General features: G+C 72.1%; 41 protein-coding genes and 3 pseudogenes (1 of these 44 cut by a window edge). 28 read left to right on the top strand and 16 right to left on the bottom strand.

What is annotated here, in order from left to right; genetic code table 11:
* From ACI2LW_RS26335 to ACI2LW_RS26325, 3 genes are all read right to left on the bottom strand, one after another.
* Positions 1-4,422 carry the 5' portion of an RHS repeat-associated core domain-containing protein gene (locus ACI2LW_RS26335; RefSeq protein ID WP_404733689.1) on the bottom strand. It extends 2,604 nt beyond the left edge of the window, so only the first 4,422 of its 7,026 coding nucleotides appear in the window; its start codon is at positions 4,420-4,422; the stop codon falls past the left edge of the window.
* Positions 4,423-4,535: 113 nt separating this feature from the next.
* Positions 4,536-6,803: a LamG-like jellyroll fold domain-containing protein gene (locus tag ACI2LW_RS26330; protein WP_404733688.1), complete on the bottom strand. Its 2,268-nt coding sequence runs from the start codon at positions 6,801-6,803 to the stop codon at positions 4,536-4,538.
* Between the two features lie 8 nt (positions 6,804-6,811).
* Positions 6,812-7,960, bottom strand: a complete 1,149-nt coding sequence (locus ACI2LW_RS26325; protein WP_404733687.1) for a hypothetical protein — start codon at positions 7,958-7,960, stop codon at positions 6,812-6,814.
* A gap of 888 nt (positions 7,961-8,848) precedes the next feature.
* Between ACI2LW_RS26325 and ACI2LW_RS26320 the strand changes: the two genes are divergently transcribed.
* From ACI2LW_RS26320 to ACI2LW_RS26300, 5 genes and pseudogenes are all read left to right on the top strand, one after another.
* Positions 8,849-9,013: a hypothetical protein gene (locus ACI2LW_RS26320; protein ID WP_404733686.1), complete on the top strand. Its 165-nt coding sequence runs from the start codon at positions 8,849-8,851 to the stop codon at positions 9,011-9,013.
* A gap of 160 nt (positions 9,014-9,173) precedes the next feature.
* Complete coding sequence (locus tag ACI2LW_RS26315) at positions 9,174-9,422, top strand: SCO4226 family nickel-binding protein (protein ID WP_404733685.1); 249 nt, start codon at positions 9,174-9,176, stop codon at positions 9,420-9,422.
* A gap of 341 nt (positions 9,423-9,763) precedes the next feature.
* A pseudogene (locus tag ACI2LW_RS26310) lies at positions 9,764-11,649 on the top strand (SpoIIE family protein phosphatase).
* Positions 11,650-11,892: 243 nt separating this feature from the next.
* Positions 11,893-12,453 (top strand): DoxX family protein, encoded by a 561-nt coding sequence (locus ACI2LW_RS26305; RefSeq protein ID WP_404733684.1) that lies wholly within the window; start codon positions 11,893-11,895, stop codon positions 12,451-12,453.
* Between the two features lie 145 nt (positions 12,454-12,598).
* Complete coding sequence (locus ACI2LW_RS26300) at positions 12,599-13,186, top strand: hypothetical protein (protein ID WP_404733683.1); 588 nt, start codon at positions 12,599-12,601, stop codon at positions 13,184-13,186.
* 82 nt (positions 13,187-13,268) lie between these two features.
* Here ACI2LW_RS26300 and ACI2LW_RS26295 read toward each other — a convergent pair whose 3' ends face one another.
* Positions 13,269-15,731 carry a beta-L-arabinofuranosidase domain-containing protein gene (locus ACI2LW_RS26295; RefSeq protein ID WP_404733682.1) on the bottom strand — a complete coding sequence of 821 codons (2,463 nt, stop codon included), beginning with the start codon at positions 15,729-15,731 and terminating at the stop codon, positions 13,269-13,271.
* Between the two features lie 686 nt (positions 15,732-16,417).
* Between ACI2LW_RS26295 and ACI2LW_RS26290 the strand changes: the two genes are divergently transcribed.
* The 10 genes from ACI2LW_RS26290 (at position 16,418) to ACI2LW_RS26245 (ending at position 31,668) form a co-directional block, all read left to right on the top strand.
* Complete coding sequence (locus ACI2LW_RS26290; RefSeq protein ID WP_404733681.1) at positions 16,418-19,726, top strand: LamG-like jellyroll fold domain-containing protein; 3,309 nt, start codon at positions 16,418-16,420, stop codon at positions 19,724-19,726.
* A gap of 205 nt (positions 19,727-19,931) precedes the next feature.
* Positions 19,932-21,017 (top strand): ABC transporter substrate-binding protein, encoded by a 1,086-nt coding sequence (locus ACI2LW_RS26285; RefSeq protein WP_404733680.1) that lies wholly within the window; start codon positions 19,932-19,934, stop codon positions 21,015-21,017.
* A gap of 76 nt (positions 21,018-21,093) precedes the next feature.
* Positions 21,094-22,722, top strand: a complete 1,629-nt coding sequence (locus ACI2LW_RS26280) for a sugar ABC transporter ATP-binding protein (protein WP_404733679.1) — start codon at positions 21,094-21,096, stop codon at positions 22,720-22,722.
* Positions 22,719-23,687 carry an ABC transporter permease gene (locus ACI2LW_RS26275; RefSeq protein ID WP_404733678.1) on the top strand — a complete coding sequence of 323 codons (969 nt, stop codon included), beginning with the start codon at positions 22,719-22,721 and terminating at the stop codon, positions 23,685-23,687. Before ACI2LW_RS26280 ends, ACI2LW_RS26275 begins: the two co-directional genes overlap by 4 nt.
* Entirely contained in the window at positions 23,684-24,706 is a 1,023-nt protein-coding gene (locus ACI2LW_RS26270) for an ABC transporter permease (protein ID WP_404733677.1), read from the top strand. The genes ACI2LW_RS26275 and ACI2LW_RS26270 overlap by 4 nt, the downstream gene beginning before the upstream one ends.
* Before the next feature lie 64 nt (positions 24,707-24,770).
* Entirely contained in the window at positions 24,771-25,787 is a 1,017-nt protein-coding gene (locus tag ACI2LW_RS26265) for a LacI family DNA-binding transcriptional regulator (RefSeq protein ID WP_404733676.1), read from the top strand.
* Positions 25,788-26,200: 413 nt separating this feature from the next.
* Positions 26,201-27,415: a glycoside hydrolase family 3 N-terminal domain-containing protein gene (locus ACI2LW_RS26260; protein WP_404733675.1), complete on the top strand. Its 1,215-nt coding sequence runs from the start codon at positions 26,201-26,203 to the stop codon at positions 27,413-27,415.
* Between the two features lie 218 nt (positions 27,416-27,633).
* Positions 27,634-28,380, top strand: a complete 747-nt coding sequence (locus ACI2LW_RS26255) for an alpha/beta hydrolase (RefSeq protein ID WP_404733674.1) — start codon at positions 27,634-27,636, stop codon at positions 28,378-28,380.
* A 191-nt stretch (positions 28,381-28,571) separates the two neighbouring features.
* Positions 28,572-29,411 (top strand): class I SAM-dependent methyltransferase, encoded by an 840-nt coding sequence (locus ACI2LW_RS26250; protein WP_404733700.1) that lies wholly within the window; start codon positions 28,572-28,574, stop codon positions 29,409-29,411.
* Between the two features lie 85 nt (positions 29,412-29,496).
* Entirely contained in the window at positions 29,497-31,668 is a 2,172-nt protein-coding gene (locus tag ACI2LW_RS26245) for a hypothetical protein (RefSeq protein ID WP_404733673.1), read from the top strand.
* A 159-nt stretch (positions 31,669-31,827) separates the two neighbouring features.
* Here ACI2LW_RS26245 and ACI2LW_RS26240 read toward each other — a convergent pair whose 3' ends face one another.
* Both ACI2LW_RS26240 and ACI2LW_RS26235 read right to left on the bottom strand, forming a co-directional pair.
* Complete coding sequence (locus tag ACI2LW_RS26240) at positions 31,828-32,220, bottom strand: hypothetical protein (protein ID WP_404733672.1); 393 nt, start codon at positions 32,218-32,220, stop codon at positions 31,828-31,830.
* A gap of 119 nt (positions 32,221-32,339) precedes the next feature.
* Positions 32,340-32,518: pseudogene (locus tag ACI2LW_RS26235) on the bottom strand (potassium-transporting ATPase subunit C); the annotation flags it as partial.
* On the opposite strand from ACI2LW_RS26235, the pseudogene ACI2LW_RS26230 reads away from it, so the two are divergent.
* A pseudogene (locus ACI2LW_RS26230) lies at positions 32,510-32,701 on the top strand (pyridoxamine 5'-phosphate oxidase); the annotation flags it as partial. The pseudogenes ACI2LW_RS26235 and ACI2LW_RS26230 sit on opposite strands and share 9 nt — an antisense overlap.
* 71 nt (positions 32,702-32,772) lie before the next feature.
* On the opposite strand, the gene ACI2LW_RS26225 reads toward ACI2LW_RS26230, so the two are convergent.
* Both ACI2LW_RS26225 and ACI2LW_RS26220 read right to left on the bottom strand, forming a co-directional pair.
* Positions 32,773-33,228 carry a cytidine deaminase family protein gene (locus ACI2LW_RS26225; protein WP_404733671.1) on the bottom strand — a complete coding sequence of 152 codons (456 nt, stop codon included), beginning with the start codon at positions 33,226-33,228 and terminating at the stop codon, positions 32,773-32,775.
* 217 nt (positions 33,229-33,445) lie between these two features.
* A complete protein-coding gene (locus ACI2LW_RS26220) occupies positions 33,446-34,276 on the bottom strand; it encodes a DUF2249 domain-containing protein (protein WP_404733670.1) in 831 nt (276 codons plus the stop codon).
* Positions 34,277-34,350: 74 nt separating this feature from the next.
* Here ACI2LW_RS26220 and ACI2LW_RS26215 point away from each other — a divergent pair, with 74 nt between their 5' ends.
* The 3 genes from ACI2LW_RS26215 to ACI2LW_RS26205 are packed head-to-tail and all read left to right on the top strand — an operon-like array spanning position 34,351 to position 39,094.
* Positions 34,351-35,091 (top strand): helix-turn-helix transcriptional regulator, encoded by a 741-nt coding sequence (locus ACI2LW_RS26215; protein ID WP_404733669.1) that lies wholly within the window; start codon positions 34,351-34,353, stop codon positions 35,089-35,091.
* The gene (locus tag ACI2LW_RS26210) at positions 35,088-36,338 is read left to right on the top strand and encodes a hypothetical protein (RefSeq protein ID WP_404733668.1); all 1,251 of its coding nucleotides are present in this window, start codon (positions 35,088-35,090) and stop codon (positions 36,336-36,338) included. Before ACI2LW_RS26215 ends, ACI2LW_RS26210 begins: the two co-directional genes overlap by 4 nt.
* Complete coding sequence (locus ACI2LW_RS26205; RefSeq protein ID WP_404733667.1) at positions 36,335-39,094, top strand: multicopper oxidase domain-containing protein; 2,760 nt, start codon at positions 36,335-36,337, stop codon at positions 39,092-39,094. The genes ACI2LW_RS26210 and ACI2LW_RS26205 overlap by 4 nt, the downstream gene beginning before the upstream one ends.
* Positions 39,095-39,139: 45 nt before the next feature.
* On the opposite strand, the gene ACI2LW_RS26200 is transcribed toward ACI2LW_RS26205, so the two are convergent.
* Positions 39,140-39,781 (bottom strand): hypothetical protein, encoded by a 642-nt coding sequence (locus tag ACI2LW_RS26200; RefSeq protein WP_404733666.1) that lies wholly within the window; start codon positions 39,779-39,781, stop codon positions 39,140-39,142.
* A gap of 144 nt (positions 39,782-39,925) precedes the next feature.
* Here ACI2LW_RS26200 and ACI2LW_RS26195 point away from each other — a divergent pair, with 144 nt between their 5' ends.
* Positions 39,926-40,954 (top strand): S66 peptidase family protein, encoded by a 1,029-nt coding sequence (locus ACI2LW_RS26195; protein ID WP_404733665.1) that lies wholly within the window; start codon positions 39,926-39,928, stop codon positions 40,952-40,954.
* A gap of 64 nt (positions 40,955-41,018) precedes the next feature.
* Here the strand turns inward: ACI2LW_RS26195 and ACI2LW_RS26190 are convergent, their stop codons facing one another.
* Both ACI2LW_RS26190 and ACI2LW_RS26185 read right to left on the bottom strand, forming a co-directional pair.
* Positions 41,019-43,445, bottom strand: coding sequence for a SpoIIE family protein phosphatase (locus tag ACI2LW_RS26190; RefSeq protein ID WP_404733664.1), 2,427 nt, complete (start codon positions 43,443-43,445; stop codon positions 41,019-41,021).
* Between the two features lie 198 nt (positions 43,446-43,643).
* A complete protein-coding gene (locus ACI2LW_RS26185) occupies positions 43,644-44,429 on the bottom strand; it encodes a hypothetical protein (RefSeq protein WP_404733663.1) in 786 nt (261 codons plus the stop codon).
* A gap of 498 nt (positions 44,430-44,927) precedes the next feature.
* Between ACI2LW_RS26185 and ACI2LW_RS26180 the strand changes: the two genes are divergently transcribed.
* From ACI2LW_RS26180 to ACI2LW_RS26145, 8 genes are all read left to right on the top strand, one after another.
* Entirely contained in the window at positions 44,928-45,365 is a 438-nt protein-coding gene (locus tag ACI2LW_RS26180) for a cupin domain-containing protein (RefSeq protein ID WP_404733662.1), read from the top strand.
* Between the two features lie 123 nt (positions 45,366-45,488).
* Complete coding sequence (locus tag ACI2LW_RS26175; protein ID WP_404733661.1) at positions 45,489-45,719, top strand: hypothetical protein; 231 nt, start codon at positions 45,489-45,491, stop codon at positions 45,717-45,719.
* A 127-nt stretch (positions 45,720-45,846) separates the two neighbouring features.
* Positions 45,847-46,155 (top strand): DUF1918 domain-containing protein, encoded by a 309-nt coding sequence (locus ACI2LW_RS26170; protein ID WP_404733660.1) that lies wholly within the window; start codon positions 45,847-45,849, stop codon positions 46,153-46,155.
* Positions 46,139-47,017, top strand: coding sequence for a universal stress protein (locus ACI2LW_RS26165; RefSeq protein WP_404733659.1), 879 nt, complete (start codon positions 46,139-46,141; stop codon positions 47,015-47,017). Before ACI2LW_RS26170 ends, ACI2LW_RS26165 begins: the two co-directional genes overlap by 17 nt.
* Before the next feature lie 25 nt (positions 47,018-47,042).
* Positions 47,043-47,501, top strand: a complete 459-nt coding sequence (locus ACI2LW_RS26160; RefSeq protein WP_404733658.1) for a cyclic nucleotide-binding/CBS domain-containing protein — start codon at positions 47,043-47,045, stop codon at positions 47,499-47,501.
* Positions 47,491-50,340 carry a cation-translocating P-type ATPase gene (locus ACI2LW_RS26155; RefSeq protein ID WP_404733657.1) on the top strand — a complete coding sequence of 950 codons (2,850 nt, stop codon included), beginning with the start codon at positions 47,491-47,493 and terminating at the stop codon, positions 50,338-50,340. The genes ACI2LW_RS26160 and ACI2LW_RS26155 overlap by 11 nt, the downstream gene beginning before the upstream one ends.
* The gene (locus ACI2LW_RS26150; RefSeq protein ID WP_404733656.1) at positions 50,337-50,996 is read left to right on the top strand and encodes a potassium channel family protein; all 660 of its coding nucleotides are present in this window, start codon (positions 50,337-50,339) and stop codon (positions 50,994-50,996) included. Before ACI2LW_RS26155 ends, ACI2LW_RS26150 begins: the two co-directional genes overlap by 4 nt.
* Entirely contained in the window at positions 50,993-51,649 is a 657-nt protein-coding gene (locus ACI2LW_RS26145; protein ID WP_404733655.1) for a potassium channel family protein, read from the top strand. Before ACI2LW_RS26150 ends, ACI2LW_RS26145 begins: the two co-directional genes overlap by 4 nt.
* Before the next feature lie 239 nt (positions 51,650-51,888).
* On the opposite strand, the gene ACI2LW_RS26140 is transcribed toward ACI2LW_RS26145, so the two are convergent.
* The 5 genes from ACI2LW_RS26140 to ACI2LW_RS26120 form a co-directional block, all read right to left on the bottom strand.
* Positions 51,889-52,407 (bottom strand): hypothetical protein, encoded by a 519-nt coding sequence (locus ACI2LW_RS26140; protein ID WP_404733654.1) that lies wholly within the window; start codon positions 52,405-52,407, stop codon positions 51,889-51,891.
* A gap of 64 nt (positions 52,408-52,471) precedes the next feature.
* Positions 52,472-54,685 (bottom strand): xanthine dehydrogenase family protein molybdopterin-binding subunit, encoded by a 2,214-nt coding sequence (locus ACI2LW_RS26135; protein WP_404733653.1) that lies wholly within the window; start codon positions 54,683-54,685, stop codon positions 52,472-52,474.
* Positions 54,682-55,671, bottom strand: coding sequence for an FAD binding domain-containing protein (locus ACI2LW_RS26130; protein ID WP_404733652.1), 990 nt, complete (start codon positions 55,669-55,671; stop codon positions 54,682-54,684). The genes ACI2LW_RS26135 and ACI2LW_RS26130 overlap by 4 nt, the downstream gene beginning before the upstream one ends.
* Positions 55,658-56,188 carry a (2Fe-2S)-binding protein gene (locus ACI2LW_RS26125; RefSeq protein ID WP_404733651.1) on the bottom strand — a complete coding sequence of 177 codons (531 nt, stop codon included), beginning with the start codon at positions 56,186-56,188 and terminating at the stop codon, positions 55,658-55,660. Before ACI2LW_RS26125 ends, ACI2LW_RS26130 begins: the two co-directional genes overlap by 14 nt.
* Positions 56,189-56,371: 183 nt before the next feature.
* Positions 56,372-56,908, bottom strand: coding sequence for a hypothetical protein (locus ACI2LW_RS26120; protein WP_404733650.1), 537 nt, complete (start codon positions 56,906-56,908; stop codon positions 56,372-56,374).
* Positions 56,909-57,671: the final 763 nt, after the last annotated feature.

Here is a 57,671-nt window from a genome sequence, read left to right as displayed (position 1 = left end):
CAGCGTGGCGGACTGGCCGGCCTTGACCAAGGGGTCACTGTCGGGGAGCCGGAGTTGTGTGCTGGTGGGCCGGCTCAGGCTGTCGTAGGCGGTGACGGCCGTGGTGTAGGCCATGCCCGCCTTGCCGCCGACATAACGGGTGGAGGACGCGGGCAAACCCTTGAGAACCGTGTCGTAGGTGTAACTGGTGAGCAGGTTGGCGTCCGTCTTGGAGCTGTTCCAGGTGCCGGTGGGCCTGCCGAGTTCGTCGTAGTCGGTCAGGATCGAGCTGCCGCGGGAGTCCGTGGACTTGGTGATCTGGTCGAGTGAGTTGTAGTCGGTGGTCGTTGTGCCGCGGTCGGGGTCGGTGGTGCTGATCTGGCGGCCGAACAGGTCGTACACGTAGGTCCACTTGGCGCCGTCGGGACCGGTGACGGAGTCTTTCTGGCCGTCCAGGGCGTACGTGAACTTCGTGGAGGTGTAGCGAGCGCCGGGGCCGGTGCCGAAGTCGCTGTCGGCCGGGCTCTGGGACTCGTATTCGCGTGATTCGACGGTCTGGCCGCGGGCGTCGGTGATGGTGCGGTGGGCCGAGCCGCCCTCAAGAGCGGTGACGGCCGTGGAGTCGCCGGTGTAGCTGGTGCTCGTGGACCACTTCTTCGTCCCGAAGACGTACAGGGTGCTGGTGGTGGCACGGCCGGCTCCGTCGAAGACGGTCTCCGTCTGGGTGGGGGCCTCGCCGTATTCGGCGCGGGTGTAGGTGCTGTTGGGCTTGCTGGTGCTGTCGAAGATGTCCGCGTACGTCTGATAGGCGAGCCCGCGGGTGTCGTAGCGGGTGTCGGTCAGCAGACGGCCGCCTTGCGGGGTCGGTGACTGGGTCTGCAGGGGGCGCAGGAGAGCGTCATAGAGGGCGTAGCTGGTGTTGTAGGTGTCGCCGTCCTTCTTCAGGGTCGAGGTCGACACCCAGGACGGGTGGGTGTGGTCCAGGTGGTAGGCGAAGGTGGTGTTGGGTGCTTGGCTGCCGCGGATCCGGTTGGGCAGCCACACCTCGGTCAGGCGGCCCAGGGCGTCGTAGTTCAGCTCGGTCTTCTTGGAGTTGGCGTCGTAGGTGCGCAGGGACAGACCGCGCCTGGGGTCCAGGAAGGTGACGGTGCGGTACTGCTTGGGGTCCGAGGCGATGGTCTGCGTCAGCGGCCCCGAGTCAGCAGGCGTGTACGCGGTTGAGGTCTTGTGTCCCGCGGTGTCGGTGGTGGTCAGTGGGCGGCCGAGCCCGTCGTACGTCGTGGTGGCGACGGTCTGCCAGCCGCTCGGCATGCGGTCGCCGTTGACGTCTGCGGTGGTGGCGTAGCCGGTGGCCCGGCCTGTCCAGGAGACCTCTCCCTTGGTGGGCTTCTGGGCTGCTGACCAGGAGGTGGCGCTCGGGGTGTCGAAGACCGTGGCGACGTCCGTGAGGACGTCACCGCGTGTTGCGGTGGTGGCCGGCAGGTTGAGTGAGGTGTCGACGGTGGAGCACTGGCGGGCGACGGTGCGGGTCCGGGAGGTCAGACTGGTGATGCCGAGGTCGGCGTTGCGCGCGTACCAGGTGCGCGTGCAGGTCTCGTCCCCTGCCTTGCCGATCTGGCCGTGGTCGTCGAATGAGCTGACCATGCCCAGGTCGTCGTAGCGGGCTGTGGTGCCATTGCTGCGCCAGCTGTTGGACGCGGTGAGGTAGGTGCTGGTGTAGGTCGTCGAGTCGTGGACCCACAGCGCGACCTGGGGGTCGGCGTCGGGGACGGTCTGGCTGGCGGTCTGTTTGTGGACGTAGCTCCTGAAAGTGGTGCTGATGGGCTGGCTGCCGTTGTACGTGGCCTCCTGGCGCAGCAGGCCCTTGTACTGCTCGCTGTCGGTGGCGGAGCCGAAGTCCACGTCGGTGTCGAACAGCGGCTCGACGGACACGGTCTTGGTGGTTCCGTCCTTGTTCTTGTCGCCGTCCATCCCTTGCATGTAGAGCGAGACCGTTTTGGAGCGGGTGACAGGCGTCGCTCCGGTCCAGGCGGTGACCTGGCGGTAGCCGCGCCAGTCCGACCAGGTCCTCTCGTTCTTCGGCGTGAAGGGGTCGTCGCTGTAGTGCCAGGCGGCGCCGCTGTAGTCGTAGGCGTACTCGACAGCCGCGTTGTTCGCGGCCGGGTCGGAGACCGTCACTGCCAGCACCCGGTACTTGTGGAACCAGTCGACGGAGGCGTTTTCGGCACCGTTGATGTGCCAGTACTGGGGATAGCAGGAACGGGTGTTGGTGTCCTGGGGCGCGTCCAGCACGGCGCTGCGCTTGCATTCCGCGGCGGACAGGGTGACGGTGGTGATCGCACCGGTCTCCGAGACGATGGTGGAGATGCGGGGCCTGGTCAGCGGCAGGATGTCGTCGGTGGCATCGACCCGGTTGGGCCGCATCTGGTAGGTGAAGGAGACCGGATCGAGCTTGATGCTGGTTCCGGCCGCCTTGCCGGTGCGGGTGAGCGACTTCAGCGTGAGCACCTGGTCGGAGCTGTCGCCGATGTCCATGCCGTCCAGGTACTGCTGCTCAAGCGTCCAGGAGTCCACCGGATCGTAGGCGCTGGTGCCGGCGTTGTAGGAGAAGCTGTCGATGCCGGTCAGGCGCTTCCGGGTGAAGAACGAGGGTCCGGACGCGTTGCAGTCGGAGTCGTCCTTCGAGCAGATCGCGTCGAACGGCACGTCCGGCCAGTTGTCGGCGGTGTCCTTCGTCAGGCTGGAGCAGTCGGAGGCCGTGCACCGCTCGGCGTACCCGAAGGTGACCTTGGCGTCCGCCTTGTCGGTGAACAGCGCACCCTTGCGCAGACCGTACTCGATGCGGTCGAGGTGGCCGCCTCGGGTGTAGGAGGCGGCGGCGGTCGTCGACTTGTTCTTCTTGTAGTAGTTCGACTCCGCCGTGTACCAGTACGTTGCGGCGTTGCCGTGGGTGTCCTCGACGTAGTCGAGATTCCATCGCCAGGCTTGGGTGAGGGCACGGTCGCCGAAGGCGGCGCCGCCGGTGTAACCGGGTTCGCCGGAATCGTCACCGAATACGGGGACCGTCCAGGTGGAGTTGGTGCGCTGGGTCGTGGCGCCGTCCAGCTTGTTCAGGCCGAAGACGTACTTGGTGCCGTCGCCGGTGACGACGGTCCAGTACTCGCCGTCGCTGTCGTCGTTGTCGGCCCCCGTGGAGCGGGTCACCGTGGAGGCATCGTCGTTCTCCAGATGCCACTTGCCGCTGTCCTTGTCCTTGATCAGACGAGTGGAATGGCCGTTCAGGACCAAGCGGGCGTTGTCGTACTTCCAGCACTGGTCGAACACGTCGTCGTGACCGTCGACGTCGCAGGAGTTGTAGCTGCGCTCGATGTAGGACTCCGTGAGGCCGAAGCCTTCACCCACCGGCGTGCCCTGGTTGTTGGTGGTCGCGGTGCGGCCGTCCAGACCGCCGGAGTCGTAGGACAGGGACAGCGGCGGCACCGGTCCGGCCGCTGCGGGCGGCAGGGTGAAGTCGTAGGACCAGGTGAAGGAGCCCGAGCTGCCGCCGGCCTGCCATGAGGAGGACGGTGACAGTGGTGTGGCCGAGTAGCTTCCCGTGCCCGAGGGCGATTGCCCGGTTCCCGAGGCGGCGGCTGCGACCGCGAGAACCGTCGTGGCCGGTGCGGCGCTCCGGGCGGTCGGCAGCGGCTGCTCGGACGGGCCGGTCGGTGCGGCGGACAGGTCGACGGTGGCCGAGACGGTCTGGCGGGCGATGTGGTTGTGCGACGGCAGAGGCTGCTGCTTGCGGCACTGCGGCCGTTGCGGAGTCGTCAGCGCACAGGCCGGGAGCCGCACCAGGCGCAGGCGCTGGGACCATCCGCCTCCCAGGGCGGAGGCGAAGCCGCTGTAGTCGACGCTTACTTCAGCGGTTCCCGCGGTGTCCGCGTCGGCGGTCAGCAGGACGCCGGTGACACCGGCCTTCCGGGCGGCCTTCTGGTCCAGCACGCGGACGTGTGCCGTGCCGCCGGCCGGGGCCTGCTTCTTTGCTGCACCCGCACGCTTGCTGGGGCTGACGGGCTGCGGGGCCAACGTGAGCGGGGTTCCGCCGGGCTTGGCCTTGCTCACGTGGCCACGCGCCAGTGTGAGGGTTGCCTTGCTCTGGCTGGGCCAGGTGGTCTTGCGTTCCCGGCCGGCGTGGCGAGCCTGGGCCTCGTTGGCCTTCCTGTAGTGGTCGACCTTCTGGCGGGCCTTCGTCGCGCCGGGCCCGTCGTACTCCTTGACCCTGCTGACTCGTGTTCCAGGCAGGTCAGGCCGGCCCAGGCCGCCGGGCTCGGCGGCCTGGGCCACCTGTGCGAGCCCCGTGGAAACCAGCAGTGCCAGAGCCAGTGACTGCCCCAGCAGTCGTACCGTGCGTCTGCCACGGAAACCCGGACACCGTCTTGAGGTGCCTATGCCAAAAGCCATGGTTCGCCCTATCCGATCCCTGGAGAGGAGTTCAGCAAGTCGTGCGCAGACCGCCGGGTCTGCCATGTCCCGGGGTGAGGGCGCTGCGTGCCAGGCGTCCTCACCCTGTCGCCTCAGTCGCCCACTGCTTCGTCGATCTGTTTCGAGCCGGCCATCGCACCGGCCCACAGCCGCACCTCAGCGATCCGGCCAGGCAGGTAGTGCTGCCAAGGTCCGCTGGTGACGCCCTTGCCGACCGCGAAGTCACCCGATCCGGTCTTCGCTGTGAAGGCCTGGGCCTCGTCGTTCTGCGTCGCTCCCAGGTAGAGACTGACGGTGGCGTCCTGCGCGTCGAAGACACCGGTCAGCCGGACCGGTCCGTCCACCATCGCGCTCTCGTCGGAAGTGACGGCGCTGAAGGTGCCGTCGGTGTTGAGACGGCCGAACCGCCAGAAGCCGACCGGTAGGGTCTTCTCCTCCATGGCGATGTCGTCCCAGACCGTCTGCTTGCCCGTCAGCTCGAACCACAGCCCCCACGACGACCCGTCGGCTGTGCGCTGCCCGAGGACCTGCCCGGTATAGCCGACACTCTTCCCGGCGAGCCGCTCCGCGTCGATCGCTGCCAGGGTGGTGACCGTGAAGGATCCCGTGTCGTCCACGACCGGGCCCGAGGTAGTGGCCGCGCCGGTCGCACCGTCCAGGACGATGGATGCGCCGTCCAGGGACGCGCCACCGGACAGGGTGAGGGAACGGCCGTAGCCGGAAGTGGTGTCGGCAACGGTGGTACCGCTGCCTTGGTCGGCCGTCCAATTGGCGACCAGTTCCACGCCCGTGAAGTCCTCAGAGGTCATCGCCCTGGCCTCGTCCGATATCTGCGCATCGGTGAGCGCCTGCTGCCAGGCCGTAACCTCGTCGACGCTTCCGGCGAGTGCGTCCGTGTAGCTTCCGCGCCACAGCACCCGGCCGATCTGCAGCGGCCCGCCGGCCTGCCAGGACGGTGCGACGGTGTCGCTTCCTTGCGGAATCCCGTTGACGTAGAGCTTGATCTGCTTCTTCGGCGCGTCGTACACCGCGGCCAGATGCGTCCACGCTCCCGCTGTCGCCGGCTGCTTGGCCACCACCATTTGATCGCTGAGGTTGCCGTCCGCGGCGTCCGTGGGAGACGTCCGCAGCGCCCATGTCCTGGACGAGCCCAGGTACGACAGGTAGAAGCCGCTGTAGTAGGCGCCGTCCTGACCAAGGATCGTCTGGTTCGAGGCATCGGTGGAGTTCAGGCGCACCCAGGCGGACACCGTGTACGAGGCTCGGGTGTCGATCACTCCCGCGCTGGTGGCGGCGTAGGCGCTCGTGCCGTTCAGGCTCAGGCCCTTGTCGGTGACCGGCTCCGCAAGCGGCGCGCCGTTGGCGTCATGTGTCAGCAGCCCTCGTCGACCGCGCTCATCGCGTACCGCGCCTCCCGTCAAGGCGGCACTGTGCCGAGTCGAGCCGGTGGCCGTCCCGGAATCGAGGGCGGCTCCGCTGGGCTCGTCGAAGTGCCAGCGGCCCACCGGGCCCACGCCTGCCGCGACGACGAAGTCCACCTGGGCCGTGTCTCCCCGCCTGCCGTTGCCCACATTGTCCAGCCCTCGCATCTGGAGGGTGGTGGTTCCCGAACGCGGCGGCACGACCTGCACCGTGCCGTTCGACGGCTTCCACTGGCTTTCCGTGGACAGCTTGTACTCGTAGGAGACGACGTTGCTGTCGGCGGGATGCGGAGCGAAAGTGAACGTCACCGGCACACCCGGCCCGCCTCCCGGGGCGCACGCATTGGGCGTGCACGCACTGTACGGCGCACCGACGGTGATCGAACCAGGCTTGGGCGCAGTGGAGTCGATACGGAAGTAGCAGTAGCCGTCCGACGCCGCGCTGCTGAGGTAGCTGGACCGGTCGTCCTTGTAGGACCAGGTCCAGGCGTGGTAGCGGTAGAGTTTGTTGTCGCCCAGCTTGGACCACTTCAACGCCACGACGGAGTTGTCGGCCACGTAGCCCGTCGAGGGACTCAGCGAGCCGTTGCCCGCTGGGGCATCCGACCACGTTCCGTCGCTGTTCTGGATGTCAAGGTCGAAGTAGACCCGCAGCTGTGCACCCGTCTCGCCACCCGGCGCGGTCTGCGCCCTGGCCTGGAGCAGGGGCTCGGGGTCGGACACGATCGCCGGGTCGCTCGAGCTGCGCTCGCACACCGGCTTGGCGCTCGTTCCCCCGCCCTTCACGCCTACATCGGTCGGCTTGCCCGGCAGACCTGTGAACACCACCGACAGCACCGCGTCGTTCCGGAACCGCTTCCAGGCCGAGGCGTCCGACTCGTCGTGCGCCCGGACCTCGAGGGTCAGTCTCGAGAACTTGCCGGCGGCGAAGTCCCTCACGGTCGGTGTCAGATTTTCGTTCGACTCGTCCGGATTGTCGTGGAACTCGATGGGCGCAGCCGCGCATCCGGGTCACACAGCGAGCCCCGCCCCGCGGAAACGTACCGGTCGACCATCCAGTCCAATTCCTTGGGCCGCGTGGACCAGGTGGTCGAAGACGAGATGTTGTTCGTCCGCACCAGGTCCACCCAGCGCGGATCGCACTGGAACGCCCACGGTTCAGTCACCCGGAACGTGGCGTCCAGGACCTTCTTGCCCTTCAGGCTGGACGGGGAAAACTCGAAGTAAAGCTTCTGCACATAGCCCGGACCGCAGTAGTAGCCGCCCCACGTACCGCACTTGCCCGCACCCTTGCCCTGGTCGTCATCGCCGTTGCCCCACCCGTAGGACTCGTAACCGTCACTGCGGAGAAGGGTGCGCTCCGACTCGCCCCACGCCACGGTGGGATCGATGAACAGCGGAAACGCCGAGGGCTCGGTCTTGGTGAGCATGTCGGCGTCCGGCACGACGGACAGCGAGTCGGAGGTGACGTCCACGTCCATGTGCACCACCGTGTCGCCCTGGCCGGGCTCCACACCGGAACCCGACGGGGCGGCCTCGGCAGGGTCGGCAGGCCCGGCGGGCTCGGTTTCCGCGGCCCCGGCTGCCTTCGTCACCGTCAGTTGTGTCTGCGTCCCTGTATCTCCGGCATCCCCCGCCGAGTCCCACATGCGGGCCGGCGGCGCCTTGAAGACCGTACGACCGTCCGCGTCGAGCGCCGCGAGGTTCCCGGCTGCCCCCTCGCGCACGCTCAGACCCTCGGACTTCAGGGAGAACGTCAGCTTCTTCAGCTCGTCACGGCCGGCTGCCTCGGGAGTCTTGACGACGAACACCGGTTGGAAACTCTCCGGCGTCGCGGTCAGCTTCAGGTCGACGCCCGGCAGCACGTCGGCATACAGAGCGCTCGGACCGTCCAGCTTCGGCGCCGGCAGTCTGCCCGGCCACCCCAGTTCCAAAGACTTCCCTGGCTCGGAGATCCGGGCCAGTGCCGCCGTGTCACCGCCTCCGGAGAACGTCATGCGGACTGCGGCAGCCTTCGGGGCCACGGATCCGTCGGTGCGCTTCTCCAGCGTGGCATCCGGCCTCTGCCAGTCGCCGTCGGACGTCCGCGCCCGCACGGGAACAGCCGACTCCGCCAGCGTGAAGGTGTAGCCGTCGGGATTGGCGTAGAGCGAGGTAGGTCCGCTCCGACCGCTCCCCCACCACCTCCACCCGCTCACCCGATGCATGCGCCTGCGTCAGAGCCCGCTGCCCCTCGGACAGAGTCCGCGTATCGGCCTGCGCTGCCGCGGCTGCTTCCAGGCCTGGAAGTCCCAAAGCCGCGATGCACGTGGCAAGCGCGGCCACGGCCGCACCAGCCGGTCGGCGCCGCCTGGGCCCACGGCCCGCTGCGGCACCACGGCCGCCCCACCCCACCCGCACAGCCTTCCCCCCACAAGCACAAGATCTTCAAATGTGGACCGGATTCAAATCCTCACCTCACGTTCTGTCAAGGAAGGAACACAGACCGCAAACACCCCACCATCACGCAAGGCCGCCAACTCACTCCGAAAAACACCGACGTCGCATGTTGCTCCACACACAGAATTCGCCGCATATCCCGCAGCAGCGAGAACGCGCCAACACCGACAGGGAATACCTGGGAGCGAGACCAGACTCGTCTTCACAAAAGACACTCGAACGACGGCCAATTGCGACTAAAACACCTATAGGGCTGCGACGTTGCGACAGCTTGACGCAACGTTCCAGCCAACTCGGACGCGTCACCCAAGGCCATGACGACCACTGTGGCGAGTAATCCCAACCCCGCTAATTATTGAATGTCAAAATACATCTCGGCGGACTGGTGAGGAGCATCACTCTGGGTCTTCACGACGCCGGGCTGCCGCGACAGCGGTTGCCGTCAGGCCGTCACCGGGCGGCCGGACTCCGCTGCACGGGTGCTGCGGCGCCTGACCGGGCCGCCCGAGCGGCCGGGCCCACAGCCGCTGCCTCTCGACTGGGCCATGCACTACGGTCGGGCCACCCTGCTCGGCGCCCTGCGTTCGCTCACGGCCAAGGCGGGCCTGCGCGGGTCCCTGGCCTCCGCCGAGTCCACCGTCGTCCGCCTCACCGGCGACCAGATCACTGGAGAACCCGACCGGCGTGGGGGCGCCACCCGCTCGCGGTGACCGCCCACGCGCGGTGACCCGCACGCGCCCTGCTCGAAGCGAAGTCCGTCGGTCGCCATCACCGCCGTAGTGGAACAAAATGGACACCACGGGCCTGGCGGGCCATGCGGCGGCACGGTGGTGCGCCAGGAGGACGACAGCCGGAAGGAGGCGCGTCACCATGCCCCGGTTCATGGACGTCCACCACGACATGAAGGGCATCACGGCCGACCAGCTGCTGGAGGCCCACAGGGCCGATCAGGCCATCGAGGAGGAGGAACGCGTCCACTTCGAGCAGGCCTGGGCGGATCCGGAGTCCGGCACGGTCTACTGCCTCTCCGAGGCACCCTCGGCCGAGGCGGTCCAGCGTATCCACGAACGCGCCGGTCACCTCGCCGACGAGATCCACCCGGTACCCCTGACCGTGTGAGCGACGAGAAACGGGCGGCGGCGAGACGCGGGGGTTCCCGTGAAGAAGGCTCCGCCCGCTCTCCTCGACCCACGGCTGTCTCCGGGGAGGTGAAGTGTGCGCGACACGGCCGCCGACCCTCGCTCCCCGGGTTCGGGCGCCGAAGCACTGACCCTGTCCTCCACCACTGCCTGCGCGAGACCCGTGCCTACGCCGGCGCCGTCTACGCGTTCTCCCCGGACGGGCGGGTACTCCGGCTCGCGGTACTGAGCGGGATCTGCGGAAGCATCGCCGCGCCCTGGGCGCGAGTCCCGCTGCAGGCCGCCACCCCGGCGGGTGACGCCCTGCGGCGGCGCGGTCCGATGTGGATCGGCAGCCAGGAGGAGCCGGCGCGCCGCTACCCGCAACTGGCGCTCGTACTGCCGCACCCCTTCACCATGGCCGCCGCGCCGATCGGCACCGGCTCGCGCGCATGCGGCAGTCTCGTACTGCACTGGTCCAGCGCGCACCCCGCCGAGCTGAGCACTGACGAGCGCGAGGCGATCACGCGCGCCTGCCGCCGCCTGGCCACGGTCCTCCGCCCGGCCGTGGAGAGCGGCCGCGCACTGGGCGGGTCCGAACCGCGCGTCGTGTGCGCCCCGCGCATCCGCACCGCCGGCCCGGCCGAGGCCCAGGCCGCGGTGGACTTCGCCGAGCGTCTGCCCGGCGGCGCCTGCGCGCTCGACACCGACGGCCGGATCACCTTCCTCACCACGGCCGCGGCGGAGCTGCTCGGGGTGGGCGTCCGCGACCTCCTGGGCGCCCGGCCGTGGGAGGCGCTCGCCTGGCTGGACAGCCCGGTCGCCGAGGACCGCTACCGGGCGGCGGTGCTCAGCCGCCGGCCGTCGTCGTTCACCGCCCGGCGCCCTCCCGGCCAGTGGCTGCAGTTCCACCTGTATCCGGACGCGTCCGGCATCAGCGTGCGCCTCGTGCCGGCCGACGCGCCGGACGACGTGTCCCCTCCGCGGGTGGTGCACCCCGCACCCGCCGCCGACGTCGGCCGCGCCTCCGCCCTGCACCAGCTGATGCACCTGCGGCCACGCTCACGGACGCCGTCGGTGTGCGGGACGTCGTCGCACGGGTCGCCGGCCAGGTGCTGTCCGCCTTCGGCGGCCAGCACCTGGCCCTGATGGCCGCAGAGGAGGGCAGACTGCGGATCATCGGATACCACGGCTGCTCCGCCCGGCTCATGGACCGCTTCGACGGGCTCCCCCTCACCTCCGGCATCCCCGCGGTGAAGGTTCTGACGACCGGCATCCCCGGCTTCTTCGGCTGCTTCACCGAGCTGGCACGGGCCTGCCCGCCCGCCGTGCCGCAGGACGAGAAGGCCGCCTGGGCGTTCCTGCCGCTGATCACCTCCGGCCGCCCGGTCGGCTCGATGGTCCTCGCCTACGACCGGCCGCGCACCTTCCCGGCCGAGGAGCGCTCCCTCCTCACCGCGGCCGCCGGGCTGATCGCCCAGGCACTGGACCGCGCCCGTCTCTTCGACGCCAAACAGCAGCTCGCCCACGACCTCCAGGCCGGCCTCCTGCCCCGCGGGCTGCCCCGCGTCCCCGGACTCGACGTGGCCGCCCGCTATCTGCCCGCCAGCTACGGCACAGAGGTCGGAGGCGACTTCTACGACCTGATCCGCCTCGGCGGGACGGCGGCCGTCGCGGCCATCGGTGACGTGCAGGGGCACAACGTGCAGGCCGCCACCCTCATGGGCCAGGTCCGCACCGCCGTCCACGCCGCGGCCGGCGCGCCGCCCGGTGAGGCCCTCGCCCGTGCGAACCGCCTGCTCACCGACCTCGACGCCGGCCTGTTCACCAGCTGCCTCTACGTCTCCCTCGATCTCTGCCGCCATCACGCCTGCCTGGCCACAGCGGGGCACCTCCCGCCGGTCCTGCGCCACCCGGACGGCCACACCCAGGTGCTCGAACTGCGGCCCGGGCTCCTGCTCGGTACCGACCCCGCCGCCGACTACCTCACGACGGAGGTCCCGTTGCCGCCCGGCGCCGTGCTCACCCTGTACACCGACGGACTCGTCGAATCCCCGGGCACGGACATCGACGACGCGATCGGCGCCCTCGCCGGCCGGCTCGCGCACTCCCGCGACCCGTCCATGGACGCGCTGGCCGACTGCCTGATCGCTCGAGCCCGGCGCTCCGCACCCCGCAGCGACGACGTCGCCCTGCTGCTGATCAGCCCGAGCGGCGGGCAGTGCTGAAGCCGTCGCGCCGATGCCACCCCCAAGTGGAGCTGACGCGTCCGGTGGTCGAGCGGGAGGGGCGGGGAGGCCGGCCCCTGCCGTTCCGTTCGGCCGCGGTGCACGACGTCACCGCTTGCGGAAGAATCGGGCGGGGGCAGGCGTGCAACGGCGAAGCCGCCCGGGCTCGTCCGCGACATCGTGCTCGCTGCATGCCTGGACCGGGGGGCGACCCGTTCCGGCAGTCCACACCGAAGCCCTCTCATGTCGACCAAGCGCACTCCGAAAAGTCCTGCTCGTTCCACGCGGCCGGGGGCGCAGCACGCCACCGCCCCGGCGGTCACCGCCGCCGACGCCGGCCTGTTGCTCATCCGGCTGACCTTCGGCCTGCTCATGGCCGCCCACGGGGCCCAGAAGGTCTTCGGGCTCTTCGACGGTCCCGGCCTGACCGCGACCGGCAGGGGATTCGCCGGCCTTGGCTACCGCCCGGGCAAACTGTTCGCCGTGATCGGCGGCCTGTCCGAACTGCTCGGAGGCCTCGGGCTGGCCGCCGGCCTGCTCACACCATTGGCGGCCGCCGCCCTGATCGGCGTCATGATCAACGCGATGGTCACGGTCAGCGCCGCCCACGGCCTGTGGGACTCGGACGGTGGCCTGGAGTACAACGTGTGCATCACCGTCGTCGCCCTCGCGATCGCCGCCATCGGCCCCGGGAAGCTGGCGATGGACCGCTTCCTGCCCTGGGGGGCAGAGGGCGGCTGGCCGGAGGCGGCCTTCGCCCTCGGCCTCGGCGGCGTCGGAGCGGCGGTCACCCTCGCCCTCTGAGCCTTCGCGCGCCCTTGGGCCCGCAGGATCGCCTCCACGCCTCGACACCTTGCCCCGTGCGAGGCCGAACCGAGACCGTACGGCACTCGACTCTTCCGCGGGACGGACCCGACTCTCTCAGTGAGCGTCCGAGGGGGGAGCCGGAATGAGACGAGTGTGCGGGGTGGCGTGTCTGGCGTTGGGTCTCACCGCGGTGACCGGGTGCACTCCCCCGGACCTGCCGCTGGTGGCGGTGCGGAACGGGGAGGACGGGCAGCCGGTGGCCGAGCTGCGGCCGTGCGGAGCGGACGAGACCGTCTCCGGGATGGGTCTGGGGAGCTGGCCGTCGGCGGAGAGCGACGCCCCCGTCGGGGAGGCCGCGCCCGGTCCGGCCGGTTCCGCCCCGCCCTCCCCCGCCGCACGGCCCGGCGTCGACGGTTCCGGCGGGGGCCGTACGGCCGAGGAGGACCCCGAGGAGGACAGCGGGTGGGAGGCATGGGACGCGACCGTCCACGGCCGTGTCGTCTTCCCCGTCTTCTCCCCGCCGCCCGCATGGCGCGTGCAGACCTTCGGCCGGCAGCGGCTGCTGCCCGGCCGGACCTACTCGCTGAGCTTCCGCGGGTCCGGCGGGTACCGGGCACACGTCCACTTCACCGTCGGCGACCTCGCCTCCCTCCGGCCGGGCCAGGTCTGGGCCGACGACAGGGCCATGAGCGAGGGGGACTTCGACGCCCTCGTCGACGACAAGTGCTGACGGCCGCGCCCCGGCGCGCCGGCGCCGCGGCCCGCGTCGTCCGTCCCGGTCACTCGAGGCAGCCGGCGTGCCGGGCGCAGCCTCACATGAGGCGCACCCGCCAGGCCAGCACGCCGGCGGAGACGCCGGGGCGCAGTGCCGCCCGCAGGCGCAGGGCGGTGGCGGTCACCGGGTCGAAGGAGACGGTGTTGAAGGTGTCGGTGGCGGTGCCGTACCCGGAAGCACCGCCCACCGGCTGCCAGGAGCCCGTGGGAGACCGGTGCTCCAGGTGCCAGGACTGCGGTACCCGGCAGGCGCCGTGGCCGGTGTCGTCGTACCAGTAGACCGACACCCCGCTCGCACGGACCGGCTCGGCGTACTCGTACTGCACCCACTCCTGTGTGCCGGTCCGGTCCCACCAGGTGAAACGGGGAATGGACTGGTCGAAGGAGCTCTCCGGCCCGGCAGTGGCGTTGATGAGCAGGGCCTGGGGGCTGTCCACGCCGCTGAAGGACGCGGTGCACGCGGCCCACTGGCGCGCCCGCCGTCCCGCGCCCGCCGTGGGGAAGGCCGTGACGCGCAGCCGTGCGGCGGCGGACGGGATCAGCGTGATGTGCTCGACCGGCTCGGTGGTGCGCGCCGGGCTCCGCTGGAGCGGGGCGGCCACGTCCTGGTCGTCGGCCCGCCAGGTGGGGACACGCCGCGCCCTGGCCTTCATGCGGACCGGGGTGCCGGCGTGGGTGAACGGGTTGGCGGCGCGGGCTCGGGTGTGCTCCAGGGTGAAGGAGCGGGTGGGGTCCTTCTCGTCCAGTACCAGGGCGTAGTTCCACGGCGAGGCCGGCCGGACCTCGTACTCGGGCCAGTCCGCCGTACCGGCGAAGCGCGTCCAGGTCTCCTCGATCCGCAGGGAGTAGGTCAGCGGCCCGTGGTCGACGCAGACCGCGTCGCCGTTCGCGCCCCAGGTGCGCACGGTGGTACGCATCGGCAGGCGCAGTTCCACGGTGTCGCGGTGGTGCCAGGTGCGGTCCAGCACGAGGTGGCCGCCGTCGTGGCGGGGCCGCACGGGCCGGCCGTTCACCCGCACCGAGGGCTCCCGGCACCAGCCCGGGACGCGCAGATGCAGCGGGAAACGCACCGTCCGGGGGGTGGACAGGGTGAAGGCGACGGTCTCGCCGAAGGGGTAGTCGGTGCGCTCGTCAACGGTGACCGTGGTGCCGTCGCCGACTTCGGCGCGCACCGAGCACTCCGCGTAGAGCGAGGCGCACAGGCCGCCGTCGGCGCCGGCCAGCCAGAGTTCCTCGGCGTAGTAGGGCCAGCCCATGCCGTAGTTGTGCGGGCAGCAGCGGTACTGGTGGACGCCGGGCATGTACGCCTGCATGGCGAAGCGGTTGTCGAACTGGCCGTGCGACTTGGGGGTGTTGTCGAGCTGGATGCCGTTGGCGGAGGTGATGTAGTGGACGCCCTTGTGCAGCGGGTCGAGGGCGGCCGGCAGCAGGTTCAGCGCCAGCTCCTCGCAGCGGTCGGCCCACACCGTGTCGCCGGTGATGCGGGTGAGCAGCTGGTGGCTGTGCATGAACTCGACGATGCCGCAGGTCTCGAAGCCCTGGCGGGGGTCGTGGTAGCCGCCGCGGGCGTTCTCGTCCGCGGCGAAGCCGCCGCCGGGGAACTGGCCGTACCGGCGCATCACGGTGTCGTAGACGCGGTAGGTGGCGTCGCGCAGGGCCGGGTCGCCGGCCAGCACGCCGTACTGTGCCGGTTCGCGGAAGCCCTGGGCCAGGTTGACGTTGTGCCAGGTGGGGATGGTGGTGGTGTAGTCGGCGCTGTTGGCGTGGATCTTGTGCACCAGGTCCAGCAGCCAGGTGTCGCCGGTGCGGCGGTACAGCCAGTAGGCCGTGTCGATGGTGTCACCGCAGCGGGCGGCGCCCCAGCCCTGCCCGAACAGTGCGGCGGGCTGTCGGCCGAGGTATTTCAGCCACCCCTGGAGGGCGGGGACGACGCGGTCGTCGCCGCTGTACTCCTGCCAGGTGCGCAGCGCGTCCAGCACCGGCATGTACGGCCAGAAGTCCGGGCCGCCGTTCAGCGCGGTGCGCAGCGTGGACGGGCCGAAGAAGCCGTCGGGCTGCCGGGTGGCCAGGATGCGGTCGATCCAGGCACGGGTCGTCTCCAGCGTCCTGGCGTCGCCGGTGACGTATCCGAGGTCGCCGAAGCCGCGCAGCCAGTACGGCAGTTCCTCCCAGCCGTTCCGCTCGGGCACGGCCCAGCCGCTGGTCGCCGGGTCGAGGTAGCCGGAGATCTCCGGCAGGCGCCCGGCGAGGCCGTTCAGCTGGAGGTCGAGCTGCTCGCGCAGCCAGCCCTTGGGGGTGATGCTGCCCGGGGGAAGGCGCAGGAAGGGCTCCTGGCGCAGCGGAGCCCGGTTGCCCGGGTGTCCGTTGAGGGGCCGGGCGGGGCCGGCCGGCCGCACCGGAGGCCCGGGGGCGGCCGCCTGTGCGGGCGGGGCCGGCGCCGCGGCCAGTGCGGCGCCACCGGCGACGGCCAGTGAGCCGTTGAGGAACGTGCGACGTTCCATGAGGGGACGTCCTTCCTGAACTGTCGGGGTGGACAGGGCGGTGGGACGGCGGGAGGGCGCCGGGCCGGCGACGGTCGGGGCCGGGGGCGCCTCGCGGTCGCGGTCGCGGTCGCGGTCGGGGTCGGGGTCGGGGTGCACCGCGGTCGCATCGAGGGCGCGTCGCGGCCGCGGGGAGGGGCGGGCGGCGCGGGTGGGTCGGCCGACGACGGTGCTCCGACCCGGCGTCAGCGCTTCTATAACGTTGCAGAGACGGCTGCCGAGTGGAATGACAGCATGCGCGCCCAGCGGTGTCCAGCCCCCGGGAATCCCGGCCGCCCACAGCCGAGTCGGACGCATTCCGGGCCCGGGCGGCGTCGCCTCGCACCGGGCGGGCTCCGGGGTTCCCAGCGTGTGAGGGAGACCGGATTCTCGCAGGTCAACGGCCGTATTTCCGGGGTCCTTCGCGGCCACGCGGCCCGGCTGGGTGCCTGTGACGGACCGGATCACTCAACGTCAACTCGTTGCTGCACAGGGTCTGGACAGGGTCGTGGGGCCCTGCTTTCATGCTCCCGCGCCGATTTTTTCCAACGTTATACAAGGCGGTTCGGTGCGCTTCCGGCGGTCCTCCCTGCTGTGTTGCGCTCCGGCCTCCGGCTTTGGCGCACCAGGTTCAGGCGTGAGCATTTTCCGTTGTGGAAAGGGTGAGCATGAGCCCAGGCAGACCCCGAATACCCTTCCTCGGCCGACTCGTCGCGTTGCTGCCACTGCTGCTGGGAGCCGCGCTGCTGGTGCCGGCCCAGGTCAGCGCCGCACCGGCCGCGGCGTCCGGCCCGTCCGCCGAGGCCTCCGACCTCGGCCTGCGCGGCGACTACTACCGGATGTCCAGCGGCACGGCACTGGACTTCGCGTCGTACACCGGCACCCGGATCGACAACTCCCTCTACGTCGACGACCTGCTGCCCACGCTGCGCGCCTACGCCGGCACCACCGACAACGTCGCGGTCCGCTGGACGGGCCGGCTCGACGTGCCGGCGGACGGCGTCTACACGTTCTACATCAAGGGCGACAACGGCTTCCGGATGTCCCTCGACGGGACCAGTGTGATCGACCACTGGACCACCGACTGGGACGTCCAGACCACCTCCGAGCCGGTCACCCTGAAGGCCGGCCCGCACGACCTGGCCGTCGACTACAACCAGGGCAACGGTGGCGCCTATCTGCACACCGAGTGGTCGGGCCCGGGCTTCGCCCGGCAGCCGCTCCCCGGCTCGGCGCTGCACCTGCCGGCCGGCTTCTCCCCCGCCGACGCCAAGGCCACGGTCACCGCGAGCGGCCGTACCGCCACGATCGCCCTGCCCTCCGCGGTCACGACCGTCCCGGCCGACGCGGCCAAGCACCTCGCGGTGGTCTCCCAGGGCAAGCTCTGGTCCGCCACGGTGGCCAAGGACGCCGGGAAGGCCACGGGCCTGGTGGTCACCGCCGGCAAGGACGACACCCCGGTTTCGCTCAACGCCGACGTACGCATCAGCTACGACGGCAAGGGCGGCATCACCACCGCCGACGGCGAACTCGGCCCCTTCTCCGTGGTCGCGCGGAACGACTCCACCTGGTACTTCGCCACCAAGTGGGCCAAGGACGTCTCCGCCGGCAACGCCCTGCCCGAGTACCCGCGGCCGCAACTGACCCGCAAGGACTGGCAGAACCTCAACGGCACCTGGCAGTTCCAGGCCACCGAGCCGGACGCCGCGCTGCCCACCGGGAAGCTCAGCGGGAAGATCCTGGTGCCGTACCCGATGGAGTCGGCCCTGTCCGGCGTCGCCAGGCACCACGACTGGTCGCTGTACCGGCGCACCTTCACCGTGCCCCACGGCTGGAAGGTGGGCTCGGGCAACCGGCTCCGGCTGAACTTCGGCGCGGTGGACTACGAGGCCTGGGTGTACGTCAACGGCAAGCAGGTCGCCCATCACACCGGCGGCTACACGGAGTTCAGCGCCGACGTCACCGACGCGCTGACCCGCCGCGGGCAGCAGACCCTGCTGGTGAAGGTCAAGGACACCACGGACGACCGGTACGCGCTGGGCAAGCAGTCCAGCAACCCGGGCGGCATCTGGTACACCCCGACCAGCGGCATCTGGCAGACCGTGTGGATGGAGCCGGTCCCCGAGGCGAGCGTCGACTCGCTCGTGCTCACCCCCGACCTGGCGGACAACTCCCTCTCGGTCACCGTGCGTCCCACCGCGCACACCCCCGCGACGGCGAAGGTGACCGCCACCGCCTACGCCGGCCACCGGCCCGTGGGATCGGTCACCGGCCGGGCCGGGACCGCGCTGCGCATCCCGGTCGGCAAACCGCACCTGTGGAGCCCCGACGACCCCTACCTGTACCGGCTCGAGGTCACCGTCGACGGCGGACGGGCCGGGAAGGACCGGGTCGGGTCCTACTTCGGCATGCGGTCGATCAAGGTCGCCGCGGTCGGCGGCGTCAACAAGATCGAGCTCAACGGCAGGCCCACCTTCGTGATGGCCACCCTCGACCAGGGATTCTGGCCGGACGGCCTGTACACGGCGCCGACCGACGAGGCCCTGAAGTACGACCTGGTGGAGCACAAGAAGCTCGGCTTCAACGCGGTCCGCAAGCACATCAAGGTGGAGCCGGCCCGCTGGTACTACTGGGCCGACCGGCTCGGCCTGATGGTGTGGCAGGACATGCCGAGCCGGATGACGGCGGCCGCGGGCACACCGGAGACCCGGACCTTCACCGACCAGGTGCACGAGATCGTCGACCAGCACATCAGCACCCCGTCGATCGTCATGTGGACGATGATGAACGAGGGCTGGGGCGAATGGAGCAGGACCGCCACCGGTGAACTCGCCGACGCGGTCAGGAAGCAGGACCCCTCCCGCCTGGTGGACGCCCACTCGGGAGTCAACTGCTGTGCCTCCAAGGGCGATTCCGGCCGCGGCGACATCATCGACTTCCACGACTACCACGGCCCGGCCAACCCCGCCCCCGACGCCGCCCGGGCGTCCGTCGACGGGGAGCACGGCGGCTACTCGTACGTCGTCCCGGGTCACATCCTGGGAACGGCCGGCGGCCAGGACTACGGTGACGCCGCCACCAGCACCGAGGAGCTGACCAAGGCCTACGTGGAGAACACCAGGAAGCTGCTGCAGCGCGCCTCCTGCGGGCTGTCCGGCTCGGTCTACACCCAGATCACCGACGTGGAGGGCGAGCTCAACGGCCTGCTCACCTACGACCGCGAGGTGGTCAAGGTGCGGCCCGGTCCGGTACGGGACATCAACCGGCAGGTCATCGCCGCCGGTGCCGCGGCGGGCGGGGTGAACGTCCCGCCGGGCACCCCGGGACCGGCCGGAGTGTCCTGGTGGCCGCTGCACCAGCGGACCGGCACGGTGGCCGAGGACGTCGCCGGCGGGCACGACGGCACCCTCAGGGGCGGCGCGACCTGGACCACCGGGCCGAACGGCGGCGCGGTGCAACTGGACGGCAGCACCGGGTACATCGACACCGGCGCGCCCGTCCTGGACACCGAGAAGAACGACTACTCGGTGGCCGCCCGGGTCCGGCTCGACGACAAGGGCCACTTCAACACCGCGGTGTCCATCGACGGCGACCGCAGCAGCGTCTTCTTCCTGCAGTACTCGCAGGCCGACAAGCGGTTCGCGTTCAGCTTCGCCGGCAGCCGGGCGCTGGCGAACAGCATCGGTGAGCCGCAGACCGGCAAGTGGTACCACCTGACCGGCAGCTACAGCCACCGGGACGGCACGCTGCGGATCTACGTGGACGGCGCCGAGGCGGGCTCCGTCCGCGCCTGCAACGCGGAGGCGCCCACCGGGAACCTGGTGATCGGCCGGGGCAAGTTCAACGGCGGCCCCGTCGACCACTGGAGCGGTGCGATCGCCGACGTCCACGCCTACGACCGCGCCCTGAGCGCGGCCGAGGTCGCCGAACTGGCAGCGCACGAACCCACCGCACCCACCACGACCACCAGGCGGTGACGGCCGTGGGAGGCCCCCGGCCCGTCCCGGGGGCCTCCCACCCCAGCCCCACCCCAGCCCCGCCCCAGCCCCACCCCAGCCTCATCCCCGCCGAGCACGCGCACGACGCCGCATCCCGGATGCGGCCCCCCGCGGCGACCCGGACGACAGCACCGGGCCCGCCGTCCCACCGCAGTCGCCCCACCACGCAAGGAGCGCACCAGCCATGACCACCCCTCGCAGATCCCGTCTCGTCACCGCCGTCTGCCTCGCCGCCGCCGCGGCCCTGACCGCCGCCGGCTGCGCCAAGGAGGAGGGCGGCGACTCGGCCTCCTCCGACTCCGGCCAGGGCGCCCAGGTGGTGCAGTCGCCGTCCGCCGACTCCTCGGGAACGGGCTGCACCCTCAAGGCCTACGGCGCCACGAAGATCGACCTGAAGAACGCGGTCGTCGGCTTCTCGCAGTCCGAGAAGGAGGCCAACCCCTTCCGGATCGCCGAGACCCGGTCCATCAAGGATGAAGCCGCCAAGCTGGGCGTCAAGAAGCTGCTCACCACCAACGCCCAGTCCCAGCTGTCCAAGCAGATCAGCGACATCAAGGACATGCTGGCCCAGGGCGCGCAGCTGCTCATCGTGGCGCCGCTGAACTCCGACGGCCTGGAGCCGGCGCTGCAGGCCGCCGCCGCCCAGCACGTGCCCGTGATCACCGTCGACCGCAAGCTCAACGCCACCGCCTGCAAGGACTACGTGGCCTTCCTCGGCTCCGACTTCGTGGAGCAGGGCAAGCGGGCGGCGGACGCGATGATCAAGGTGACCGGCGGCAAGGGGAAGGTCGCGATCCTGCTGGGCGCGTCCGGCAACAACGTCACCACCGACCGCACCAAGGGCTTCGTCGACGAGATCAAGGCCAAGGCCCCGGGCCTGAAGATCGTGGCCCAGCAGACCGGCGAGTTCGCCCGCGACAAGGGCCAGCAGGTGATGGAGCAGCTGATCCAGTCCAAGCCGGACATCACCGCCGTCTACGCGGAGAACGACGAGATGGGCCTGGGCGCCGTCACGGCCCTGAAGGGCGCCGGCAAGAAGCCCGGCAAGGACGTCAAGATCGTCTCCATCGACGGCACCCGCAACGCGGTGCAGGCCCTGGCCGACGGCCAGTACAACGGCGTGATCGAGTCCAACCCCCGGTTCGGGCCGCTGGCCTTCGCCACGGCGCAGAAGTTCTTCGACGGTCAGGCCATCCCGGAGAACGTGATCATCTCCGACCGCGCCTACGACGCGTCCAACGCCAAGGACTCCCTGGCCGGCGCGTACTGACAGACACCCGGGCCCACGGGCCGCCCGGACCGGGCGGCCCGCTCCCCGCTGACCGACCCACGGAAGGCCTGACCCCATGGCACCACCCGAACCGGCGGTCGCCACACCGCCACCGGACGCGGACGGCGCCGCACGACCGACGGTGCTGGAGGCCGTCGGCGTCGGCAAACGCTTCGCCGGCGTGGTCGCGCTCGACGACGTCTCCCTGACCCTGCGCCGCGGGGAGATCCACGCCCTGGTCGGCGAGAACGGCGCCGGCAAGTCCACCCTGATCAAGGTGCTCACCGGCGTGCACCGCCCCGACACCGGCGAGCTGCGCCTGGGCGGACGGCCGGTCTCCTTCGACCGGCCGCACGAGGCGCAGCAGGCCGGCGTGTCCACCATCTACCAGGAGGTCAACCTCGTCCCGATGATGAGCGTGGCGCGGAACATCTTCCTGGGCCGCGAGCCGAAGAACCGCCTGCGCCTGATCGACTTCCCCCGGATGCACCGGGAGGCGGCCGAACTGCTGGCCGGCTTCGGGGTCACGGCCGATGTGCGCCGCCCCCTGAACACCCTGGGCGTGGGCACCCAGCAGATGGTCGCCCTGGCCCGGGCGGTGTCGGTGCGGGCCCAGGTGGTGGTGATGGACGAGCCGACCTCCGCGCTGGAGCCGCGCGAGGTGGAGACGCTCTTCCGGGTCATCGCGGACCTGCACAGCCGGGACATCGCCATCCTGTACGTCAGCCACCGGATGGACGAGCTGTACCGCGTCTGCGACCGGGTCACCGTGCTGCGCGACGGGCGCCTGGTGCACACCGGCGATCTGGCGGACCTGGACCGGACGCGGCTGGTGTCGATGATGCTCGGCCGGGAGGTCTCCGAGGTCCGCCGGCACGGCGTCACCGAATTCGGCGAAGGTCACACCACCACACGTGAACCGGTCCTGACCGCCGAGAAACTGACGCGGCGTCATATCCTGGACGAGGTGTCGCTCCAGTTGCGGCCGGGCGAGGTGCTGGGCCTGGGAGGGCTGCTGGGTTCGGGGCGCACCGAGACCGCCAAGGCGCTGGCCGGTGCGCTGCCGCTGGACGCCGGCACGGTGTCGGTCGCCGGCAGGCCGCTCGACCGGCTGTCCCCCGCCGCGGCGATCCGGGCCGGCATCAGCCTGCTGTGCGAGGACCGCAAGGCCGAGGGCATCGTGCCGGGGCTGTCGGTGCGGGAGAACATCGTCCTGGCCGCCATGCCCCGCCTGTCCCGGGCCGGAATCGTCTCCCGCAGGCAGCAGGACCGCATCGTCGAGATCTTCATGAAGCGGCTGCGGATCAAGGCGGCCGGCCCCGAGCAGAAGGTGGAGGAGCTCTCCGGCGGCAACCAGCAGAAGGTGCTGCTGGCCCGCTGGCTGTGTCTGGAGCCCAAGGTGCTGCTGCTGGACGAGCCCACCCGCGGGATCGACGTGGGCGCCAAGGCCGAGGTGCAGGCCCTCATCGACGAACTGGCGCGGGAGGGGCTGGCCGTACTGCTGATCTCCTCCGACGTGGAGGAGCTGGTGGAGGGCGCGGACCGGCTGGTGGTGCTGCGCGGCGGCGCGGTCGCCGGCGAGCTGGCCGGCGACCTGGTCACCGAGGGCGAACTGCTGAACGCGCTGGCCGCGCACACCCCCGGCCCCGAGCCCGTCGCCGAAACGCCGGACGGGGCGCCGCACACGGACAAGGAGCGGGAATGACCCAGTTGTCGCCGGCGCTGGGACGGAGCGCGGTCCGGCTCGCCGCACCGGCCTGGTTCCAGAAGTACGGCGTGTACGCGGCGGTGCTGGTGCTGCTCGTGTTCAACGCCGCGTTCACCGATCACTTCCTGACCGCCGCCAATCTGCGCACCCAGCTGGTGCAGGTCGCCCCGGTCGTCATCGTGGCGCTCGGCATGGCGCTGGTCATCGGCACCGAGGGCGTGGACCTGTCGGTGGGGTCCACGATGGCGCTGGCCGCCGCGCTGCTGCCGCTCTACCTCGGATACGGCCTGGTCCCGGCCCTGCTCGTGGCGCTGGTGGCCGGGGTCGCCGTGGGAGCGGTCAACGGCGCCCTGGTGGCGGTGGTGGGCCTGCAGCCCATCGTGGCCACCCTGGCCCTGTTCGTCGGCGGCCGGGGCCTGGCCCTGGTGCTGGCGGACGGGCAGCTGAAGCAGATCGCCAATCCGGATCTGCTGGCGCTGGGCAGCGGCGAGGTGCTGGGCGTCCCCGCGGTGGTGCTGATCGCGGGAGTCCTGGCCCTGGCGGTGGCCGGTGTGGTGCACCGCACCACCTTCGGCCGGCAGCTGGTCGCGGTGGGCGGCAACCGGGCCGCCGCCGGGCTCGCCGGGCTGCCGGTCAAGCGGGTCCTGATCGGTGTCTACGTGCTCTGCGGCGTCCTGGCGGCGCTCGCCGGCGTACTGGCCACCGCCCGGCTGACCGCCAGCGACCCCTCCGCGCTGGGCAACCTCATGGAGCTGTCCGCGATCACCGCGGTGGTGGTCGGCGGCACCCCGCTGACCGGGGGCTCGGTACGGGTGCTGGGCACCGTCACCGGCGCGCTGCTGATGCAGCTGCTGCGGGCCACCCTGGTCAAGCACGACCTGCCGGACTCCACCGCACAGATGGCGCAGGCCGCCATCATCCTCGTCGCCGTCTACGTCGCCCGGGAGCGTCGGTCCCGATGAAGTCACCCACCACCCTCCGGCTCCGGCCGGACGCCCTCCGCCCGGCGGCGTCCGCCTCCCCGGCCGACGGCCGGGAGCGGATCGCCTCGCTCCTGCAACGGCACGGCGCGCTCGCCGTGCTGGTGGCGGTCGTGCTGGTCTCCTCGTTCGTCTTCCCGTCCTTCGGCACGCTCGACAACGCCCGGAACATCGCCGTGCAGGCGTCCTTCATCGCCGTCGTCGCCCTGGGCATGACACTGGTGATCATCACCGGCGGCATCGACCTGTCCGTCGGGTCGGTGTTCGCGCTCGGCGGCGTCCTGGCCGCCTGGGCCGCGCAGTACGGCTTCTGGGCCGCGCTGCTGCTGCCGCTCGCCGTCTGCGGGGCGATCGGCACGCTGAACGGGCTGCTGATCGCCCGGGCCGGCATGGCCCCCTTCATCGTCACCCTGGCCACCCTGCTGGGGGCGCGGGGCCTGCTGCTCGCCCTCACCCACGAGGGCGCCACCACCTACCTCGTGCCACAGGGCTCGGCCTTCGCCGAGCTCGGGCAGGGAACGGTGGGCGGTTTCGGATATCCGGTGCTCATCGCACTGGCGCTGTTCGCCGCGGGCGGGGTCGTCCTGCAGCGCACCTCGTTCGGCCAGTCGCTGTTCGCGGTGGGCGGCAGCGCGGACGCCGCGACCCTGATGGGGCTGCCGGTGGCCCGTACCCGGGTGCTGGTCTACCTGCTCAGCGGGCTGCTGGCCGGGTTCGCCGGCGCCATGAACGCCGCCCGGCTCTCCTCCGGAGTGACCATCATCGGGGTGGGCATGGAGCTGGACGCCATCGCCGCGGTGGTCATCGGCGGCACACTGCTCATAGGGGGTGCCGGCTCGGTGAGCGGCACCCTGTGGGGAGTGCTGCTGCTCGCGGTCATCCAGAACCTGATCAACCAGATAGGCTCGCTCAACTCGTCCTACCAGTCCGTGGTCAGCGGCGGCTTCCTCATCGTGGTGGTCGTGGCCCAGCGATACCTGGCGCGGGCACGCCGCACCTGATGACAGACGCCGTGCCGCGGGACCCGTCGCAGTCCTGGGCTCGGCCCGACAAGGAGGGAACGTCGTGGGCGTCAGCCTGAAGGACGTCGCGCAACGAGCGGGAGTCTCGATCAAGACCGTCTCGAACGTCGTCAACGACTATCCGCACGTCACCCCCGCCATGCGGGCCCGGGTGCAGCAGGCGATCGACGAGCTCGGCTATCGCCCCAACCTCACCGCGCGCCATCTGCGCAAGGGCCGCACCGGGATCATCGCACTGGCCGTGCCGGAACTCGGCAACCCCTACTTCGCCGAGCTGGCCAGCGCGGTCATCGACGCCGCGGCCCGCCACCACTACACCGTGCTGCTGGACCACACCGCCGGCATGCGGGAGAAGGAGCTGCTGGTCTGCCAGGGCTTCCGGACCCATGTGATCGACGGCCTGATCCTCTCCCCGATCGAGCTGGAGACCCAGGACCTGCGCGGCCGTACCGACACCTCGCCGCTGGTGCTGCTCGGCGAGCGGGAGTACGACGCCCCCTACGACCACATCGCGATCGACAACGTGGCCGCGGCACGCAGCGCCGTCCGTCATCTGGTCGGCATCGGACGGCAGCGGATCGCGTTCCTCGGCGCGCGGGCGGAGAGCGCCCGCCAGCCCGCCCACCTGCGCCTGCAGGGGTGGCGGGAGGAGCTGGCGGCGGCCGGGCTGCCGCACGACGACTCACTGGTGGCGCCCACCGACGGCTACGGCCGGGCGGACGGCGCCCAGGCCATGGAGGCCCTGCTGGACCGCGGGGTGCTGCCCGACGCCGTGTTCGCCTACAACGACCTCCAGGCCATCGGCGCCATGCGGGTGCTCGGCGAGCGGGGGCTGCGCGTGCCGCAGGACGTCGCGGTGGTGGGGTTCGACGACATCGAGGAGGGCCGCTTCGGGGCCATCACCCTGACCACGGTCTCCCCCGACAAGCAGGCCATCGCCCGGCAGGCCGTCAGCTGTGTCATCTCACGGCTGACCGGCTCGGCCGACGCCGAGCCGCGCCGGCTGCGGCCGGGCCACGACCTGGTGGTGCGCGAGTCCACCCTGGGCCGCCACCGCTGAACCGGCCCTGCCGTCACCGGGCCGCCGCCACTGAACCGTCCCTTCCGTCACCGGGCCGCCGCCGCGACACCCGAACCGTCCCCGTGAACGGGGTGAACTGGAGTCCTCGCTAGGCGAGTTCGCCGTCGCGGTCGGTGGGGGCCGTCAGGACGGCCACGGTTGCGGTGAGTTGGCGGGCGCCGGGGCATCCCGCCCTCCTGCTCCGGGAGTTGGGCGGGCCCGCCGCGGCCGCGGCGGCCGTCTGCCGCCGGCCGGTGGGAACCGGCCGGGCCGGCCAGGAACCGGGAGGTGATCGTGGCCGGCCGGCGCCGCTCCTCCACCCGAGGAGAGATCCGCGGAATGGAGGTAGCTTGGACCGTAGTGGGTGATCCTGCGCAGCTCGCAGACGGCCGGTCCGCCGGAAGGGGCCCTGCATGAGACCGCAACAATCACCGCGCCGCAAGCCGAGGACGCGCGCCGCCTGGGCCGTACCGCTGCTGGCGCTGTCCCTGACGGCGGCTGGTGTGACAGGTGCGCGTTCCGCCGCGGCGCCGGCCGAGCCGGCGGGATCCGGCCGGATGGCCACAAGCACCGCGGCGACCTGCGCCGACAGCGTCTACGGGGCCATGACGGGGGCGCAGCGGATCGGCCAGCTGTTCATGGGCGGCATCAACGCGGCGACGCCGGACCAGAAACGGATCGCCGTTCTGCGCCAGTACCACGTGGGGTCGGTCTTCCTCGCCGGCCGCAGCACCAAGGGCACACAGGCCACGAAGACCGTCGTCGACGGCCTCCAGGCCAAGGCCGACACCGTGGCGGGACACCGCGTGGGACTGCTGGTCTCGACCGACCAGGAGGGCGGCCGCGTGCAGGTCCTGTCCGGACCCGGATTCTCGACGATGCCGAGCGCGCTGGTGCAGGGCACCTGGACGCCCACGAAGCTGCGGGACAACGCGGCCGTATGGGCCCAGCAGCTCAAGGCGGCCGGGGTGAACCTCAACCTGGCGCCCGTCGCCGACGTCGTCCCGGCCTCCCTCGGCCGGAACAACGCCCCCATCGGGCTGTACGACCGCGAGTTCGGTCATACGGCCGCGACGGTCACCCCGCACAGCAACGCGTTCGCCGCGGGGTTCGCGCAGTCCGGAGTCCTCGCGACGGTGAAGCACTTTCCCGGCCTCGGCAGCGTCCGCGGCAACACCGACACCACCGCGAACGTCGTGGACTCGGTGACCACCACGAAGAGTTCGAGCCTCATCCCGTTCGCTTCGGCGATCAAGGCCGGCATCCCCTACGTGATGGTCTCCTCCGCCGTCTACGCCAGGATCGACGGGAGGCAGCAGGCGGCGTTCTCGTCCACGGTGATCGACGGCCTGCTGCGCAAGACGTTCAACTTCCAGGGCGTGGTCGTCTCGGACGACATCGGCAACGCGGTCGCGGTGCGGAACGTGCCGCCGGGCGACCGCGCCGTGCGGTTCCTGGCGGCCGGCGGCGACCAGGTCCTGACCGTCGAACCCAACGTGATCCCCGCCATGGTGAAGGCCGTTCAGGCCCGGATGGCCCAGAACGCGGCCTTCGGCAAGCAGGTGAACACGAGCGTGCACCGCGTCCTCACCGCCAAGCAGAAGGCGGGCCTGCTGCACTGCGGCTGACGCCCCTCCCGCCGGTCGCCGGGTGCGGCCGGTCGCCGGGTGCGCGCGAAAACCGGTTGGCGGCGCACGGCGGTCGCTGTTACTTTCGGCCTGGCCGTGCCGGAGAACGAGGAGGTGGTACCCGTGAACGTATCGACATGGGTGCTCTCCTGCGGGGTCACGGTCGGGCGGTAGGCCGCCCGGGAGCGCCGTTCGAGCGCCTCCCGAAAGGCACGACCATGCCCCTTCACCTCACCGCCGGACAGCGCCTCGACGGCGATGTCCTCGAACGCCGATTCACCCTGGACGGGATTCCGGGCATCCTGTGGACGCCCGCGTCCGCATCCCCGTCCGCAGCCGCGCCGCTGATCCTGCTCGGCCACCCTCCGCTGGGACTGGACAGGATGTACCCGCGGCTGGCGGCGCGGGCCCGGCAGGCCGTCGCCGGCGGTTTCGCCGCGGCCACCATCGAGCTTCCCGGGAGCGGCGACCGGCCCCGGTGGCCCGCCGTCGAGCAGGCCCGCGCCGGCCTTCGCCGGGCCGTGCAGGCCGGCGAGCCGGTCACCGACGAGATCGTCGACGCCCTCGTCCTCCCGCTCGTCGGCAAGGCGGTCCCGGAATGGCGGAGCGCCCTGGACGCCCTCCTGGAACTGCCCGGGATCGGCGGCCCGGCCGGCTACTCGGGAGGAGTGATCTCCATCGGTGTCCGGCTGGCGGTGGTCGAGCCGCGCATCGTGGCCGCCGCTCTCTTCGCCGGGAGTTTCGTGCCGCGCGCCATGTTCGAGGAGGCCCGCCGGGTCACCGTTCCGCTGCACGTCCTGCTGCAGTGGGACGACGAGAACAACGACCGGCAGGCCGCCCTGGACCTGTTCGACGCGTTCGGGTCCGCGGAGAAGTCCCTGCACGCCCACATGGGCGGGCACACCGGCGTCCCGCCGTCCGCCGGGGACGCCGTGGCCCGGTTCTTCGCCCGGCATCTGAGGTAGGGCAGGCCCGTCGGACCATCCGTCCGGTCCCGGCCCTGACGCCGGCCCGTCGTCCGGCCCTCACGCCGGGCCGGACGATGGGACCGGACGCCGGTGAACCGGCAGGAGGACACGGTCCGCGGCGGGACGACTAGTCTGACGCGGTGACCGATGAGCGGGAGCAGGAGCGGGATCGGGTGCGGCCGTCGGGGGTGTGGGCCACGGCGGTGGGTGTGGCCAGGGTGCGGGCGCTGGAGAGCGAGCGGGACAACGCGCTGTTCCACGACCCGCTGGCCCGGGCCTTCGCGGCCGCCGGCGGCCTGTGGCCCTCCTCGCCTCCGCTGCCCGATGACGAGGCCGCGCGACGCCGCCGGCTGGCCGTGTCGTTCTCCATCGTCATCAGGACGAGGTTCCTCGACGACCTGTTGCGGCAGGCCACCGCCTCCGGTGTACGGCAGGTCGTGCTGCTCGGCGCCGGCATGGACAGCCGGGCCTTCCGGATGGACTGGCCCGCCGGCACCCGGCTGTTCGAGGTCGACACCGCCGCGCCACTGGAGTTCAAGGCGGCGGTGCTGCGCCAGGAGCGGGCCGTCGCACGGTGCGAGCGGATCACGGTCGCGGTGGATCTTCGGGAGGACTGGCCGGGCGCGCTGGCCGCCGCGGGACACGACCCGGCCGTGCCGACCGTGTGGATCGCCGAAGGACTGCTGATCTATCTGCCCGAGGACGCGGTGGAGTCGCTGGTGGCCCGGATCGGCGCGCAGTCGGCGCCGGGCAGCCGGATGGGGCTGACGCTGGGCTCGCGCGGTGTGATCGAGCGCTTCGGCGCGGACGCCGTGCCGGGATCGGCGGCGTCCCTGTGGGTCTCGGAGATGCCCGACGACCCGGTGGCCTGGCTGGCCGGGCACGGCTGGGAGGCCGAGTGCCACACCCTGCGCGAACGCGCCGCCGCCTACGGCCGCCCGGTCGGCACCCCGCCGCGCGGCGAGGAGCGGCCCGGCGGGCTGATCTCCGCGGTCCGCCGGCAGAGCGCCGGCCGGTCCCCCGTGTGACCGGCCGCGCAGGCGGACCCGCTCGCTGAGACGCCCGGCGGAAACTCATGTGCGCTGGTTCGTACACCTCTGCGATCATTCCCGGATGTCGCACGGTCTCGAAGCACTGGTCATCCGGCACACCCACCGCATCCCGTCCCCCAAGGGCTCCGCCGGGGACGGCGCCGCTGCCGCCCGGCAGTTCGACGCGGCGCTGACGTCCGTGGGCTTCAAGCTCTCCGCGGAGCTGCTGGAGCTGCTGTCCGGGCTGTCCGGGGACGCGGTCGCGCACACCGCCAGGCGGACGCTGCGCACCGTGCGCGAGATGGTGGGCGACCACGTCCGGCACAACGCGTACTTCATCGACTTCCCGGCGAACGTGCCGGACACCGAGGAGTTCTGGATGCGGTGCGTCATACAGGCGCTCGGCGACGACTCCGCGCGCGAGAACGTACGGAAGCAGCTGTCGCACGGAGTGCTGGACCTGCTGAGCCTCCCGGCGTACGGCCGCTACCAGCACACCTACGAGGAGATGCTCGCGGCGCAGGACGAGCTGATCGCCTCGGCCGGCGACCGGGTGACCGTACTGCACCTCGGACGGGACCTGGAGGACGAACTCACGGACCTCTACCTGGCGTTGGCGGGCAGTACGACCCCGCTGGGCGAGGAGCACCTGGCCGACCTCAGGACGCTCGCCGAGCGGTGCGCGCTGGGACCCCAGCCGGAGTCCATCCCGGTCAGGGAGAACCGGGCGGTCGTCAACGAGGCCCGTCTCGCGGCCGGCGCGGACCTGCTGCTGGACACCGTCGTCGATGTGCTGCGCCTGGCCTGCGCGCTCTCGGGCGGCGACGTGACGCTGCGGGAGCCCACCCGGTTCCGCACCCTGCCGCGGCCGGTCCGCCGCGCGCTGCTCGCGGGTCTTGACGCCGTGGTCGCGGCGAACCCCGCCAAGCTGGCCGACGTGCACGCCCACCGCGAGGCGTTCAAGCGGCTCGGCGAGCGTCTGCACCCGCACGAGTACCCGCGCCGGCCGCACGCGGCCGAGGTGTTCGCGGTGGCGCGGGGCGAGAAGGAGGCGCGGTCCTTCGACAGCCGTGTCGAGAAGCTGCTCGACGCGTACGACGTCCTGGGCGCCGTACGGCTCCTGGAGTCCGCTCCCGGCAAGCTGTTCCGGGCGCTGGACCTCCTGCTGCGCATCGCCGCCTGCCAGGAGGAGCGGGACGCGGTCATCGCCGCCGCGGTGCGGGTGGCTCCCGCGGTCTCCGGCCGGGTCGTGCTGTCGGTCCGCGAGCACTTCCACAACCGTGAGCGGGAGAGCGGCAGGGCCCGGGTCTTCGTCAACCGCCGGGGCCGCGGCTGGGTCGCTCCCGACGTCCGGCCGCCCGTGGCCGCCGCCGACCGCGACCGCCTGATCGCCGCCCTCGACGCCGAGATACGGCGCAGGCTCCCGGCACCGGACCGGCTGCTGCTCGACCCCGATGTCCTCGACGTGGCCCTGCCGCTCAGCGGCCGGGCGGCCCCGGGCGGGCTCGGCGTGCTGCCGCGCGGTTCGACCTCGGCGGTCGACGGCAAGCAGCTGCGCTTCTTCGTGTACTGGAAGGAGGCCGCGCACCGGACCGACTACGACCTGTCGGCGCTGCTCCTCCACTCCGACTACAGCACCGACGCCTGGCTGTCCTACACGTCGCTCAGGACGGTCGGAGGTGTGCACTCGGGCGATGTCACCGAGGCGCCCGACGGAGCCTCGGAATTCATCGGCCTGTCGCTGGACCGGGTCCGCAGCACGTTCATCGTTCCGCAGGTCAACATCTACGCGGGCGAGGGCTTCGAGGAGGTCGAGGAGTCGTTCTTCGGCTTCATGCTGCGCGACGCCGAGCAGAAGGGCCGGCCCTTCGAGCCGCGCACGGTGCGCATGAAGTCGGAGCTGCGCGGGGCGGGCCGCGTGGCGCTGCCGCTGGTGTTCCGGCGCGAGGGCGACGGCCGGTGGCGCGCGAAGTGGCTGCACCTGTATCTGAGGGGCATCTCGTCGGCCAACAGGGTCGAGGACAACCAGATGTCGGTGTCCAAGGTGGTGAGCGCCGTTGTGGAGCGCGAGTACCTGACGGTGCGGTACCTGACCGGCCTGATGGACGGTCCCACCACGGCCGTGAGCCTCTGGGACGGCGAGCACATGCCGGACGAGCCCGTGACGTACATCGGTCTCGAGCGTCCCGAGGGGCTGCCGCCGGGCTCCCGGGTCATCACGCCGGGAAATCTGCGCGACTTGATCCCGGACTGAGTGCTAGCGTTGACCGTGGCGAGGCCATGAAGGGGCTTCCTTCTCATTCCTTTCTGACACCGAGTTCCTTCGCTCTCCTCGCCCTCGACGTCGCTCCGGGCGGCGCCCGCGCTCAGCGCGCGGGCGCCGCCCGAGGCGTTTGCGGGAGGTCACGGGAGGTCACTTCGGCGTCGCGTCCTCACAGCTCTCCGACACCCTCACCACGTCGAGGACCACGGGGAAATCGGTGATCTGCTGGTTCGGGCCCGGCCGCGAGTCGCAGATCTTCCAGGCGGCCGGGTCGTCCACCGGACGGCCCTGTCCGCTCGCGTCCTTGAAAGTCATGTCGACCTTGGAGCCCATCTGCTCCGCCGCCCGCCCGGCGTTGCCGCCGATGACATCGGGCATGACGGCGGCGACAGGAGCAGTGGCGGCCGAACGGCGCGTCCCGGCGGACTGCGAGTCCGCCGGAGTGCTCGCCGGGGCGTCCGGCCCGGACGACGCGCCGCAGGCGGTGACCGAGGCCAGGAACGCGACGGCGAGGGCGGGTCTCAGGAGCTTGGCGACGGTCATGGTCCCCCCAGAAGGACGGCGGTCCGGAGCGATGCGCACGGCGAGACAGACAGGGCAGGCACCGGCTTTTTGATCAACTCTAGACCAGTCGCGGTCCCCGGCCCGGTCGCCCGGGGCGGTCACTGCCTGGCCGCGAGGTCCTCGAGCGCGATGTTGAGCCGGAGGACGTTCACGCGGGGCTCGCCGATGAAGCCGAGCGTGCGGCCCTCGGTGTGGCTTTCGACCAGTTCTCCACCCGCGCGACCGGCAGGCCGTTCTTCGCGGCGACCCGGTGCGCCTGGAGGTGTGCGTACCGCGGGTCTTTCCGCACTGCCCCAAGTCGCTGCTGCGCGGCGCGGCCTGGCAGCCCGAGCAGTGGCTGCCGGCGGACGCCCAGCCGACCTCGGCCGAGGTGACGCCGGCTCAGCTGCGGATGCCGGAGCTGACGATCGCCGACATCGAGCGGGCGGAGGCGGAGTCGCTGAAGTACCGGTACGGGTGACGGCCGCGGTGATCGTCCAGGGCCGACCGCGCCCGGCGGGCGGGATCCTGCCCCACGACCGCCCGCGGCGGTCAGCCGCTGCCGGCCGGTGAGCCCGGTGAGCTCGGTGAGCTCTCCTCGGCGTCCAGTTGGTGGTCGGCCCAGACGTAGCTCGCGGGAAGCAGGTCGGTGACGGGCACGGTCCGCGGGCCGTCGCCGGTCCCCACGATGACCCGCAGGGCCGGGAAGTAGTCCAGAAGGACCTGGCGGCAGCGGCCGCACGGGGGCACGACGCCCCGGTCGCGGTCCCCCACGGCGACGACGGTGTCCAGGTCGTAGACGCCCTGCGCGGCGGCGGCGCCGATGAGGACCAGTTCCGCGCAGGGGCCGCCGGTGAAGTGATAGGCGTTCACCGCGGTGACGATCCGGCCGTCCCGGGCGCGGGCAGCGGCCGCCATGGTGTGGTGGTCGCCCCGGCAGCGTGTGGCCGCGACGTGCGCCGCCGCCCGGATCAGTTCATGGTCGACGCGGTCGGTCCGCGAGGTCATGTTCGCTGTGCCTTCCTGCGTTGTCGGGCGTGCCGTCGCTGTCTACGACGGCGCGCGGGCGCCATCTACGCCGGCGCGCGTTCGCCGGGTCGCCGGCGGCGGCGCTGGTCCTCCGCCGGCGAACAGGTGCCCGTACTCTGCCACACCGGCCGCGGGCCGTTTCCGGCCGCCGCCCGCCGTGTGCGGCAGCGGCCGGAAACGGCCCGCGGCGACAGGGTCAGCGGTGCGACAGCAGCAGACGCCACGCCTCCGGGCCGCGTTCGAGGTACTCCACCGAGAAGGCGCCCGGGTGGCGGTCCTCGATCTGGCGCAGCAGGGGCAGCGGGTCGTGCGGGGCGACCAGGACCATCGCCCGCCCGGCGGGCACCGCGGCGATCGCGCCGAACACCGTGGCGTGCCGCAGCGAGTGGGGGACCTCGCGCACGTCCAGCTCGGGCACGTCCGTCTCGTCCGACCCGCCGCAGCCGCAGGTGCCGCCGCAGCCGCCGCCGGTCGTGGCGGTCTCGGCCGCACCACCGTGCTCGTGGCCGTGCTCATGTCCGTGCTCGTGCCCGTGTCCGTGTCCGTGTCCGAGGATGTCGTGCATGCCCGTCAGGATCCCGGCGAGGGAGATGTCCGGGGCGCCGGCCAGCAGCGGCAGGATCAGGGTGTTCTCCTTCTCCAGGTGCTCCTCGAACAGCACCTGGAGCGCCCGGCCCTCGGCCGCCGCCCGCACGGCCGGGCCGGCGGTGCGCAGCGCGTCGACGAGCGCGGTGAGCCGGCGGTGCTCGGCGAGCATGGCGTCGATCAGGAGGCGGGCGGCGGGCAGGCCCTGGGCCGCGGGGTAGAGGGCCTCCTCCTCGGCGGCCGCGTGCGGCAGCAGGTCGCGGTCGCAGAAGGCGACCAGTTCCGCACGGAGGCGGTCGGCCGCCTCGGGGTCGCGATCCGCGGCCGAGGTCAGCATCGCGACCCGTCCGGCCAGGTCACCGGCCAGCTGTGTGTGGTGCGCCTCGACGGCTTCGGCGGCCGCCGCGTCCTGAGGGTCCGATGCGATGGTCAGGGTGCTCATCAGGGTGATCCTTCCAACGGCCGGCAGCCCGTCCCCGTTCGGTCCGGGTTCGATGACTGCAATATAGTACGGACATGACCGTGGAAAATAACGGGCCGCTTCCCGGCAGCGGAACCAACCGTGTCCCCCTGTCCCGGCAGCGCCGCGGTGTCCTGCAGTACCTGCGGGGCCAGAGCGCCCCTGTCACCGCGACCGCCCTCGCCCAGGTGTGCGCGCTGCACGTCAACACCGTCCGCGAGCACCTGGACGCGCTGGTGGACGACGGCCTCGCCGTCCGCGAGCGGTCCAGCCCCGCCGGACGCGGCCGCCCCGCCTTCCGCTACCGGGCCCGCCCGCCGCAGGAGTCGCCCGCGCGCCAGTACGCCGGACTCGCCGCCGTCCTCGCCGCGCAGATCGCCCGCTCCAGCGCCGACCCGCGCCGGGACGCCCTCGCCGCCGGCGAGCAGTGGGGGTTCCTGCTGACCGCCGGGCGGACGCCGGCGACGGATGCCAAGGAAGCGCGGACCCGGCTGCTGGACCTCCTGGAGGAGATCGGCTTCGCCCCGGAGCCGGACGCGGACGCACGTCAGGTACGGCTGCGGCGCTGTCCGTTCGTGGAGACGGCGCGTGAACACCCCGGTGTCATCTGCGGTGTCCACGAGGGACTGGCCCGGGCGGGGCTCACCGCGCTGAGCGGCGCGCCGCAGCAGGTCGAGCTGTTGCCGTTCGCCGAACCGGACGCGTGCCGGCTGCACTTGGGCCTGGCCGAGCGGGCCGGCGGCAAGGACGGTGCCGGTCGCCCGGCCTCGTCCGGCACACCGGGGGCGGACCGGTGACCGGGCCGTCCGGCGCCGTCCCCGGCGACGCCACCGCCCGGCGCACGGATGCCGGCCGCGCGGGTGCACGAGGCACCGGCGCCCGGCGCGTGGGTGCCCGCCGCGCGCCCCTGCTGCTGGCCGCAGGTCTGAGCCTTCTCGCCGGTCTCGACGCCGCCCTCGGCCTGCTCGGCCTCCCGGCCCCGGTCACCACCGGCCGGCTCCCCCAGGTGCACGGCATGCTGATGGTGCTGGGCTTCGCCGGCACGCTGGTCGCCCTGGAACGCGCCGTCGCCCTGGGCCGCCCCTGGGCCCATCTGGCCCCCGGCTGCCTCGGCGCCGGGGGCCTGTTGCTGCTCAGCCCGGTCGACCTGGTCGTCCCCCGGCTGCTGCTCGTCGCCGGATGCGCGGCCCTGGTCACCCTGTACGTGTGCTTCTGGCGCAGGCAGCCGAGCGCCGCCCTGCTCGCGCAGGCCGCGGGCGCCGTGCCGGCGCTGGGTGCGGCACTGCTGTGGCTGAGCGGCCTCGACATACCCCGTGTGCTGCCCTGGCTGGTGGCGTTCCTCGTGCTGACCATCGCGGGAGAGCGGCTGGAACTGGCCCGGGTCGCCTTCCTGGCGCCCTCGGCGGAACACACGTTCCTGGCATGCGTCGGCGCGGTCGGCGCAGGCGTGGTCGCCACCCTTCTGTGGCCGCCGGCCGGCACCGTACTGCTCGGCGCGGCGCTCCTCGCCCTGGTCGCGTGGCTCGTCGTGCACGACGTCGCCCGCCGCCTGCTGCGCTCCACCGGCCTGCCCCGCTTCACCGCGGCGTGCCTGCTCGCCGGGTACGCCTGGCTCGCCCTGGCCGGCGCCCTGTGGCTGCTGACCGGGCCGGTCGCCGAGGGCACACGGTACGACGCGGTGGTGCACTGCGTGTTCCTGGGCTTCGTGATGTCCATGATCATGGCGCACGCCCCGGTGATCCTGCCCGCCGTACTGCGCCGCCCCCTGCCCTACCACCCGGCGTTCGCGGTGGCGGCCTGGCTGCTGCATCTGTCGCTGGCGCTGCGCGTGGTGGTCGGTGACCTGCGCAGCGTCCGGGGCGCGTGGCAGCTCGGCGGGGCGCTCAACATCGCCGCCGTACTGCTGTTCGTCGTATCGGCGGCCACAGCCTCCCTCATCGCCACGCGGCGCGCGACGGCGACGGCCGCTTCCGCCTCCCCGCCCGCGTCAGCGTCCGCCCCGGCCTCCGCGTCCGCACCCTCCGACCCGAGGACCCACCGGTGACCACGAACCTCTCCCTGTCCACCTCGAGCGGCCCCGCCCCGAAGCCCCCGGGCCACTCCCCGCGCGCCCGCTGGCACCTCGGCGTGAACGCGATCGTGGTCTTCTGGCTCGCCCTCTTCGCCGCGGCCGGCTCCGCCCACCACTTCCTTCCGCACTCCTTCTGGCTGCTCGTCCATGTGCTGCTGCTCGGGGCGGTCACCAACGCGATCGTCATCTGGTCGGGCCACTTCGCCGCCTCCGTCCTGCGACTGCCCGAGGCGAACCGGGGTGCCCCCGCCGCGCTGCGCCTGCTGTGCCTGAACGCCGGTGCGGCCGGCGTGATCGGCGGCATGCTCCTCGACCGGTGGTACGCCGTCCTGGGCGGCGGTTGCCTGGTCGCGGCGGCGGTCACGGCGCACGCCGTGTGGCTGGTCCGGCTGATGCGGCGGGCGCTGCCGGGCCGGTTCTCCATGACGGTGCGCTACTACGTGGCCGCCTGCACCCTGCTGCCCGTGGGCGCCGGGCTCGGTGTCGTCATGGCCCGCGGTGACCTCGCCGGTGATCTGCCCGAACGGCTGCGGATCGCCCACGAGACGATCAATCTGCTCGGCTGGGTGGGCCTCACCGTCGCCGGAACCCTCATCACCCTGTGGCCGACGATGCTGCGCACAAAGGTGGCGGACGGCGCCGAGCGGGCCGGCCGCACCGCGCTTCCCGTCCTGCTCACCGGACTCGGCGCCGCCGTCGCCGGCACCCTGCTCGGCCCGCCGCCCCTGGCCGCCCCGGGCCTGGTCGTGTACGCCGCGGGGCTGCTCCTCGCGGGCGCGCCCTGGCTGCGTGAGGCCCTGGGGAAGGCGCCGCGTTCCTTCGCCGCGTGGTCGGTGGCCGCGGGATGCGGATGGCTCGCCGGTTCCCTGGCCGTCCTGTCCGGCATCCTCCTCTCCACGACCTCCTGGATCACGGCCGGGCAACGGACCTCGCTGCTGACCGCGCCACTCGCCGCCGGCTGGATCGCCCAAGTGCTGCTCGGCGCGCTGAGTTTCCTCGTCCCCGTGGTCCTGGGCGGCGGGCCCGCCGCGGTACGCGCGGCCACCGCCGGCCTGGAGAGGGCCTGGCCGGCCCGGCTGGCCGTCACCAACGCCGCGCTGCTGCTGTGCGTGCTCCCGGTTCCGCCGATGGTGCGGGTGACGTGCTCGGTGCTGCTCCTGGTGATGCTGCTGTACTTCCTCCTGCTGCTCCTGACGACGGTCGTACGGGGGATGCGCCACCGGCGCGCGGCGGCGCGGGGCAATCCCCTTCCGGCCGCGGCCCCGGTCCCGGAGCGGCCGCACCGGGTGCTCGGCGGCGTCGCCCTCGGGCTCGCGGTGGTGATGCTCGCCGTGGCGGGCGGTGCGGCGGCGGACGTGCGGTCGCTGCCGGTCGTGGAGCGCTCCGGCGCCACGAGCGCGGACGGTCGCGCGGTGACGCCGACCGGCCGTACCACCACGGTGACGGTGACGATCCACGGCATGCGCTTCTCGCCGTCCTCCGTCGACGTGCCCGCCGGAAACCGCCTGGTGATCACCCTGCGCAACACCGGTACCGACACTCACGACCTGGTGCTGGAGACCGGCGCCCGCACCGGCCGGCTCAGCCCCGGGGACAGGGGCACGCTGGACGCGGGAGTCGTGGGCCGTGACCTCGAGGGCTGGTGCTCCATGGTCGGCCACCGGCAGATGGGGATGGTCTTCGCCGTCCGCGTCACCGGGGACGGGAGCGGAGCCGGAGCCGGCTCCGGCTCCGGCCGGGCCGCCACGGGCACAGGCCAGGACGGAGGAACCGGCCACGACGCGGGAACCGGCCACGACCACAGCGGCCACGGCACGTCCACGGTCACGAAGGACACCGCCGCCGACGCCTTCGACCCGATGGCCGAACCGGCCGCGGGCTTCACCGCCCGCGACGCCCACCTCCCGCCCGCCACGAGCGGAGCCGGCCACCGGGTGCACAAGCGGACGATGACCGTGAAGGAGGTGACGAGGGAAGTCGCCCCCGGCGTACGGCAGAAGCTGTGGACCTTCGACGGAACGGCCCCCGGACCCGTGCTGCGCGGCCGCGTCGGCGACGTCTTCGAGATCACCCTGGTCAACGACGGGTCCATCGGCCACTCGGTCGACTTCCACGCCGGATCCCTGGCGCCGAACGGGCCGATGCGCACCCTCAAGCCCGGCGAGTCCCTGACGTACCGGTTCACGGCCACCCGCAGCGGCATCTGGATGTACCACTGCTCGACCATGCCGATGTCCCTGCACATCGCCAACGGCATGTTCGGCGCGGTGATCATCGACCCGCCCGGGCTGCCCGCGGTGGACCGTGAATACGTCCTCGTCCAGTCGGAGTTCTACCTCGGCGCACAGGGCGGCACGGCCGACCCGGCCAAGGTGAACGCCAAGGACTACGACATGGTCGCCTTCAACGGCTACGCCAACCAGTACGACCACGACCCGCTGACCGCCGGGCCGGGTGAGCGGGTACGGATCTGGGTGCTGGCGGCCGGGCCGAACGGGTCCAGCGCCTTCCACGTGGTGGGCGGCCAGTTCGACACGGTGTTCCGTGAGGGCGCCTACGACTTGGGACGGGGAGGGCAGCAGAGCGGAGGCGCACAGATCCTCGACCTCGCCCCTGCCTCGGGCGGTTTCGTCGAACTGACCTTCCCCCAGCCCGGCGACTACCCGTTCGTCACCCACGCCATGACCGACGCGGAACGCGGCGCACACGGCGTCTTCCGGGTGCGGTGAGCGACGAGGGGACCGCGCACCGCGTGCCACTGCCTCCGGCTCGGATCAGTACACGGTCACGGACACACCGCACAGCCCGCGCCCGTCCGCCGCGGCCCGCCGCCACACGCGCAGCGGCCCGTCCAGGACGCGTTCCTCACCGTCGGCGTAGTCCAGCCAGTCCTGATCCTCCGCCGCGGCACGCTCGTCCGTGGTGAAGGTCAGCGCCCGTTCGACGGCGGGCAGGGTCTCCCGTACTTCGGCCGAGGTGAGCACGAAGTCGCCGCACCAGCCGGGCAGCAGGGCGGCCCGGCGGGGTCCTATGGCATGGAAGAAGGACCTCAGCGCGAAGTCCTTGCTGTGGACCGAGAGGAAGATGCCCTCTCCGTCGACCGCATCCCACACGTCGGTGAGCAGTGAGAACTCGTCGCCGGGTGACAGGCCGTCGTACATCTTCCGCACATGCGCCCCGGAAGCGGTCAACTCGTGGAAGGAGTCCAGCGCGTCCGACTCTCTTCGGCAGGAACGGCCATAGGACAGCCACCAGGTGCGGAAGTCCGGCAGGGGTTCCGCGCACCAGCGGTCCCAGCGTTCCCGCGCCGCGGGCTCGGCCCGCTCGGCGGCGATCAGCGGCAGCAGCCCGGGCGCCAGAGCACCGATGAAGTCGTCGTCGTGCGCGCTGATCGACCAGGCCGAGGTGATACCCATGCGAGAACCGTACGATGCGTCACTGACAGCCGGGGCCCGACTCCGTTCGCAAGACGCTCCGTTACCGGTCGGAGGCCGACCATGCGTCCTGGAAGCCGCAAACTCGTTGGGGTCCAGGCGTGCCGCTGTGGCAGGATCCGGCGCATGCCCATTCGATACCCGCGCCCCCTGCGTCCCGGTGACCGTGTCGGTGTGACCGCTCCGTCGAGTGGAGTCGCGCCGGCCTTGCTCGAGCGGCTGGATGTCGCCCTCCGTGATGTACAGGCACGCGGATATGAGGCCGTCGTCGGGCGGTGCATGGACGGTTCCGGACACATCAGTGCCTCGGCCGCCGACCGCGCGAGCGAGCTGATGTCGATGCTCACCGATCCCACCATCCGGGCCGTCGTGCCGCCCTGGGGAGGAGAGACCGCGATCGACCTGATCCCGCTGCTCGACTGGGAGCGGCTGCGCGACGCGGAGCCGACCTGGCTCGTCGGGTTCTCCGACATCTCGACCCTCCTTGCACCGCTGACGCTGCTCACCGGCACGGCAACCCTCCACGGCAACAACCTCATGGACACGCCCTACCGCATACCCGAGGGGCTGCTGTCGTGGTTCGACATCGTCGCCGCACCCGCGGGGCACCGGTTCACGCAGACGCCGCCTGGTCGTCACCGAGCCACAGGCTTCGACGACTTCGCCGCCTTCCCCGGCGTACGCGAGTACACGCTCGGCTCGGAGGGAACCTGGCGCAGGCTCGACAGGCGTGGGGCCGTGGAGGCCGAGGGCAGGCTGATCGGCGGTTGCATCGAGACGCTGTGCAATCTCGCGGGAACCCGGTACCTGGACGTTTCGGCTTTCGCCCGTACTGAGTCCCCAGAGGGGCTCCTCGTCTACGTCGAGGCGGCCGATCAGGACGCCTTCACCATCTGCCGGCACCTGCACGGCATGAGGCTCGCCGGCTTCTTCGACCGCGCGAACGCGGTTCTCGTCGGCAGGACCAGTGCACCGGACAGCAGTTCGCTCAGCCAGCACGAAGCCGTCCTGGATGCTCTCGGTTCCCTGAACGTGCCGATCATCGCCGACGTCGAGTGCGGCCACGTCCCGCCGTACATGCCGATCGTCAACGGCGCCCACGGCCGCATTGTGCACTCACCGAGTCGGAGCGAGTTGACGCAGACCTTGGCCTGACGTTCCGGGAGCCGCGCTGACGGCGCGGCGGTTCAGGGGGCGGGACCGCGTCGCCTCCCCCGGGTCACCGGGACGAGGCACCGGTCAGGTCCTGCTCCGCCCAGACGACCTTGCCGTTCGGTACGCAGCGGGTTCCCCATCGGTGTGAGAGCTGGGCGATCAGGAAGAGGCCGCGGCCGTTCTCGTCCAGGGTTCTCGCACGGCGCAGGCGGGGGACGTCGACGCCGGTGTCGGACACTTCGCAGGTCAGGACGTCGTGCTGGATGAGGCGCAGGACGATCGGGCCGGCGGCGTGGCGGACGGCGTTGGTGACCAGCTCACTGACGATCAGCGTGGTGGAGTCCTCGAGGTCGCGCAGGCCCCAGCCGGTGAGCTGCCGGGTCACCAGGCGCCGGGCCGCGCGGACCGCCGTGCAGTCACCCGGCAGGGTCCAGGAGGCGACCCGCGCCGGATCGAGGGAGTGGGTGCGGACCAGCAGCAGGGTGACGTCGTCGGGCGGCACCTGCCCGGGCACGACGTCGGTCGCGCGGGCACACAGGTCCTCCAGCGAGCCGGCCGGCTGGGCCAGGACGGAGGCCAGGCGGCGCATTCCCACGTCGATGTCGTCGTCACGTGACTCGACCAGCCCGTCGGTGTAGAGGGCGAGGAGAGTGCCCTCGTCCAGTTCCAGTTCCACCGCCTCGAAGGAAGCCGCCAGCCCGATGCCGAGCGGCGCGCCGGCGGGCAGGTCCGGGAAGGTGACCCGGCCCCGCGGGTCGAGGACCGCCGGCGGCGGATGCCCGGCCGCGGCCATGGTGCAGACCCCGGTGACCGGGTCGTAGACGGCGTACAGACAGGTGGCGCCCACCACCCCGGGCGCCTGGTCCGCGGTGTCGGGGTCCTCCTCGGCCAGCCGCTGGACCGTGTCGTCGAGGTGGGTCAGCAGTTCGTCGGGGGGCAGTTCCATGTGGGCGAGGGTGTGGACCGCGGTGCGCAGCCTGCCCATGGTGGCGGCGGCCCGGAGTCCGTGCCCGACCACATCGCCGACGACGAGGGCCACGCGGGCACCGGACAGCGGGATGACGTCGAACCAGTCGCCGCCCACACCGCTGTCCACGTCCGCGGGCAGGTACCTCGCGGCGGCGTCGACCGCCATGCCGCCTCTGAGGCGGTGCGGGAGCAGAGTGCGCTGCAGTGCGAGCGCGGCGGTGTGTTCCCGGGCGTGCTGGCGAGCCTCGTCCAGCGACTGCGCGGCGCGGCGGACCAGTTCCTCGGCGAGCAGCAGATCGATCTCCTGGAACGGCACCGGGTTGTCGGTGCGCAGGAACCAGGCGACGCCCAGCAGGGTGCGCCGCACGCGGATGGGCACCGCCATCAAGGAGTGCGCACCGTTCTCACGAACCTTCGACGCTCGCGCCGGGTCCTTGTCGATCCAGGTGCCCGGCGCGGTGTCCAGGATCGGCTCCAGATGGGGCCTTCCCCTGCGCAGTACGTCGCTGAAGGGCGAGCCGGGCGGCAGATGGACCGCCTGACCCCGTCTCCAGGGCGACTCGGGGACTCCGTGGTGGACCGAGGCCAGACCGGAACGCCGGAACGTGGGCGGGTGCTCGCCCGAGGTGCCGATGTGGACCGGAGGCCCCTTGCCGAACGGCACCGACTGCTCCAGGTCGACGACGGCGTAGTCGGCGAACAGCGCGACGGCCAGGTCGGCGAGTTCCTGACTGGTGTGCATCACATCAGGGCTGCCGGCCAGGCGTGCGGACGCCCCGCGGAGGATGGTGAAGCGCTCCTGCGCCCGTCGGGTCTCGGTGACGTCGACGCTGATGGCGCAGACGCCCAGCGCCTGCCCGTCGGCGCCCTGTAGGGCGAAGAACGAGCCGGCGAAGGTGTGCTCACGGCGCGGGCCGGCGGGCAGCCACCTGCGGAACTCGTGCACCCGGGTGGTGCCGTCCCGCAGCACCTGCCGCATCAGCGTCTCGAGCCCCTCCGCCTCGGTGTCCGGCCACGCGTCGCTGAGGCGGTGCCCGAGCCGTCGTTCGGGGCCGATGCCGTCGTGCCTCTCCATCGTGTCGTTGACCCAGGTGCACAGCATCCGCTCGTCCCGCAGGACGATGCCGACCGGCGCCCGGACCAGCAGCGACTCGTGTGTCGGTCCGTCCGCCGCTTCGGAGGGGCCCGCACCGGAGTCGGCGAGGGACACGAGCCAGCCGGACGACCCGTCGCGCCCCGACAGCCTCGACACCCGGTGGGCGAGTTCGAGCGTGTGGCCGTCGCGGTGGCGCACCGCGGTCCTGCCCGACCACCCGCCGCGGGCACGGCACTGTTCGGCGCACGGCAGGACGAGTGCGGCCGGCCTGCCCACCACGTCGCCGGGGAGGTGACCCGTGAGGCGCTGGGCGTCGGGCGTCCAGGCGACGACCGTCCCCCGGTCGTCGACCAGTGCGGCTGCCACCTCCCAGGACTCGCGGGGGTTCACGCGGTCACCGACGGTCGTATCGGCCATCGTCGTCATCGGAAAAAGCTCCTCGGCAGGCGTTCGTGCGGGGTCGGGGGCGCCGGCGGCGGAAACGGTTCCGGCCCGTTGTGCACCCTTCAAGCGATGGACCAGGCGCCGCTGAGGTCTGTGACAGGGGTGCCGAGGCGTCCGCCGCCGAGGCCGCCGGCGGACGGTTCGGCAGGGGCCGGCACCGGGGAAATTCCGGCACTCTGCTCAGCCGAGGCCCGACGCCCTCCTCGGGGGGCGAGCCCTCTTCGTCCCCCCTTGCGGTCTCATGAGGTGCAGGTCCTCGCCCCACGCGTCCAGTACGTCACCGTGTCCGGCCTTGCGGGCCGCCGCCTCGACGAGGGCGAACAACTGCCGCTGCAGGGACGGGTCGCCGGTGGCCGAGACGCGGTCCACGGCACGGAGCAGCGTGCCGGTGTCCCAGCCCGGCAGCGGATGCCGGGCGAGTTCCCACTCCAGGTACTTGTTGTAGGGGCGGGGGCGGCGGTCGAGGGCGAAGAGCAGCTCGAGCAGGAACCGGACGCTGTCGGCGGCGTCCAGGCGAGCGGCGAGGGCCTGGCCGTCCCGGTGGTTCTTGAGGGAGCGGTAGAGCGAGTTGGCGTAGGCGTCGAGCCGGCCGCCGGCGTCCTGGAACGCCTCATCGGCACCCAGGCGTGCCTTGTCGGCGAGGATCCGGGCGATGCCGCCGTCGAGCCGGTCGAGCACGATCCGGGCGCGGGCGAGGGCATAGCGTTCAAAGCCGGGCATGCCGGCTGCCCGGAACTCGGTGAGGGAGACGACGACGAGGTCCAGTTCGGCGGTGCGCAGGCCCGCGAACCGGGTGAGGCCGGTCGTGGCGCCGTCGGCGAGGACCACGTACAGATCGTGGTCGGAGTGCGGGGTGGCCATGCCGTCGTGGGCTCGGGAACCCTTGAGGACGAGGCCTACGACGGCCGGGTCGGCGGTGGCGAGTTCGACGAACGCGTCGTAGGTGACGGGCTGTTGGGCAGTCATGGAAGGGAACGGATCTCCGCGAGTGGTGACGGGCAGGGCTGCCGGGGCGGCCCCTTCCTCCGGAGACGCCCGGTACCGTCCGCGGCGGCACGGGGCCGCCGCCGGGGAGATCAACGCACGTCTGCACCCTACCCCGGCCGGGGCGCGGAGCAGGGTCGCTCGGCAGGCCGGTTCGACGCGTCCACCGTTCCACGCGGTCGCCGTCGCCGGACGTCTCCTCCCTCCTCCCGGTCGCTCTCCGATCGCAGGACGGCCGTCCGGTGCCGGTGCTCCCGGATTGTGGCGGCCGCCGACGGGGGGCAGGGTGGTGTCGAGGCCGTCCCGAGCGAGGCGGAGAACGGGTGTCCCAGCCGGCGACCGGCGGGCGACCGGCGGGCTCGGGCAACCGGCGGTGAGGCGGGCTCGGCCACCGCCGGTGAGTGGGCCGGTACCCCGGTCCGGAACGCGGTCGCCGACGCCGGACCGTCCGCTCCCGGCAGGCACACGGAGGTGTGGTTCATGTCAGCCGAGACCCCTGAGAACGGGAGCGCCCCCGAGGTCTCCCTGCCGCCCGAAGTCAAGTTGCTGCAGGACGTCACCCCGCCGTTCTTTCCCGAGGGCGGCTCGGCCATGACCATCCTCGTCGACTGGCCTCCCGGCCACCCCGGGCTGCCTCCGCACCGCCACTCGGGTCCGGCGTTCGGCTACGTGATGGAGGGGGCGCTGCGGTTCGAGCTCGAAGGTCAGCCGGAGCGTGTGGTCGAGGCCGGCGGGACGTTCTGGGAGCCGGGCGGTGACGTGATCCACTACCAGGACGGCAACGCCCTGTCGGACGCGCCGACCAGGTTCGTGGTGACCATGCTGTGCGCGCCGGGCCAGCCGATGCTCAGGCTGGTCGACGAAGAGGAGCTGAAGGAACGGGCGCACCTGCGCGCCCCGCGTCCCTCCGGAGGCTGACCCGGGGGATCACCCGCTCGGCCGGCCGTCCGGCGCCGCGTGGTCGTAGATCGTCACGCGGCGCCGGCGGGCCTTTCTCGCCGGCGGGCCCCTCTCGCTGAGAAGGGCAGGGCTCAGGTGGCCGTGAGCAGGCACGCCCGCGAGCGACTGCGCGAGAACCTCGCCGCCCTGCCGGACCCGGCACTGCGGATCGAGGACCCCGAGCCGGTCGTGCCGGTGTGGTCCGAGGCCCTTTCCCGGCTCACCGACTCGGTGCGCGCCGGCATCCGGGACCGGCCGGCCCGGCAGGGGCGCGGCACACCCCCGGACACGGCGGTCCCCGGTTCGCCGCCGCTTCCGGCGGACACCCACTGACCGGCCCCGCGCGGGACCGGGAGGGCCGTCGTGGGGACCAACGGCCCTGGCACGCCGGCCGTGCCGGGGCCTTCCATGGGAAGGGCGGCAGGGCCCCGAGCCACCCAGGGAGGAGGAGGCGAGGACGGTGTACGCTCCCGCACCACCGAAGAGGAACGACCGGCCCGGTCCGGTCACCCGCCCGGGGGCGACGGACGCCTCCCCGCGCGCCCGCGTCGGCGACGAGATCGCCGTACGGGCGACCGCGGCCGAAGTCGCCGCACGGAACGGCGCGATCGTGGGCCCGCGGCACCCGGACGGCATCCCGCACGACGAGGCACCCCGGGCCGACGAGGCACGCCGGGCCGGCGACGGGCGGGTGACCCCGTGCGTCCCGGGCCGCGACGCGTACGTCCGGCAACCGGCCACGGGAGGCGTCCATGACCCGGCACCCTGACCGCCGGCCGATCGTGGCGGGCGTCGACCCCGATCCCGGCCGCCGGATGGCGCCTGCCTGGGCCGCCGACGAGGCTGCCCGCCGGCACGTGCCGCTGCGTCTGGTGCATGCCGAGGGCACGCCCACCGGCGGCTACCGCGGGCGGGAGGTGCCGCCGTCGTGGGAGGGGTGGAACGAGGCGCTGCACAAGGCCGGGCGGAAGGTACTGGAGGAGGCGGCTGCCTTCGTCACGGACCGGCAGCCGCGGCTCGAGGTGGACGTCCTGCTCTCGGAGGGCGACCCGGTGTGGGTGCTGCGCGAGCACAGTCGCGACGCCGCCGCCGTCGTGCTGGGGTCACGGCACCTGCGCCGCGGGCAGGAGGTGTTCGGCTCGCACGCGGTGGCGCTGCCGCTCATGGCCCACGCGCACTGTCCCGTGGTGGTCGTCCCCGCACCGGAGCACATCACGCAGGACCCGGCGTACTTCGTCGTCGGCGTCGACGGCAGCGAGCACTGCGCCGCCGCGGTCGACGTGGCGTTCGAGGAGGCGGCCCTGCGCGGCGCCGTGCTGCGGGCCCTGCTCGTCCGGGAGCCCGGAGCGTCGCGGATCTTCGACGGGAGCCCGTCCGAGCAGGAGTGCCGGCTTGTGCTGTCCGAGACCGTGGCGGGCCACCGGGCCCGCTTCCCCGAGGTCGACCTGCGTCAGGAAGTGGTCACCGGACACCCCGTGGACGTCCTCACCGCCGCCTCGGCGCATGCGCTGGGCCTGGTGGTGGGAACCCGGGGCGGTGGCGGCTTCGCCGGGATGCTGCTGGGCTCGGTCAGCCAGGGCGTGCTGCGCCACGCCGGCTGCCCCGTCATAGCCGTACCGGCACGCGGGTGACACCCGGGACAGCGGGGAGAGACAGGTGAAGGTCCGCGAGGTGATGACCGCTCCCGCGGTGTGTGCCGCACCGGACGTCCCGCCGGCCGTGGTGGCCGGGCGGATGGCCGGGCACGCGCCCGGCTCGGTCCTCGCCGTCGCGGACGGGAGGCCGCGGGGCATCGTCACCGACCGCGACCTCGCCGTGCGCGGCCCGGGCGGCGGTCCGTGCACGCGGGCCCCGGTCCACGCGGTCATGTCGCCGCATACGGTCACGGCCGGAGCCGGCGACGACCTGGAGGTGGCGTACCGGGCGTTCCGCCGCACAGGGGTCCGCCGGCTTCCCGTGCCGGACGCGGGCCGGCCGGTGGGGGTGCTGACGATCGACGGCCTGTTCCTGGACGTCTTCCGGCACCTCGCCGACCTGCTGGGACCGGTCGCCACGGGCATCCTGCGGCAGGCGCCCCGCCCGTCTTCACCGCCCGGAGCCCCGGATGACGCCTGAACCGGCCCGGCGGGGGATGTCCGCCCTCAGCGCGGGCGGACCGGCGACGGACGGCACGGCGGCGCCGCCGGTCCCGGAGCGGCCGGAGGCCACCGCCTCGTCCGTGCCCACTCTGCCGGTGCCGGACGCCCTCGCCGCCCTGGGCAGCAGCCCGCGCGGTCTCACCCACGCCGAGGCGGCCGCCCGGCGGGAGCGCTTCGGCGCCAACGCGCTGCCCGGCGGGGGCCACGGCCATGTGTGGCACCGGCTCGTGGAACAGTTCACCGACCTCTTCGCCGTCGTCCTGCTCGTCTCCTCGGCGATCACCTTCCTCGCGTACGGGCTGGAGCGGCCGCGCGATCCCGCTACCCTCCAACTGGCCCTGGCCATCCTCGGCGTCGTACTGCTCAACGCGGGCATCGGTTTCGCGCAGGAGTACTCCGCCGAACGCACGGCCGAGTCCCTGCAGGCGATGGTGCCGCACACCTGCCGCGTGCTGCGCGATGGGGAGCGGTGCGAGCTGTCCGCGCGGGATCTGGTGCCGGGCGACGTGGTGATCCTCGAGGCCGGGGACGCCGTACCCGCCGACTGCCGCCTGATCGAGGCGCATGAGGCCGCCGTCAACAACGCCGCCCTCACCGGCGAGAGCGAACCGGTCGCCCGCGTCGCCGAACCCGTACCGCCCGGGCCGCCGCTGCAGGCCCGCAACTGCCTGTTCATGGGCACCGACCTGGTCGCGGGCACCGGCAAGGCCGTGGTGTTCGCCACGGGCACGGCCACCGAGTTCGGGCGGATCTTCCGGCTCGCCGCGCACGCGCCGCGGCAGAAGACGCCCCTGCAACGGCAGGTCGCACTCATGGCCCGCAGGGTCGCGGGCGTCGCCCTCGCGACCGGCGCCGTCCTGTTCGCGGTGCGCGTGCCCAGCGGACAGCCGTTCGTCGACACGTTCGTCTTCTCGCTCGGTGTGATGGTCGCCCTGGTGCCGGAAGGGCTGCCGGCCACGCTCTCCGTCTCGCTGGCGATCGGCGTGCGCCGCATGGCCCGCCGCAGAGCGCTGGTCAAGCAGCTTCTGGCGGTGGAGGCACTGGGCTCGACCAGCGTCATCTGCACCGACAAGACCGGCACGCTCACCCAGGCCGAGATGACCGTCGTGCGACTGTGGGCGGACGGCGTCACGCACGACGTCTCGGGAGTGGGGTACGCGCCGGCCGGCACGGTCGCCGATCCCGGGCCCGTCCGGGAGCTGCTCAGGGCGGCCGCCCTGTGCAACAACGCCCGGCTCGTGCCGCCCACCGGCCGCGAGGAGTGGCGGGTGCTCGGGGACACCACCGAGGGGGCCCTGCTGGTGGCCGCCCGGAAGGCCGGCCTGGATCCGGCACGGGAGGAGGCCGCCACGCCCAGGGTGGCGGAGTACCCCTTCGACTCCGCCCGCAAGCTCATGAGCACCGTCCACCGCCGTGGCGACGGCGGATTCGTCGCCTACGTCAAGGGCGCACCGCTCGAACTGCTCGCCCGCTGCGACGCCGTCGACCACGCCGGCACGCCGGCACCGCTGTCCGACGCGGCCCGCGGCGAAGCGGCGGCGGCCGCGGACCGCATGGCGGAGCAGGGCCTGCGGGTGCTGGCGGTCGCCCGGCGGCAGGTGGACGGTCCCCGCCCGCCGCAGCGGGAGGCCGAGTCAGGGCTGACGCTGCTGGGACTCGCCGGCATGTACGACCCGCCCCGGCCCGAGGTGCGGGACGCCGTGGACGCCTGCCGGCGGGCCGGCATCCGCATCATCATGGTCACCGGCGATCATCCCCTGACCGCGGAGGCCGTCGCCCGCCGCGTCGGCATCGTGCGCCGTCCGGACCCGGCCGTGACGACCGGCGACCGGCTGGACGCGCTGGACGACCGCGGCCTGGACGCCCTGCTGGCGGGCTCCGGCGAACTGCTGCTGTGCCGGGTCAGCCCGGAGCACAAGATGCGGGTGGTCACCGCGTTGCAGCGGCGCGGCGAGGTCGTCGCCGTCACCGGTGACGGAGCCAATGACGCCCCGGCGCTCAAGCACGCCGACATCGGCGTCGCCATGGGCGCCTCCGGTACCGACGTCGCCCGCGAGGCCGCCGTGATGGTCCTGCTCGACGACTCCTTCGCCTCCATCACCACCGCGGTCGGACTGGGCCGCTCGGTCTACCGCAACATCCGCAAGTTCCTGATCTACCTCTTCAGCCACAACATCGCCGAACTCGTCCCCGTCCTCGCGGCCACCTTCGCCGGCTTCCCCCTGGTGCCGATCACAGCCGTGCAGATCCTCGCCATCGACCTCGGCTCCGACGTGCTGCCCGCCCTGGCGCTCGGTGCGGAACCGATGGAGCCCGACGTCATGAACAGTCCGCCCAGGCCCCGCCGGGAGCGGCTCTTCTCGACGGCCGTCATGGGCCGCATCCTCTTCCTCGGCGGTATCCAGGCCCTCGGCGTGTGCGCCGTCTTCTTCTGGCACATCCACGCCTCCGGCATCCCCTACGCGGACTTCACCAGGGACGATCCCGTCTACCGGGAGGCGATCACCATGGTCCAGGCCGGCATCGTCGTCAGTCAGTTCTTCAACGCCCTGGCCGTACGCACCGACCGGGAGAGCGTCTTCCGTGCCGGTCTGCTGAGCAACCCGTGGCTGCTGGCGGCGGGCTGCGTCAGCATCGGGCTGATGGCCGCCATCAGTTACGCGCCGCCACTGCAGGCGGTCTTCCGCACCGCGCCGCTGACTCCGGGCGACTGGGCGGTCCTGGTCGCGTTCGGGGCGCTGCTGCTGGCCGCCGAGGAACTCAGGAAGTGGGCGTTGCGGCATCGCGGGACGTCCCCGAGGGGAGGAAGGCGATGAGAGTGATCATCGCGGGTTGCGGCCGGGTCGGTGCCCTCCTGGCCTCGGAACTCGTCGCCGAGGGGCACGACGTACGGATCGTCGACCGCCGGCCGCAGGCGCGCAGGAAGCTGTCACCGGGATTCCCCGGCGCCTTCCACGTGGGCAACGGCTTCAGCCGCCCGGTACTGGAAGCGGCCGGAATCGCCCACGCGGACGCCTTCGTGGCGGTCACCTCCGGGGACAGCAGCAACATCGTCAGCGCCCGCACCGCCAAGGAGACGTACCGGGTCCCGATCGTCCTCGCCCACATCCACGACCCACGCCGCGCCGACGTCTACCGGGAACTGGGCATTCCGACGATCTCCAGCGTCCGCTGGGCCGTCCACCGCATCCACCGGATGCTGCTGCACCGCCACCTCACCCCGGACCTCGCCTTCGGCAACGGCGAGACGCTGCTGGTCCGCTCCGACCTGCCGCCCTGGCTCACCGGGCGGCAGGTCACCGAGTTCGACGTGGACGGCGAGATCCGCGTCGTGGAGATCACCCGTGCCGGGCACTCGCTGCTCCCCGCGCACGGTGTCCTGGCCGAGCCCGGTGACCTGGTCACCTTCAGCGTCGCCGCCAAGGCGCTGGGCCGGCTGAGCGGCTTTCTCGCCAAGGAGCTGGGAACGTGAAGGTCCTGATCGCCGGGGCGGGCCGGCTCGGCACCCAGATCGCCCAGGTGCTGGCCGCCGCCCGCAACGAGGTCACCCTCGTCGAGTCCGACGAGGACCGGGTGGCCGAGCTCGGCAGCCTGCCCCTTGTCCGCGTCGTGGCCGGAGACGCCTGTGACCCGGAACTCCTGGAGCAGGCGGGAGCCCTCGCCTGCGACCTGGTCGTCGCCACCACCGGCCGCGACGAGGACAACCTCGTCATCAGCCTGCTCGCCAAGCGGCGGTTCGGGGTGGGGCGGGTGGCCGCGCGCGTCAACGACGAGGACAACGCCTGGCTCTTCGACCAGCGGTGGGGCGTGGACCTGGCGGTGCCCGCGGCCACCCCTCTGATCTCCCTCATCGAGGAGGCCACCGGGGCCACGGACACGGTGGCGCTGCTGCGGCTGAGCAAGGCGGGCGTCGAGGTCATCGAGACCGCGATCACCGCGCAGTCCCGGGCGGCGGGACACACACTGGGCGAGATCGAGCTGCCCGCGGGCACCGTGGTCGCCACCGTGGTCCGCGACGGCCGGCCGACGGTCCCGGGTCCCGAGGTGCTGCTGCTGCCCGGCGACGAGCTCCTGCTCGTGTCGCACGAGGCGACCGAGCAGGAGATCCACGCGGCCTTCCAGTGATCGCACGGGTGCGGAGCAAGGGCGGGGGAACGCGAGGTGGCCCGTGTGCGCCGCCCGGGCACGGGTCCGGGCACGGGTCCGGGTCCGGGTCCGGGTCCGCGTGGAGCCTCCCGCCGCGCACGGCCGGCCGGCTCGGGGGCGCGCCGGCCCGGTGGCTCGGCCGTACGGCGGTACGGCGGCCCGGGCGCGAGAGGTCGGGGCGCGAGAGGCCAGGGCTCGGGACGTCAGGTCGCGGGACGTCACGAGTAGAGCGCGACTGCTCCGCCCCACAGAGCGCCCGGGTTCAGGCGCTCGGGGAACCGCTCCAGCATGGCGTTGAAGAAGCCGAGCGCGTCGTCGTGCCGGGGGAGCAACTCCTCGGCGGCATCGAGGTACTGGCGGGTCTCGGCGAGGGTGCGGCCGGCGTCGTCGTCGAGTTCCTTGTTCTTGTGCCCGGCGACGATCCGGCGGGGCGCGAGGTCCTCGACGACGGCGATGGCGCGGCGCCACGCGTCCAGGCCGCCGTCGCCGGCTTCCACCAGGTACTGGTGCACGCCGTTGTAGATGACATCGCCCGCGACCACGAGGCCGAGGTCGGGGACGTGCAGGACACTCGTGTCGTCGGTGTCGCTGTGGCCGGCCTCGACCATCACCAGGTCATGGCCTTCGAGCGTGAACCGGTCGCCGGGCACGGTGACGGCCGTCACCGGGGTGTCCGGGATCAGGCCGGGGAAGAACTTGTCCCAGAAGCCGGGGCGGATCGCCACGTTGTGGTGCATCTGCTTGATCGTGCCGGCCGTCGCGACGACCTGGGCGCCGAAGCGGCCCCAGGGGGCCCGTGCTTCACAGCAGTTGGTCGATGGTGAAGGGGAGCGAGCGGAGCCGGCGGCCCGTGGCGTGATGGATCGCGTTGCCGATGGCCGCCGCCATCCCGGCCAGACCGATCTCTCCGACCCCCTTGGTGCCGGCCTCGGTGGCACGGTCCGGCCCGCCGCAGAAGACGACTTCCATGTCCGGGATGTCCGCGTTGACGGGCACGAGGTAGTCGCCGAAGGTGGCGTTGGCGATGCGTCCTGTGACCGGGTCCGTCTCCGTGGCCTCGAACATGGCCTGCCCGATGCCGCCCACGGTGCCGCCGGCGATCTGGCTGGAGGCCGTCTTCTCGTTGAGGACGCGTCCGGCGTCGATGGCGGAGACCACGCGCGTGACCCGCAGCAGACCGATCCCCGGATCGACGCGGACCTCGACGAACTTGGCCCCGAAGGCGCCGGCAGGGGCCATGCCGATCCGCTCGGGCTCGGGAGGAGTGCTGCGGCCGTCGGCGCCGAGCTCCTCCAGTCCGTGCCGGGCGAGGATGTCCGTGTACGCCTCCGCCCGGTCCGGGTCGTCGACACGGTGCAGTCCGCCCGCGCCGACGGCGACGTCCTCCGGCGCGGCGCCACGCAGCGGGGAGGCCTCGTCGTCGCGGACGACGTCGAGGAGTTCCTTGACGAGATTGCCGCAGGCGGCGTGCACCGCGTTGGCCAGGGCCCCGGTCAGACCGGAACCGCCGGCCTGGGGGGCGTAGGGCATGTCGGAGTCGCCGAGGCCGACCCGGACCCTGCCGGGCTCCAGACCGAGCAGTTCGGCGGCGAGCTGGGTCACGACCGTGTAGGTTCCCGTGCCGATGTCGGTGGCGGCGCTGCGCACATCGGCCGAGCCGTCACGGCGCAGGGACGCCCGCGCCTGGCAGGGGTTCTGGAAGAACGGGTAGGACACGCAGGCCATGCCGTAGCCGACCAGCAGGCCGTCCTCGCGCATGGAGCCGGTCCCCGGCGTCCGGCGCGACCATCCGAACCGTTCCGCGCCCAGGGTGCAGCACTCACGGAGGGCCTTGCTCGACCAGGGCAGGCCGAGCAGCGGATGCACCTCGGCGTAGTTGCGCAGCCGGAACTCCAGCGGATCCACGCCGATGGCGAAAGCCGCCTCGTCGAGGGCGGACTCCAGGACGAAGTCGCCCTGGCTCTCGGCCGGGGCACGCATGGAGCCCGGGCACGGGATGTTGAGCCGCGCCTGCCGGTCTCGGGTCAGGACGTTGGGGCACGCGTACGACACCGCCGAACACAGCGTCACCGGCTCGAAGTCGTCGTCCTCCATGGCCACGGAGGACAGCGCGTGGTGCTCGACGGCGACGAGGTCGCCCGCGGAGGTCACGCCGATCCTGATGTGCTGGACGCTGTTGGGGCGGTGCCCGACCGAGGTGAACATCTGCGGCCGGGTCAGCACCAGTTTGACGGGGCGCTGGACCTCGCGGGCGGCCATGACCGCGAGGATCGTGTGCGGCCACAGCCGCAGTCCGGCTCCGAAGCCGCCGCCGACGAAGGGCGCGAGCACCCGCACGCCGCTCTCGGGGACCCGGAAGATGCGGGCGATCGAGGACCGCACGTTGTGCGGCCATTGAGTGGAGTCGTGGATCGTGACCGAGTCGCCGTGCCACGAGGCGACGGTGGTGAACAGGCCCAGCGGATTGTTGGTGTTGTCCGCTGTGGTGTAGCGCTCGTCGATCACCACATCGGCCCGGTCCAGGGCGGCCGCCACGTTCCCCCGCTCGGTGTCCAGGTCCCACGGGTTATCGACGGTCTCGGCGCGGGGATCCTCGATGTCCAGCAGCGCCTCGGCGGGCTCGTACTCCACGCCGACGAGGGACGCGGCGTGCCGGGCCTGCTCCGGGCTCTCGGCCACGACCATCGCGACGTGCTGTCCCCAGTGCAGGATCCGGTCGTCCTGCAGCGGCACCGGCGGCGTCGGGCCGAGCAGCGTCACCGGTCCGCGCTCCAGACGCGGGGCGGTCCTGTGCGTGATCACCGTGAGGACGCCCGGCGCCCGCTGCGCCGCGGACGTGTCGACGCCGCGGATGCGCCCGGCCGCGATCGTGCTGCCCACCAGGGCGGCGTGCACCATGCCCGGGTAGGTGTGGTCGTTGGGGTAGTGCGCCGCGCCGGTGACCTTCAGCGGGGCGTCGACCCGGTCCATGCCCGCGCCGACGACCGTGCGGCCGGACGTCTCGACAGTGGTCATGAGGGGGCTCCCGCGACGGTCTCGAGCGAGCGGACAAGGGTGCGTTTGGCCAGGTCCACCTTGAACGCGGTACCGGGCAGCGTCCGGGCCTCCCGCAGAGCCTCCTCAGCGGCCGCCCGGAAGTTCTCACCGGTCACCGTGGCTCCCCGCAGCATGTCCTCGGCGCTCCAGGCCCGCCAGGGAATCGTGCCCACACCGCCCAGTGCGATCCGGATGTCCTGGACGGTGCCGTCTCGCGTGTCCAGGGCCACGGCGGCGGAGGCGAGGGCGAATTCGTAGGACGCGCGGTCCCGCACCTTCAGATAGTGCGACCTGGTTCCCTCGGGGAGCAGGGGAATCTCCACTTCGGTGATCAGCTCACCGTGGTTCAGCACGTTCTCGATGTGCGGTGTGGTGCCCGGCGGAAGGTAGAACCGCGTCAGCGGGACGGACCTCGGCCCGTCCAGTCCCTGGATGTGCACGGTGACGTCCAGCGCGGCGAACGGGACGGCGACGTCCGAGGCGTGCAGCGCGATGCACTGATCGCTCGTTCCCAGGATCGCGTGCATACGCTGGATGCCCGCGATCGCCGCGCAACCGGAGCCGGGATGGCGCTTGTTGCACGCCGCGACGGCCGGGTCCCGGAAGTACCGGCAGCGTGCCCGCTGCAGCAGGTTGCCGCCGATGGTGGCCATGTTCCGCAACTGCGTGGACGCTCCGAGCAGGAGCGCTTCCCGGACGAAGGGAAGCCGTTCGCGCAGCACCGGATCCGCGGCGAGTTCCTCCATCGTCGTCAGCGCACCCACATGCACCGACGACCCGGTGTGCATGACGCCCTTCAGTGGCAGCCGCGTGATGTCGACCAGCCGTTCCGGATCCAGGACGCCGTCCTTCATCAGGTCCAGCTGGGTCGTTCCGCCCGCCAGGAAGGACGTCCGGGGGTCCGCGGACACGGCGGCCACCGCTTGTCCGACCTCGGCGGGGCGGACGTATTCAAAGGGACGCATCCTTCCCCTCCGATACGACGTCGCGGATCGCCGCGCGCATATTGGGGTAGGCGCCGCAGCGGCAGATGTTCCCGCTCATGAACTCACGGATGTCCTCCTCGGACCCCGCCCGGCCCTCGGCCTCCAGGGACACCGCGGACATGATCTGCCCGGGCGTGCAGTAACCGCACTGGAACGCGTCGTGACGTGCGAACGCCTTCTGCATCGGGTGGGGCTCGCCGTCGCCGGCCAGTCCCTCGACCGTGGTGATCTCGCGACCGTCGTACTGGGCGGCCAGGGCGAGACAGGACACGATGCGCTTTCCGTCCACCAGCACGGTGCAGGCACCGCACGCCCCCTGGTCGCAGCCCTTCTTCGCTCCGGTGAGTCCCAGATGGTCACGCAGGGCGTCCAGGAGGGTCACCCGCGCGTCGAACCGCATACGGTACGCGTCGCCATTGACATGGAGGGTGACTTCCACGTCCGGGATCTCCGGTGTCGCTTCGCCGGGGCGCGTCGTGGTCTCGGCATGCTTCATGGCGCCTCGATTCCGTGGATACTGCCCGGGCCCGTGAAACCCGTGAAACCCGTGAAACCGTGAAAAGGGGGGCACTTCGTCCACCGCGGCGGTATCTGTTCGATGCTAGAACTGCCCATGGCCGTCCGCCATTCGTGGCGAACGGCGGCGGTGAGGCGTCCAGGGGCGCGCCCGGGTGTCCGGTCAGGTGTCGTCGGACGCGGCTTCCTTCAGGAACCGTTCGACCTCGTTGGCGACGCTCGGCTTCGCGGTCGACGGACGGGATCCGAGCCGGGTGGAACCCTCGTGCACCCCGAGCCCGCCCACCCAGACGTACCCGAAGGCCGGCTGGTCGTCGATGTTCGGGCTGATCTGGATGTCGAGTTGCTGGAGCCTCGCGGCGGGCGCCGCGATGTAGACCGTCGCCGTCACGCGCCGCTGGGGGTAGAGGTTGAAGTCCTCGATCAGGTCCGAGCCGTGGCGGTCGACGAACGCCGCGTGGCCGTTGCGCCCGACCCGGACGTCGTAGTGATCGGGATGCCGGTGCAGGTCGATCCCGAGGTACTCGGATCCCCGGTTCTCGAACGTGACCTGGAAGCTGACGTACGTCAGCCCCTTGGCCTCCTCGTCACGGCCGCGCCGCGGCTTGTCCTTCTTCAGGCCGTGGACGCGCACGCGCAGGCCCGCGAACTCCTCCGACTGGTACTCCTGCCAGTCCCCCACCACGTTCGGCACGTCCATGACCCCACCCTCCACGCATGCACGCGCATGCGGACCGGCACCAGCGTAGAGCGGTGATCGCCGGTCCGCGACAGTCCCGTCCCATCACCGGAGGCACCGGCCCGGACTCCCGGGGGCTCCGGGATCTGTGACCGACTCGGACTCGGCAACCAGGCCGCGGACGTGGCCTCGCGGCATTCAAGCCGAGGGCCACCAGGCGGGCGTCGGAGAGACAGGAACGACGGCAGGGGATGATGGAGGAACGCACACGGCACCTTCGTGGATCTTGCAGCGTGGAGCACTCCATGATCCGCAGGTGCCGTGTTCATCTGCTTCCGGGCCCCGCCGGCATGTCTCCCCTGGTGCGGCGCCCATCCGACTCCGAGGAACGAGTACGCCGAGAGTGCCACCATCTCCGAATGGTGTGACTTACTAGCGCCAAAGCGACGACGCCCGCGATGAACCGAATCACATTCCACGTAATTCCAACGACCGCGCGTTGCCCATCCGCCTCTGTAGTCAGCCGCACGGAGGTCTCAAAAAATGCTACGAGCGGAACAACCAGTCGGAATGGAAGACCGCCAACAGTTGGAATTCGCGCCAGGTTGCCCAAGAGTCCGACGGGTGCCCCAAGAACGAAAGCTGCTATTCCCCACACAAGCATCCCAGAGGAAATCCCCTCGCTAGTGACGCCAGATTCCAGTCCGGCCGGGATGGTGGGGCTCAGATACTTGAATAGATAGTACGTGATCACACCGATACCCAACCCCAAAGACGACAGCAA

This window comes from Streptomyces sp. NPDC004065, assembly GCF_044903565.1.
In the GTDB taxonomy this organism is placed as follows: domain Bacteria; phylum Actinomycetota; class Actinomycetes; order Streptomycetales; family Streptomycetaceae; genus Streptomyces.
This window is presented reverse-complemented; position numbering and strand designations above follow the sequence as displayed.

Bases quoted from the DNA above. Each gene is read 5' to 3' on its own strand.
- ACI2LW_RS26320 (WP_404733686.1), top strand. From the start codon at position 8,849: ATGCACTACGGTCGGGCCACCCTGCTCGGCGCCCTGCGTTCGCTCACG.
- ACI2LW_RS26315 (WP_404733685.1), top strand. From the start codon at position 9,174: ATGCCCCGGTTCATGGACGTCCACCACGACATGAAGGGCATCACGGCC.
- ACI2LW_RS26305 (WP_404733684.1), top strand. From the start codon at position 11,893: ATGTCGACCAAGCGCACTCCGAAAAGTCCTGCTCGTTCCACGCGGCCG.
- ACI2LW_RS26300 (WP_404733683.1), top strand. From the start codon at position 12,599: ATGAGACGAGTGTGCGGGGTGGCGTGTCTGGCGTTGGGTCTCACCGCG.
- ACI2LW_RS26295 (WP_404733682.1), bottom strand. From the start codon at position 15,731: ATGGAACGTCGCACGTTCCTCAACGGCTCACTGGCCGTCGCCGGTGGC.
- ACI2LW_RS26290 (WP_404733681.1), top strand. From the start codon at position 16,418: ATGAGCCCAGGCAGACCCCGAATACCCTTCCTCGGCCGACTCGTCGCG.
- ACI2LW_RS26285 (WP_404733680.1), top strand. From the start codon at position 19,932: ATGACCACCCCTCGCAGATCCCGTCTCGTCACCGCCGTCTGCCTCGCC.
- ACI2LW_RS26280 (WP_404733679.1), top strand. From the start codon at position 21,094: ATGGCACCACCCGAACCGGCGGTCGCCACACCGCCACCGGACGCGGAC.
- ACI2LW_RS26275 (WP_404733678.1), top strand. From the start codon at position 22,719: ATGACCCAGTTGTCGCCGGCGCTGGGACGGAGCGCGGTCCGGCTCGCC.
- ACI2LW_RS26270 (WP_404733677.1), top strand. From the start codon at position 23,684: ATGAAGTCACCCACCACCCTCCGGCTCCGGCCGGACGCCCTCCGCCCG.
- ACI2LW_RS26260 (WP_404733675.1), top strand. From the start codon at position 26,201: ATGAGACCGCAACAATCACCGCGCCGCAAGCCGAGGACGCGCGCCGCC.
- ACI2LW_RS26255 (WP_404733674.1), top strand. From the start codon at position 27,634: ATGCCCCTTCACCTCACCGCCGGACAGCGCCTCGACGGCGATGTCCTC.
- ACI2LW_RS26245 (WP_404733673.1), top strand. From the start codon at position 29,497: ATGTCGCACGGTCTCGAAGCACTGGTCATCCGGCACACCCACCGCATC.
- ACI2LW_RS26240 (WP_404733672.1), bottom strand. From the start codon at position 32,220: ATGACCGTCGCCAAGCTCCTGAGACCCGCCCTCGCCGTCGCGTTCCTG.
- ACI2LW_RS26225 (WP_404733671.1), bottom strand. From the start codon at position 33,228: ATGACCTCGCGGACCGACCGCGTCGACCATGAACTGATCCGGGCGGCG.
- ACI2LW_RS26220 (WP_404733670.1), bottom strand. From the start codon at position 34,276: ATGAGCACCCTGACCATCGCATCGGACCCTCAGGACGCGGCGGCCGCC.
- ACI2LW_RS26215 (WP_404733669.1), top strand. From the start codon at position 34,351: ATGACCGTGGAAAATAACGGGCCGCTTCCCGGCAGCGGAACCAACCGT.
- ACI2LW_RS26200 (WP_404733666.1), bottom strand. From the start codon at position 39,781: ATGGGTATCACCTCGGCCTGGTCGATCAGCGCGCACGACGACGACTTC.
- ACI2LW_RS26195 (WP_404733665.1), top strand. From the start codon at position 39,926: ATGCCCATTCGATACCCGCGCCCCCTGCGTCCCGGTGACCGTGTCGGT.
- ACI2LW_RS26190 (WP_404733664.1), bottom strand. From the start codon at position 43,445: ATGACGACGATGGCCGATACGACCGTCGGTGACCGCGTGAACCCCCGC.
- ACI2LW_RS26185 (WP_404733663.1), bottom strand. From the start codon at position 44,429: ATGACTGCCCAACAGCCCGTCACCTACGACGCGTTCGTCGAACTCGCC.
- ACI2LW_RS26180 (WP_404733662.1), top strand. From the start codon at position 44,928: ATGTCAGCCGAGACCCCTGAGAACGGGAGCGCCCCCGAGGTCTCCCTG.
- ACI2LW_RS26165 (WP_404733659.1), top strand. From the start codon at position 46,139: ATGACCCGGCACCCTGACCGCCGGCCGATCGTGGCGGGCGTCGACCCC.
- ACI2LW_RS26155 (WP_404733657.1), top strand. From the start codon at position 47,491: ATGACGCCTGAACCGGCCCGGCGGGGGATGTCCGCCCTCAGCGCGGGC.
- ACI2LW_RS26150 (WP_404733656.1), top strand. From the start codon at position 50,337: ATGAGAGTGATCATCGCGGGTTGCGGCCGGGTCGGTGCCCTCCTGGCC.
- ACI2LW_RS26140 (WP_404733654.1), bottom strand. From the start codon at position 52,407: ATGCACCACAACGTGGCGATCCGCCCCGGCTTCTGGGACAAGTTCTTC.
- ACI2LW_RS26135 (WP_404733653.1), bottom strand. From the start codon at position 54,685: ATGACCACTGTCGAGACGTCCGGCCGCACGGTCGTCGGCGCGGGCATG.
- ACI2LW_RS26130 (WP_404733652.1), bottom strand. From the start codon at position 55,671: ATGCGTCCCTTTGAATACGTCCGCCCCGCCGAGGTCGGACAAGCGGTG.
- ACI2LW_RS26125 (WP_404733651.1), bottom strand. From the start codon at position 56,188: ATGAAGCATGCCGAGACCACGACGCGCCCCGGCGAAGCGACACCGGAG.
- ACI2LW_RS26120 (WP_404733650.1), bottom strand. From the start codon at position 56,908: ATGGACGTGCCGAACGTGGTGGGGGACTGGCAGGAGTACCAGTCGGAG.